The sequence below is a fragment of the Bacillus sp. FSL H8-0516 genome (assembly GCF_038635285.1).
Lineage (GTDB): Bacteria > Bacillota > Bacilli > Bacillales > Bacillaceae > Bacillus > Bacillus safensis.
Window position 1 is genome coordinate 57,672 of sequence record NZ_CP152051.1, and the last position, 57,671, is coordinate 115,342.

General features: G+C 43.9%; 46 protein-coding genes, 11 tRNA genes and 6 rRNA genes (2 of these 63 cut by a window edge). All 63 read left to right on the forward strand.

What is annotated here, in order from left to right:
* A protein-coding gene (purR, locus tag MHB67_RS00305) for a pur operon repressor (RefSeq protein WP_024425638.1) crosses the window boundary here: on the forward strand, positions 1 to 19 show its end. It extends 815 nt beyond the left edge of the window; 19 of the gene's 834 nt are visible here — the last part of the coding sequence; the start codon falls outside the window, past its left edge; its stop codon occupies positions 17 to 19.
* A gap of 38 nt (positions 20 to 57) precedes the next feature.
* Entirely contained in the window at positions 58 to 435 is a 378-nt protein-coding gene (gene ridA / locus MHB67_RS00310; RefSeq protein ID WP_024425639.1) for a 2-iminobutanoate/2-iminopropanoate deaminase, read from the forward strand.
* A 224-nt stretch (positions 436 to 659) separates the two neighbouring features.
* Positions 660 to 956, forward strand: a complete 297-nt coding sequence (gene spoVG / locus MHB67_RS00315) for a septation regulator SpoVG (RefSeq protein ID WP_008357439.1) — start codon at positions 660 to 662, stop codon at positions 954 to 956.
* A 198-nt stretch (positions 957 to 1,154) separates the two neighbouring features.
* A complete protein-coding gene (gene glmU / locus MHB67_RS00320; RefSeq protein WP_024425640.1) occupies positions 1,155 to 2,525 on the forward strand; it encodes a bifunctional UDP-N-acetylglucosamine diphosphorylase/glucosamine-1-phosphate N-acetyltransferase GlmU in 1,371 nt (456 codons plus the stop codon).
* 27 nt (positions 2,526 to 2,552) lie between these two features.
* Complete coding sequence (locus MHB67_RS00325) at positions 2,553 to 3,506, forward strand: ribose-phosphate diphosphokinase (RefSeq protein ID WP_024425641.1); 954 nt, start codon at positions 2,553 to 2,555, stop codon at positions 3,504 to 3,506.
* 138 nt (positions 3,507 to 3,644) lie between these two features.
* Positions 3,645 to 4,271 carry a 50S ribosomal protein L25/general stress protein Ctc gene (locus tag MHB67_RS00330; protein ID WP_024425642.1) on the forward strand — a complete coding sequence of 209 codons (627 nt, stop codon included), beginning with the start codon at positions 3,645 to 3,647 and terminating at the stop codon, positions 4,269 to 4,271.
* 140 nt (positions 4,272 to 4,411) lie between these two features.
* On the forward strand, positions 4,412 to 4,978 hold the full coding sequence (gene pth / locus MHB67_RS00335; protein WP_024425643.1) for an aminoacyl-tRNA hydrolase: 567 nt from the start codon (positions 4,412 to 4,414) through the stop codon (positions 4,976 to 4,978).
* Between the two features lie 55 nt (positions 4,979 to 5,033).
* Positions 5,034 to 5,264, forward strand: a complete 231-nt coding sequence (locus MHB67_RS00340) for an anti-sigma-F factor Fin family protein (protein WP_003217967.1) — start codon at positions 5,034 to 5,036, stop codon at positions 5,262 to 5,264.
* 68 nt (positions 5,265 to 5,332) lie between these two features.
* Positions 5,333 to 8,866, forward strand: a complete 3,534-nt coding sequence (gene mfd / locus MHB67_RS00345) for a transcription-repair coupling factor (RefSeq protein WP_342492716.1) — start codon at positions 5,333 to 5,335, stop codon at positions 8,864 to 8,866.
* Between the two features lie 139 nt (positions 8,867 to 9,005).
* Positions 9,006 to 9,542, forward strand: coding sequence for a stage V sporulation protein T (spoVT, locus tag MHB67_RS00350; protein WP_003217990.1), 537 nt, complete (start codon positions 9,006 to 9,008; stop codon positions 9,540 to 9,542).
* A gap of 190 nt (positions 9,543 to 9,732) precedes the next feature.
* A complete protein-coding gene (locus MHB67_RS00355) occupies positions 9,733 to 11,337 on the forward strand; it encodes a polysaccharide biosynthesis protein (protein WP_342492717.1) in 1,605 nt (534 codons plus the stop codon).
* The gene (gene mazG / locus MHB67_RS00360; protein WP_342492718.1) at positions 11,327 to 12,811 is read left to right on the forward strand and encodes a nucleoside triphosphate pyrophosphohydrolase; all 1,485 of its coding nucleotides are present in this window, start codon (positions 11,327 to 11,329) and stop codon (positions 12,809 to 12,811) included. Before MHB67_RS00355 ends, mazG begins: the two co-directional genes overlap by 11 nt.
* Positions 12,808 to 13,068, forward strand: coding sequence for an RNA-binding S4 domain-containing protein (locus MHB67_RS00365; RefSeq protein WP_008341839.1), 261 nt, complete (start codon positions 12,808 to 12,810; stop codon positions 13,066 to 13,068). The genes mazG and MHB67_RS00365 overlap by 4 nt, the downstream gene beginning before the upstream one ends.
* 73 nt (positions 13,069 to 13,141) lie before the next feature.
* A complete protein-coding gene (gene yabP, locus MHB67_RS00370; protein ID WP_024425646.1) occupies positions 13,142 to 13,450 on the forward strand; it encodes a sporulation protein YabP in 309 nt (102 codons plus the stop codon).
* On the forward strand, positions 13,447 to 14,085 hold the full coding sequence (yabQ, locus tag MHB67_RS00375; protein ID WP_122632219.1) for a spore cortex biosynthesis protein YabQ: 639 nt from the start codon (positions 13,447 to 13,449) through the stop codon (positions 14,083 to 14,085). The genes yabP and yabQ overlap by 4 nt, the downstream gene beginning before the upstream one ends.
* 18 nt (positions 14,086 to 14,103) lie before the next feature.
* On the forward strand, positions 14,104 to 14,478 hold the full coding sequence (locus MHB67_RS00380; RefSeq protein WP_024427190.1) for a septum formation initiator family protein: 375 nt from the start codon (positions 14,104 to 14,106) through the stop codon (positions 14,476 to 14,478).
* 82 nt (positions 14,479 to 14,560) lie between these two features.
* Positions 14,561 to 14,956 carry a S1 domain-containing RNA-binding protein gene (locus tag MHB67_RS00385; RefSeq protein ID WP_008357409.1) on the forward strand — a complete coding sequence of 132 codons (396 nt, stop codon included), beginning with the start codon at positions 14,561 to 14,563 and terminating at the stop codon, positions 14,954 to 14,956.
* A gap of 177 nt (positions 14,957 to 15,133) precedes the next feature.
* Positions 15,134 to 15,207: transfer RNA gene (locus MHB67_RS00390), tRNA-Met, on the forward strand.
* Between the two features lie 25 nt (positions 15,208 to 15,232).
* Positions 15,233 to 15,304: transfer RNA gene (locus MHB67_RS00395), tRNA-Glu, on the forward strand.
* A gap of 203 nt (positions 15,305 to 15,507) precedes the next feature.
* Positions 15,508 to 17,991, forward strand: a complete 2,484-nt coding sequence (gene spoIIE, locus MHB67_RS00400) for a stage II sporulation protein E (protein WP_342492719.1) — start codon at positions 15,508 to 15,510, stop codon at positions 17,989 to 17,991.
* A gap of 76 nt (positions 17,992 to 18,067) precedes the next feature.
* Positions 18,068 to 18,805, forward strand: coding sequence for a VWA domain-containing protein (locus tag MHB67_RS00405; RefSeq protein ID WP_024425649.1), 738 nt, complete (start codon positions 18,068 to 18,070; stop codon positions 18,803 to 18,805).
* Complete coding sequence (locus MHB67_RS00410) at positions 18,789 to 19,784, forward strand: protein kinase family protein (protein WP_151863334.1); 996 nt, start codon at positions 18,789 to 18,791, stop codon at positions 19,782 to 19,784. Before MHB67_RS00405 ends, MHB67_RS00410 begins: the two co-directional genes overlap by 17 nt.
* A 96-nt stretch (positions 19,785 to 19,880) precedes the next feature.
* The gene (tilS, locus tag MHB67_RS00415; RefSeq protein WP_151863333.1) at positions 19,881 to 21,284 is read left to right on the forward strand and encodes a tRNA lysidine(34) synthetase TilS; all 1,404 of its coding nucleotides are present in this window, start codon (positions 19,881 to 19,883) and stop codon (positions 21,282 to 21,284) included.
* Positions 21,285 to 21,299: 15 nt separating this feature from the next.
* A complete protein-coding gene (gene hpt / locus MHB67_RS00420) occupies positions 21,300 to 21,839 on the forward strand; it encodes a hypoxanthine phosphoribosyltransferase (protein WP_008357399.1) in 540 nt (179 codons plus the stop codon).
* Between the two features lie 95 nt (positions 21,840 to 21,934).
* Entirely contained in the window at positions 21,935 to 23,836 is a 1,902-nt protein-coding gene (gene ftsH, locus MHB67_RS00425) for an ATP-dependent zinc metalloprotease FtsH (protein WP_024427186.1), read from the forward strand.
* A 162-nt stretch (positions 23,837 to 23,998) separates the two neighbouring features.
* Positions 23,999 to 24,775, forward strand: a complete 777-nt coding sequence (locus MHB67_RS00430) for a type III pantothenate kinase (RefSeq protein WP_212049029.1) — start codon at positions 23,999 to 24,001, stop codon at positions 24,773 to 24,775.
* A 14-nt stretch (positions 24,776 to 24,789) separates the two neighbouring features.
* Entirely contained in the window at positions 24,790 to 25,665 is an 876-nt protein-coding gene (gene hslO / locus MHB67_RS00435) for an Hsp33 family molecular chaperone HslO (RefSeq protein WP_073203471.1), read from the forward strand.
* Between the two features lie 45 nt (positions 25,666 to 25,710).
* On the forward strand, positions 25,711 to 26,619 hold the full coding sequence (locus MHB67_RS00440) for a peptidyl-prolyl cis-trans isomerase (RefSeq protein WP_024425654.1): 909 nt from the start codon (positions 25,711 to 25,713) through the stop codon (positions 26,617 to 26,619).
* Between the two features lie 77 nt (positions 26,620 to 26,696).
* On the forward strand, positions 26,697 to 27,620 hold the full coding sequence (gene cysK, locus MHB67_RS00445) for a cysteine synthase A (RefSeq protein WP_024425655.1): 924 nt from the start codon (positions 26,697 to 26,699) through the stop codon (positions 27,618 to 27,620).
* A gap of 124 nt (positions 27,621 to 27,744) precedes the next feature.
* Entirely contained in the window at positions 27,745 to 29,163 is a 1,419-nt protein-coding gene (locus MHB67_RS00450; protein ID WP_234107525.1) for an anthranilate synthase component I family protein, read from the forward strand.
* Positions 29,164 to 29,176: 13 nt separating this feature from the next.
* Entirely contained in the window at positions 29,177 to 29,770 is a 594-nt protein-coding gene (pabA, locus tag MHB67_RS00455) for an aminodeoxychorismate/anthranilate synthase component II (protein ID WP_024425656.1), read from the forward strand.
* A complete protein-coding gene (gene pabC / locus MHB67_RS00460) occupies positions 29,767 to 30,615 on the forward strand; it encodes an aminodeoxychorismate lyase (RefSeq protein ID WP_122632221.1) in 849 nt (282 codons plus the stop codon). The genes pabA and pabC overlap by 4 nt, the downstream gene beginning before the upstream one ends.
* A 9-nt stretch (positions 30,616 to 30,624) precedes the next feature.
* A complete protein-coding gene (gene folP, locus MHB67_RS00465) occupies positions 30,625 to 31,482 on the forward strand; it encodes a dihydropteroate synthase (RefSeq protein ID WP_024425658.1) in 858 nt (285 codons plus the stop codon).
* Entirely contained in the window at positions 31,475 to 31,837 is a 363-nt protein-coding gene (gene folB / locus MHB67_RS00470) for a dihydroneopterin aldolase (RefSeq protein ID WP_080780838.1), read from the forward strand. Before folP ends, folB begins: the two co-directional genes overlap by 8 nt.
* Positions 31,834 to 32,337, forward strand: a complete 504-nt coding sequence (gene folK, locus MHB67_RS00475; RefSeq protein ID WP_024425660.1) for a 2-amino-4-hydroxy-6-hydroxymethyldihydropteridine diphosphokinase — start codon at positions 31,834 to 31,836, stop codon at positions 32,335 to 32,337. Before folB ends, folK begins: the two co-directional genes overlap by 4 nt.
* Entirely contained in the window at positions 32,289 to 32,522 is a 234-nt protein-coding gene (locus MHB67_RS00480; RefSeq protein WP_024425661.1) for a helix-turn-helix transcriptional regulator, read from the forward strand. Before folK ends, MHB67_RS00480 begins: the two co-directional genes overlap by 49 nt.
* Positions 32,515 to 33,516 (forward strand): tRNA dihydrouridine synthase DusB, encoded by a 1,002-nt coding sequence (dusB, locus tag MHB67_RS00485; RefSeq protein ID WP_073203481.1) that lies wholly within the window; start codon positions 32,515 to 32,517, stop codon positions 33,514 to 33,516. The genes MHB67_RS00480 and dusB overlap by 8 nt, the downstream gene beginning before the upstream one ends.
* A 90-nt stretch (positions 33,517 to 33,606) precedes the next feature.
* Positions 33,607 to 35,106: a lysine--tRNA ligase gene (lysS, locus tag MHB67_RS00490; protein WP_073203484.1), complete on the forward strand. Its 1,500-nt coding sequence runs from the start codon at positions 33,607 to 33,609 to the stop codon at positions 35,104 to 35,106.
* Between the two features lie 342 nt (positions 35,107 to 35,448).
* Positions 35,449 to 36,997, forward strand: a 16S ribosomal RNA gene (locus MHB67_RS00495).
* Positions 36,998 to 37,179: 182 nt separating this feature from the next.
* Positions 37,180 to 40,110, forward strand: a 23S ribosomal RNA gene (locus MHB67_RS00500).
* 61 nt (positions 40,111 to 40,171) lie between these two features.
* A 5S ribosomal RNA gene (gene rrf / locus MHB67_RS00505) occupies positions 40,172 to 40,287 on the forward strand.
* Positions 40,288 to 41,110: 823 nt separating this feature from the next.
* A tRNA-Val gene (locus MHB67_RS00510) sits at positions 41,111 to 41,186 on the forward strand.
* 33 nt (positions 41,187 to 41,219) lie between these two features.
* Positions 41,220 to 41,295, forward strand: a tRNA-Thr gene (locus MHB67_RS00515).
* A gap of 37 nt (positions 41,296 to 41,332) precedes the next feature.
* Positions 41,333 to 41,408, forward strand: a tRNA-Lys gene (locus MHB67_RS00520).
* An 8-nt stretch (positions 41,409 to 41,416) separates the two neighbouring features.
* Positions 41,417 to 41,499, forward strand: a tRNA-Leu gene (locus tag MHB67_RS00525).
* A gap of 30 nt (positions 41,500 to 41,529) precedes the next feature.
* Positions 41,530 to 41,601 (forward strand) — tRNA-Gly (locus tag MHB67_RS00530).
* Between the two features lie 12 nt (positions 41,602 to 41,613).
* Positions 41,614 to 41,699: transfer RNA gene (locus MHB67_RS00535), tRNA-Leu, on the forward strand.
* 10 nt (positions 41,700 to 41,709) lie between these two features.
* Positions 41,710 to 41,786 (forward strand) — tRNA-Arg (locus MHB67_RS00540).
* A gap of 7 nt (positions 41,787 to 41,793) precedes the next feature.
* Positions 41,794 to 41,870, forward strand: a tRNA-Pro gene (locus tag MHB67_RS00545).
* An 8-nt stretch (positions 41,871 to 41,878) separates the two neighbouring features.
* A tRNA-Ala gene (locus MHB67_RS00550) sits at positions 41,879 to 41,954 on the forward strand.
* Positions 41,955 to 42,124: 170 nt separating this feature from the next.
* Positions 42,125 to 43,673, forward strand: a 16S ribosomal RNA gene (locus MHB67_RS00555).
* Between the two features lie 182 nt (positions 43,674 to 43,855).
* A 23S ribosomal RNA gene (locus MHB67_RS00560) occupies positions 43,856 to 46,786 on the forward strand.
* 61 nt (positions 46,787 to 46,847) lie between these two features.
* Positions 46,848 to 46,963, forward strand: a 5S ribosomal RNA gene (gene rrf, locus MHB67_RS00565).
* The 16S, 23S and 5S rRNA genes sit together here with 9 tRNA genes alongside, the layout of an rRNA operon.
* Positions 46,964 to 47,140: 177 nt before the next feature.
* Positions 47,141 to 47,605: a CtsR family transcriptional regulator gene (locus tag MHB67_RS00570; protein ID WP_003217184.1), complete on the forward strand. Its 465-nt coding sequence runs from the start codon at positions 47,141 to 47,143 to the stop codon at positions 47,603 to 47,605.
* Positions 47,606 to 47,619: 14 nt separating this feature from the next.
* The gene (locus MHB67_RS00575) at positions 47,620 to 48,177 is read left to right on the forward strand and encodes a UvrB/UvrC motif-containing protein (RefSeq protein ID WP_024425862.1); all 558 of its coding nucleotides are present in this window, start codon (positions 47,620 to 47,622) and stop codon (positions 48,175 to 48,177) included.
* 4 nt (positions 48,178 to 48,181) lie between these two features.
* Complete coding sequence (locus MHB67_RS00580; protein WP_024425579.1) at positions 48,182 to 49,273, forward strand: protein arginine kinase; 1,092 nt, start codon at positions 48,182 to 48,184, stop codon at positions 49,271 to 49,273.
* On the forward strand, positions 49,270 to 51,705 hold the full coding sequence (gene clpC / locus MHB67_RS00585) for an ATP-dependent protease ATP-binding subunit ClpC (protein WP_007496263.1): 2,436 nt from the start codon (positions 49,270 to 49,272) through the stop codon (positions 51,703 to 51,705). Before MHB67_RS00580 ends, clpC begins: the two co-directional genes overlap by 4 nt.
* 93 nt (positions 51,706 to 51,798) lie before the next feature.
* A complete protein-coding gene (gene radA / locus MHB67_RS00590) occupies positions 51,799 to 53,178 on the forward strand; it encodes a DNA repair protein RadA (protein ID WP_025092231.1) in 1,380 nt (459 codons plus the stop codon).
* Between the two features lie 2 nt (positions 53,179 to 53,180).
* Positions 53,181 to 54,260, forward strand: a complete 1,080-nt coding sequence (gene disA / locus MHB67_RS00595) for a DNA integrity scanning diadenylate cyclase DisA (protein WP_024425581.1) — start codon at positions 53,181 to 53,183, stop codon at positions 54,258 to 54,260.
* A gap of 153 nt (positions 54,261 to 54,413) precedes the next feature.
* The gene (locus MHB67_RS00600; RefSeq protein WP_103132748.1) at positions 54,414 to 55,514 is read left to right on the forward strand and encodes a PIN/TRAM domain-containing protein; all 1,101 of its coding nucleotides are present in this window, start codon (positions 54,414 to 54,416) and stop codon (positions 55,512 to 55,514) included.
* A gap of 13 nt (positions 55,515 to 55,527) precedes the next feature.
* A complete protein-coding gene (ispD, locus tag MHB67_RS00605) occupies positions 55,528 to 56,217 on the forward strand; it encodes a 2-C-methyl-D-erythritol 4-phosphate cytidylyltransferase (protein WP_024425583.1) in 690 nt (229 codons plus the stop codon).
* A 3-nt stretch (positions 56,218 to 56,220) separates the two neighbouring features.
* Positions 56,221 to 56,697: a 2-C-methyl-D-erythritol 2,4-cyclodiphosphate synthase gene (gene ispF, locus MHB67_RS00610; RefSeq protein WP_103132747.1), complete on the forward strand. Its 477-nt coding sequence runs from the start codon at positions 56,221 to 56,223 to the stop codon at positions 56,695 to 56,697.
* 94 nt (positions 56,698 to 56,791) lie between these two features.
* Positions 56,792 to 57,671, forward strand: the 5' portion of a protein-coding gene (gene gltX / locus MHB67_RS00615) for a glutamate--tRNA ligase (protein ID WP_103132746.1). It continues 572 nt past the right edge of the window; only the first 880 of its 1,452 coding nucleotides appear in the window; the start codon lies at positions 56,792 to 56,794; the stop codon falls past the right edge of the window.

Below are 57,671 nucleotides of genomic sequence, written 5' to 3' on the forward strand. Positions count from 1 at the left end.
TTTTCATTCGAAAGCGTAAGCTTTGATTAAACATGTATTTGAATGGGAGAGATTAATATGACAAAAGTTGTTCAAACCAAACATGCACCAGCAGCCATTGGACCTTACTCTCAAGGAATTATTGTCAATAACATGTTTTACAGCTCAGGGCAAATTCCATTAACCCCAGCTGGAGATTTTGTAAATGGAGATATTAAAGAACAAACACATCAAGTATTCCGTAATCTTGAGGCTGTACTTGAAGCAGCAGGTGCTTCCTTTGAAACAGTCGTGAAAGCAACTGTTTTCATTAAAGATATGGAACAATTCGCTGAAGTGAATGAAGTGTACGGTGAGTATTTCCATACACATAAGCCAGCTCGTTCATGCGTGGAAGTGGCAAGACTTCCAAAGGATGCGCTTGTAGAAATAGAAGTAGTTGCATTAGTTAAATAAACAGGCACTCTCAATGAAAGCCGTTTGGTTTCATCATATGCAGGGAAAGACATCATCATGATGTCTTTTTTTATGCTGAGAATGTAAGCGTCGTCACGAATATGACAAATAATGTATAAATATCCCGATATTTCAAAAAAAGTTTAAAAAAAGAGCAGGAGAATCACCACGATCGTTGAATACCTAAGTAATGCTTTTATATTGGGAAAAGGTGGTGAACTACTGTGGAAGTTACTGACGTAAGATTACGCCGCGTGAATACCGATGGTCGCATGAGGGCGATTGCATCCATCACGCTGGACCACGAATTTGTTGTTCATGATATTCGTGTGATTGATGGAAACAATGGGTTGTTTGTAGCAATGCCTAGCAAACGCACGCCTGATGGAGAGTTTCGCGATATTGCACATCCAATTAATTCAAGCACTCGGGGTAAAATCCAAGATGCTGTATTAAATGAATATCATCGCTTAGGCGAAGAGGAAGAAACAATTGAATATGAAGAAGCTGGAGCTTCTTAATCATATGTGAACCTAAAAAGGCGGCTTTAAGAGAAAATGAATGTTTTCTTTTAAATGCTGTCTTTTTTGCGTTCTTTCTCTTGTTTCTTAAGTCTTTCATTTGTTAGAAAATTATTGTACTTCCTTATGTATCCTTGAAATCAGTCTTTATTTAGGATATATTTTTCTATGGATAATAGGGATATTGGAGGCCAATCAATGGATAAGCGGTTCGCAGTGATTTTAGCAGCGGGAAAAGGAACGAGAATGAAGTCAAAGCTATATAAAGTACTTCATCCAGTTTGCGGAAAGCCAATGGTCGAGCATGTGGCAGATGAAGCGTTAAAGCTTTCTTTAGCCAAGCTGGTGACGATTGTCGGTCATGGTGCAGAGGACGTGAAAGAGCAGCTTGGAGACAGAAGTGAGTATGCACTTCAAGAAGAACAGCTGGGAACAGCCCATGCCGTCAAACAAGCAAAGTCGTTCCTCGCGCAGGAAAAGGGAACAACCATTGTCATTTGTGGTGATACGCCATTATTGACAGCGGAAACAATGGAAGCCATGTTAAGCGAGCATCAAAAACATCAAGCGAAAGTCACTATTTTAACAGCACATGCGGATGATCCGACAGGCTATGGCCGTATTATTCGTGACGAAACAGGTGCTGTCGTGAAAATTGTGGAGCATAAAGATGCGAACGATGCAGAGCGTCAAGTGAATGAAATTAATACAGGGACTTATTGCTTTTCAAATGAAGATCTCTTCCGTGTGATTGAGCAAGTGTCGAATGAAAATGCACAGGGTGAATACTACTTGCCAGACGTTATTGAAATTCTAAAAAATGAAGGGCAAACAGTTGCAGCTTATCAAACACCGCATTTTGAAGAAACACTTGGAGTTAACGATCGTATCGCTCTATCACAAGCAGAGCAATTCATGAAGCGACGTATTAATCATCAGCATATGAAGAATGGTGTGACCTTGATTGATCCTGAGAACACGTATATTTCGCCAGATGCTGTCATCGGTGAAGATACAGTTATCTATCCTGGGACGGTCATCAAAGGGAATGTAAAAATCGGTGCAGACGCCACTATTGGGCCAAACACTGAAATTGTTGACAGCATCATCGGAGATCGAACAGTCATTAAGCAATCTGTCGTCTGCGATAGTGAGGTTGGAGTTGATGTGACAATTGGACCGTTTGCTCATATTCGCCCGTTGTCGAAAATTGGCGATGAAGTAAAAATCGGAAATTTTGTCGAAATCAAGAAAACAGTTTTCGGAGACCGCAGCAAAGCATCTCATCTAAGCTACATTGGAGACGCAGAGGTCGGAACTGATGTAAACCTTGGCTGTGGTTCCATTACAGTCAACTATGATGGGAAAAACAAATTCTTAACGAAGATTGAAGACGGCGCATTTATTGGCTGTAATTCAAATCTAGTTGCACCAGTCACTGTCGGAAAAGGGGCATATGTTGCAGCCGGTTCAACGGTTACAGAAGATGTACCGCAGGATGCATTGTCTATTGCTAGAGCAAGACAAGTCAATAAAGAAGATTATGTGAAAAATATTCATAAAAAATAATCCAAATACCCGGAGGTTTACCATACCATGTCTAATCGTTATGCTGATGCGAATTTAAAGATATTCTCTTTGAATTCAAACCCTGAACTTGCCAAAGAAATTGCCGATCGTATCGGAGTTGATGTAGGAAAGAGCTCTGTTAAACGCTTTAGTGACGGTGAAGTCCAAATCAATATTGAAGAAAGTATCCGCGGCTGTGATTGTTATGTCATTCAATCAACAAGTGCGCCAGTCAATGAGCATATTATGGAACTGCTCATTATGGTGGATGCACTAAAACGCGCTTCTGCGAAAACTGTCAATATTGTGATCCCTTATTACGGATATGCACGTCAAGATCGTAAGGCAAAACCTCGTGAGCCAATCACTGCGAAGCTTTTTGCGAACTTGCTTGAAACAGCAGGTGCTACACGTGTGATTGCACTTGATCTTCATGCGCCGCAAATCCAAGGTTTCTTCGATATTCCAATCGATAACTTAATGGCTGTGCCAATCTTAACAAACTATTTCGAACAGAAGAACTTGAATGATATCGTTGTTGTGTCTCCTGACCACGGTGGTGTGACACGTGCGCGTAAAATGGCAGACCGCCTGAAAGCGCCAATCGCAATTATCGACAAACGCCGTCCAAAGCCAAACGTTGCTGAAGTCATGAACATTATTGGTAACATTGAAGGCAAAACGGCGATTCTGATCGATGATATCATTGATACAGCTGGTACTATTACACTTGCAGCAAATGCGCTAGTCGAAAATGGAGCAGCTGAAGTATATGCTTGCTGTACGCACCCAGTATTGTCTGGACCAGCAGTAGAACGCATCACAAACTCTAAAATTAAAGAATTGGTTGTGACAAACAGTATTCAATTAACTGATGACAAGAAAGTTGGAAAATTCATTCCGCTTTCGGTTGGGCCTTTGCTTGCAGAAGCCATCATCCGTGTACATGAAGAAGAATCTGTGAGCTACCTTTTCAGCTAATTTTCTGATTAAAAAAGGCCCTAGGCATCAAGCTTGGGGTCTTTTTGCTATCATCATTCACGGCAAATAGGTTTAAAATGATTCGGTTATGGGTAATTATGAGAGTAGTGACAAAAAAGAAATAGGATGGTGCTGAATATGGCAACTTTAAAAGCAAATAAAAGAACTGATTTCAAACGTTCCACACTGCAAAAAATCCGTCATTCAGGACACGTTCCTGGTGTCATATACGGAAAAAATACAGACAGCCTGGCTGTTTCATTAGACAGCATCGATTTATTAAAAACCTTACGTGATGAAGGGAAGAATACAATTATCACCTTAGACGTGGGTGGCGAAACGAAATCTGTGATGGTGACAGAATTACAAACAGATCCGTTGAAAAACGAGCTTGTCCATGCTGATTTCCAAGTCGTTGACTTACAGCGTGAAATTGAAGCAGATGTACCAATACAGCTGATTGGCGAGTCTAAAGGGGTAAAAGATGGCGGTGTGCTTCAGCAGCCACTATTTGAACTATCTGTTACAGCCAAACCAAAAGATATCCCGCAGAATATTGAAGCTGATATTACAAACTTAGAAGTCAATGATGTCTTAACAGTTGCTGATCTGCCTGTTCAGTCATCTTATCAAATCAATAACGATCCAGAAGAAGTCGTTGCTTCCATTCTGCCGCCTCAGCAATCAGAGGTTCCTGAGCCGGATAGCGAAGAAGAGCCGCAAGAGCCTGAGGCCATTAAAGAAAAGGATGACGATGGAGAATAACTGGTCATTTAAAGACGTAACCCTCCCGCGGTTGCGTCTTTTGTGCTAGAATGAAAAGAATTCATACGTTTTTACATGAGGCAATCTGATTGGCTCATTTTTTAGGCGTGTGCTGTGTGACAAAGGAGGTTATTGGTTTCATGATTGCATTCGTTGGATTAGGCAATCCAGGAAAAGAATATGAAAAAACAAGACATAATGTCGGGTTTATGACAATAGATGAATTATCGAAAAAATGGGACATTCCTTTAAATCAATCAAAATTCCATGGACAATTTGGAACTGGGTTTGTTTCGGGGCAAAAGGTTCTACTTGTAAAGCCGCTTACATATATGAACTTATCAGGAGAATGTGTGCGTCCGCTGATGGACTATTACGATATTCCCCTCGAACATTTGAAAGTGATCTATGATGATCTTGATTTGCCAACTGGCCGGATTCGCCTACGTACAAAAGGAAGTGCAGGCGGGCATAATGGAATCAAATCATTGATTCAGCATTTAGGTTCACCTGAATTTGACCGATTCCGTATCGGCATTGGACGTCCTCAAAACGGCATGAAGGTCGTTGATTACGTACTAGGACGTTTCTCAGAAGAGGAACAGCCTGACATTGCATCAGCCATTCAATCGTCTGTCGAGGCTTGTGAAGCGGCTTTAAAAAAGCCATTTTTAGAAGTGATGAATGATTTTAACAAGAAGGTATAAGAATGATAAGCGAAGCACATACTGATCATAAAATCTCAGCATGGGAGGATCACGTATGGCTTTGCATTATTACTGCCGCCACTGTGGTGTAAAGGTTGGCAGTCTAGATGAATCCGCTGTCCAAAGTGAAGCACTTGGATTTCATCACTTAACAAATGAGGAAAGAAACGATATGATTTCTTATAGGGAAAATGGTGATTTACATGTACAAACCATTTGTGAGGATTGCCAAGAGGCGCTCGAAAGAAATCCTGATTACCATCAGTATCATACTTTTATTCAATAAAAAAGCTTTGGTGTAGATATTAGACCAAAGCGTTTTTCTGTTTTAAACAAACAGGGAGGAGGAGCCAAATGAAAAACATACAATCATTTATCAAACAAAGTGATGATTTTCAGTCCATTTTTAATGGGCTAAAGGAAGGGTTAAAAGAACAGCTGCTTGCCGGACTATCAGGCTCCGTCAGATCTTTATTTACAGCCGCGATATCAGACGAACTGAAGCGGCCGATGTTTATTGTGACTCACAATTTATATCAGGCGCAGAAGGTAACAGATGATCTAGCAAGTGTGATGCCGGATCGCTCGGTTCTTCTTTATCCTGTCAATGAACTCATCGCTTCAGAAATTGCAGTGGCCAGTCCTGAGCTGAGAGCACAGCGTTTGGATGTCTTGAATCGACTTGCGAATGGAGAAAAACCTATTATCGTCACTCCCGCTGCTGCGGTTCGGAGGATGCTTCCGCCAGTTGAGCTCTGGAAGGAGAGCCAGATCCATTTAAAGATCGGTGAAGAAATTGATTTGGAGGCGTTTTCAAAACAGCTCGTACAAATTGGTTATGACCGGACGTCGATGGTTGCAGCGCCCGGAGATTTTAGTGTGCGCGGAGGAATTATCGACATCTATGCGTTAACGGAAGATCATCCAATCCGTATTGAACTGTTTGATACAGAAATAGACTCGATTCGAACATTTCATTCGGATACACAGCGTTCATTAGAAACCCTTCAAGAAATCAAAATAGGTCCTGCAAAAGAGTTAATTGTGAGAGGTCCTGAACGAGTGAGAGCCATTGAACAGCTTGATCAAGGGCTGGCGAAGAGCTTAAAGAAATTCAACTCAGATCAGCAAAAAGAACTGCTTCATCAAAATATATCTGCTGATCGCGAGAAGCTGCTAGAAGGCATCGTGACACAGGAAATGACGAAGTACCTGTCCTATTTCTATGAAAAGCCTGCTAGTTTGCTAGATTACACATCGCAGGATACGATTATTATTTTAGATGAAATCAGCAGAATTCAGGAGATGGAAGAACAGCTTGAACAGGAAGAAGCCGATTGGACAATTAGTCTGCTTGAAGAAGGCAATATTCTTCATGATTTATCTCTATCTTTCCCGTTCCAAGAACTGATCAATCAGCAATCGAGATCCATTCTGTACTACTCTTTGTTCCTGAGACATGTCCAGCAGACAAATCCTCAAAATATCGTCAATGTATCTAGTAAGCAAATGCAGAATTTCCATGGACAGATGAACGTGCTGGCGAGTGAAATTGAACGCTATAAAAAACAGCAATACACGGTTGTTTTCTTAGGTGCTGATGATGAGCGGACAGAAAAGCTGTCGTCTGTTCTGCATGATTATGACATTGAAGCCGCTCTTGCTAAACCGGACGCTGAGCTTGTGAGCGGACAGGTGTATATTTTACAAGGTGAGCTGCAAACAGGCTTTGAACTGCCGTTATCAAAAATTGCTGTGATCACAGAAGGTGAACTCTTCAAGAAACGTGTGAAAAAACAGGCGCGTAAGCAAAAGCTGACCAATGCAGAGCGGATCAAGAGCTATTCAGAGCTTCAAGTCGGTGATTATGTGGTGCACATTAACCACGGGATCGGTAAATATTTAGGAATTGAAACGCTTGAAATCGGCGGCATTCATAAAGATTATTTAAATATTCATTATCAAGGAAGCGACAAGCTTTATGTACCGGTTGAACAAATTGATCAGGTGCAGAAATATGTAGGATCAGAAGGTAAAGAACCAAAGCTGTACAAACTGGGCGGCAGCGATTGGAAACGCGTGAAGAAAAAAGTTGAAACATCTGTACAGGACATCGCAGATGATCTGATTAAACTGTACGCAGAACGCGAGGCAAGCAAAGGATATGCTTTCTCGCCTGATCATGAGATGCAGCGCCAGTTTGAATCTGCGTTCCCTTATCAGGAAACAGATGATCAAATCCGTTCGATTCACGAAATTAAACAGGATATGGAGCGGGAACGTCCAATGGACCGTCTGCTTTGTGGAGATGTGGGTTACGGAAAAACGGAGGTGGCTATTCGTGCGGCCTTTAAAGCGATTGCTGACGGGAAGCAGGTAGCCCTGCTTGTTCCGACAACCATCTTAGCACAGCAGCATTTTGACACAATCATGGACCGATTCCAAGACTACCCTGTCAAAATTGCGCAGCTGAGCCGTTTCCGTACAAGAAAAGAAACAACTGAAACGTTAAAAGGGCTGAAAAACGGAACGATTGATATGGTCATCGGCACACACCGTCTTCTTTCAAAAGACATCGTCTACAAGGATTTAGGACTGTTGATCATTGATGAGGAACAGCGTTTTGGTGTGACGCATAAAGAGAAAATTAAGCAGATGAAAGCCAATATTGACGTACTGACATTAACAGCTACCCCAATTCCGCGTACGCTTCATATGTCCATGCTTGGCGTACGGGATTTATCAGTGATTGAAACACCGCCTGAAAACCGTTTCCCTGTTCAAACCTATGTGGTCGAGTACAATGGTGCTTTAGTCAGAGAAGCGATTGAGCGAGAATTAGCACGCGGCGGTCAAGTGTACTTCCTTTACAACCGTGTTGAGGATATTGAACGAAAAGCAGATGAAATCTCCATGCTAGTCCCAGACGCAAAAGTCAGTTATGCGCACGGGAAAATGAGTGAGAACGAGCTGGAATCAGTGATGATCAATTTCCTTGAAGGTGAATCAGATGTATTGGTCAGTACCACCATCATTGAAACGGGAGTCGATATTCCAAATGTGAACACACTCATCGTCCACGATGCCGATAAAATGGGGCTTTCTCAGCTGTACCAGCTAAGAGGACGAGTCGGGCGTTCGAACCGTGTTGCTTATGCTTATTTCACGTATCGAAAAGATAAAGTTCTTTCTGAAGTTGCGGAGAAAAGACTTCAAGCTATTAAAGAATTCACAGAGCTCGGATCTGGGTTTAAAATTGCGATGCGTGATTTAACAATTCGAGGAGCAGGAAACTTACTTGGTGCTCAGCAGCATGGCTTCATTGATTCAGTTGGATTCGACCTCTATTCTCAAATGCTGAAAGAAGCCATTGAGGAAAGAAGAGGCGATACAACGGCTCAAGATAAATTCGAGCCAGAAATTGATCTGCAAATTGATGCTTACATCCCAGACACTTATATTTCGGACGGCAAGCAAAAGATTGAAATGTATAAACAGTTCAGAGCAATTGGATCGATTGAAGAGAGAAAAGAGCTTCAGGATGAAATGATCGACCGATTTGGTGAATATCCGCAAGAAGTGGCTGACTTGTTTACGATTGCGACAATGAAGGTGTACGCTGTCCAGGAACGTGTCGAGCTGATCAAGATGGAGAAAGGCATTGTTAGAATGACTCTTGATGAGAAAGCAAGCAGTGAAATCGACGGTCAAAAATTATTTGAGCTCGGCAGTAAATATGGACGTGAAATCGGGTTAGGAATGGAAGGCAGCAAGCTGATTATTTCTGTCCAAACGAAAGGCAAGAAGACGGAGGAATGGCTTGAGGTTGTTCTTAACATGCTTCGAGGCCTTCAAGATGTGAAAAAAGAAACCATTCCATCTTCATAAAATTTTGTTTGTCTCTCGTGTATATTACGTTTGATGTGACGGATACTAAACTCAGGGTCAAGTGGTGAATGTTGCATAAAGTGGACGCTTTTGTTCCATTCACCCAACACATCATCAAACGAAAGAGAGGCAGCAGTGAATGAAAGCAACTGGAATTGTACGCCGCATCGATGATCTAGGTAGAGTGGTTATTCCGAAGGAGATTCGCAGAACATTGCGCATCCGGGAAGGAGATCCGCTTGAGATTTTCGTCGACCGCGATGGAGAAGTGATTTTGAAGAAGTATTCGCCGATTAGTGAGCTAGGAGACTTTGCGAAGGAATATGCTGATGCATTATTCGACAGTCTGGGTCATTCCATCCTGATCTGTGATCGAGATACGTATATTGCTGTATCCGGCAGTTCGAAAAAAGAGTACTTAAACAAATCGATCAGTGATTTACTTGAACGAACAATGGATCAGCGTAATTCTGTGTTAGAAGAAAGCAAAAAAGAAATTCAACTTGTCGATGGTATTGATGATGACGTATCTGCTTATACCATTGCACCTATTGTTGCAAACGGAGATCCAATTGGCGCCGTCGTCTTATTTTCTAAAGAGCGTTCAATGGGAGAAGTGGAGCATAAAGCGGCAGAAACGGCAGCTGGCTTCTTAGCCCGTCAAATGGAACATTAGGTCTAATAACTCTATATCATCTTGATAAAATGAAAGAATGCCGATGAAATCATTTGATTTTGTCGGTTTTTTATATGGGATGAAACAAAACGAGACATGTGCCGTCTACTCCTTAGAAAGAAACGTCTTTTCATTCACGTATGTTATAATGAGTGCGTTTAACTGTAGATTTATTTTAAAGGAGTCATCCATGAAAAATGCTGTGAATCAGCCGCATTGGCTTTTCCAGGGTGCGGTGATTTTGACCATCGCAGGCTTGTTATCAAAGATATTAAGTGCCGTTTACCGTGTCCCGTTTCAAAACATCGTAGGGGACACAGGGTTTTATATTTATCAGCAGGTATATCCTTTCCTTGGCATTGCCATCATGCTTGGTACAACAGGTTTTCCTGTCATGGTGTCCAAGCTTTTGAGTGAGCATGGGGAAGAGAATCGACGGATCATTACAAGGGTATCCTTGGTCTATATCACTTTACTGAGCCTAGTCTTATTTCTTTGTCTTTACATAGGAGCAGGCACAATTGCGAGTCTTATGGCAGACAGTCAATTAATTCTGCTCATCCAGATGAGTGCTTTTGTGTTTCTATTTCTGCCGTTCACTGTGATGCTGAGGGGAGTTTTTCAGAGTGACGGTCTGATGCTTCCAACAGCTGTTTCTCAATTGGTTGAGCAGCTCATCAGGGTAGGTGTCCTGCTTGTTTTATCCTTCTATTTCGTGAGGCACGGCTATTCGCTTTATGAAACAGGGGCGGGTGCGGTGTTCTCTTCTATCGCAGGAAGTGCGGCCTCGCTCATTTTGCTTCTTTTCCTTTGGCTGACCTATCGAAAGCAGTCTGCTGCAAGTATGTCGGGCAAACAGGCGACACTTCGAAAAAAAGATGTTATGAAGAGTTTGGTGCTGTATACATTGACGATTTGTGTCAGCGGTTTGCTCATTTTATGGATGCAAATGATTGATGCTTTTCATCTGTATGCGTTGCTGCGCAGCGAGGGTCTCAGTGAAGCGGCGGCAAAGGCGGCGAAAGGTGTATATGACCGAGGCCAGCCTTTCTTACAGCTCGGAACGGTGTTTGCCATCAGCATCGGAACCTCTCTTGTACCATTTTTATCGGCAGCCATGAGGAATGGAGAGCATGAAACGATACGGCAAAAAGTTCGCTCATCGGTTAAGACCACGTCAGTATTAGGGATAGGGTCAGCGGTTGGACTGATTTGTATTTTAGCACCAGTCAATACAATGCTTTTTCGTAATGACTTAGGCACCGATGCCTTGCAAATATTCTGTATATCGATCGCCTTTACGTCGATTGCCATTACGCAGGCGGCTTTACTGCAAGGGCTCGGGCATACTGTATATCCTGCTGTTGTGGTGGTTCTCAGCGTGCTGGTGAAATGGATTCTAACAATTGAGTTTGTACCGTTATTTGGCATCCACGGTGCCGCGTGGTCAACTGTGTGTGGTTTTCTCACAGCAGCCGTGCTCAATGCCGTTTATTTGAAGCATAAAGGATGGATTTCGTTGAGAGAGCTGTTCCCGGTGAAAATTCTTTTATCAGCCGCCTTCATGGCTGTGGTCTTAATAGGATATCAGGCTCTGTTTTCATGGGTGATCCCCTTTGAAAAACGCCCGTTTTCCGTTTTAGAGAGCCTGACATCAGTTTTTATTGGTGGTTTCGCCTTTTTATATAGTATTCTTAAGCTAGAAGTATTTACGGACGAGGAATGGAAACTCATTCCATTAGGAGAAAAGATTTTATATTTTAAACAGATGAGAGGGAATCAAAATGGCAGGTAAGATTACCGTCGTCGGTCTCGGGGCAGGCGACATAGATCAGCTGACGCTCGGTGTATATAAGCAGCTGAAGCAGGCGAAGGAAGTATTTATGAGAACGCAGGATCATCCGCTTACCGCAGAGTTAATGCAGGAGGTCCCATCTCTCACCTTTTTTGATGAAATTTATGAAAAGCATGATCAGTTTGATCAGGTGTATCAGGAAATTACCGAAATATTATTTGCAGAGGCAGCGGAAAAAGACATTGTGTATGCTGTACCTGGTCATCCATTTGTGGCAGAAAAGACCGTACAGCTGCTCGTCGCCGGGCAGAAAGAGCGCGGGATTGAGGTGTCTGTCGCTGGTGGACAAAGCTTTCTAGATGCGACATTCAACTCCTTGCAGATTGACCCCATCGAGGGATTACAATTCGTTGATGCAGGGGATATGAGAGCGGATGATCTGAAATTAACCCAGCACGTCCTGATTTGTCAGGTATATGATCAGATGACAGCTTCGAATGTGAAACTCACGCTTATGGAAAAGCTCCCCGACGATTATGAAGTTTATATTGTGACTGCAGCTGGAAGCAGTCAGGAACAGATTACTGCCGTTCCTTTATTTGAACTTGATCGAGATGTGTCGATAAATAACTTAACGAGTGTTTATGTTCCTCCAATTCAAGATGAACAGCTGCTTTATCAACAATTTGACACCTTCCGTGACGTCATACGTACATTAAGAGGTCCGGGCGGCTGTCCATGGGATCAAAAACAAACCAATGAGACACTCAAACCATATTTAATTGAAGAATGCTACGAACTGCTTGAAGCGATAGATGAAGATGACCCAGATCATATAGTGGAAGAGCTCGGCGATGTGCTGCTTCAGGTGTTACTTCACGCTCAAATTGGCGAAGATGACGGTTATTTCTCAATCGATGACGTCATTCAGCATGTCACAGAAAAAATGATTCGGCGCCACCCCCATGTGTTTGGTGACACGAATGTTTCTGAAGCAGCAGATGTGGTGGCCAACTGGGAAAAAATCAAACAGCAGGAGAAGCCAGAGCGGACCGGTTCTATTTTGCAATCGATTCCGGCGACACTTCCGGCACTAACAAAGGCATATAAGCTCCAAAAGAAAGCTGCCAAAGTAGGCTTTGATTGGACAGATGTTCAAGATATTTGGAACAAATACGAAGAAGAAAAGCAGGAATTTCTCGTTGAAGTGGCAGAGAAGACGGACGAAGGTGCAACGAAGCAGATGAAAGATGAATTTGGAGATCTTTTGTTTGTTCTCGTCAATATTGGCAGGTTCTATCACCTAGAGCCTGAAACGGCACTCGCTTCTGCCAACACAAAATTCATACGGCGCTTTCAGCATATCGAACAAAAAGCAAAGGACATGGGCCGTTCATTAGATGACTTAACGCTAAAGGAAATGGACGATCTATGGAACGATGCGAAACGCATAGAAAGAGGTGAACACACATGAGACTAGATAAATTTTTAAAAGTGTCCCGTTTAATTAAAAGAAGAACATTGGCAAAAGAAGTAGCTGATCAAGGCAGAATATCTATTAACGGAACACAGGCGAAAGCAAGCTCTGACGTGAAAGAAGGAGATGAGCTGCAAATCCGCTTTGGTCAAAAACTAGTGACTGTTCAAGTCAACGAGTTAAAGGACACGACGAAAAAAGAAGAAGCGGCTGGCATGTATACTGTGCTAAAAGAAGAAAAAACAGCAGAATAGGGCTTGTTCTAAAAGACCCTCTTATCACATACAATGCAGTAACATGCAAGTATGAGATATGGGGGATGTATAGATGAATCAATATTATAATCAACCTCAAGGCACGAAGCTGTCATCAGACGCGGAGCACAATGTCACAATGCGAAACAGAAAGCATTTAGATATTACTGGTGTCAAACAAGTGGAAAGCTTTGATAGTGAGGAATTTCTGCTGGAGACGGTCATGGGGATTCTCGCCATCCGCGGAGAAAATCTGCAAATGAAAAACCTAGACGTCGAAAAGGGCGTTGTGTCGATCAAAGGGCGTGTCTTTGATTTAATCTATGTTGATGAGCAGCACGGGGAGAAAGCTAAAGGATTTTTTAGCAAGCTGTTTAAATGACGCTGACAGTCCAGTTTTATACGATGCTTTCCATGGCGGCGATGGGCATCTGGCTGGGCGCATCGCTTGATACGTACAAGCTGTTTGTGAACCGGGAAAAAACAGCAAAATGGCTTTTGGCTATCCACGATCTCCTTTTTTGGATGGTACAGGGTCTCTTATTCTTTTACGTCCTGCTGCTGACAAACGAGGGAGAATTCAGGCTTTATATTTTTCTAGCCGTTGCTCTAGGTTTCTCGATGTATCAGGCATTGATGAAACATTTGTATCTCAAGATTCTCAAGTTTATCATGATGTGTGTATATCAGACTGTTCTCTTCCTAAAAAGGCTGGTCATGTCGGTTGTCTTCCAGCCGATCCGCTGGATGATCACATTGATCATAAGTGCTATTCTGTTCTTGCTCCACTCGCTCTTACGTCTTGTTCGTTTTACGTTTCGGCTCGTGTGGAAGGTGCTGTCGATTGTTTGTTATCCGCTCATCTGGTTACTCAATGTGACCATTATTCATCGGATTCCCGAAAAATGGCGAACATCAATGAGATTGTTTTTCTCAAAAGGAGCAGGAATTTTACAAGGGGCCAAGAAATTATCTGGTACCATCAAAACGAAATGGAAACAATTCTGGACAAAGTAAGAGAGGAGGCCTTCAATCTTGAACAAGAGAAAACGAAATATCGCACAAATTCAAAATGATTACCAAAAACAAATGGAACAGCAAGCACAGCGCTTAAAACGCAAACGTCGCGGACTCCTTAGAAGGCTTACCGTGTTTGGTGTCATCGTGCTCATGTTTGCTGTCTTGGTGACAAGTGCCCTCTGGTCGCAATCGTCTTCACTAAAGGAAAAAGAAGAGAAGAAGGTTGCGCTCGAAAAAGAGTTGAAGCAATTAAAAACAAAGCAGGAAGATATTTCTGATGAAATTAAGAAGCTGAAAAGCAAGGAATACGTACTCGAACTGGCACGACGGGACTATTATATGTCCAAAAAAGGCGAAAAAATCTTTGATGTGGGCAATAAGAGCGATTAGCCTTGTTGACACTTAAAATTCAGTTTATGTATAATTGAACAAATGAGATTTTTTTATAAGTCTAAGGAGGAGCACTTTTTTTATGTCGATTGAAGTTGGCAGCAAGTTACAAGGGAAAGTTACGGGCATTACAAATTTTGGAGCTTTTGTGGAGTTGCCAGGCGGTTCAACTGGTCTCGTTCATATCAGTGAGGTAGCCGATAACTATGTAAAAGATATTAATGAGCATTTAAAAGTCGGTGAACAAGTTGAAGTGAAAGTGATTAATGTTGAAAAAGACGGTAAAATCGGCTTGTCCATTAAAAAAGCAAAAGATCGTCCTCAACAACAATCAAGACCAAGCAGAAATGATTTCCGTCCGAAGGAATCGTTTGAACAAAAAATGAACAAATTCTTAAAAGATAGCGAAGATCGCTTAACATCTTTAAAACGTAACACGGAATCAAAACGTGGGGGGCGCGGAGCAAGAAGAGGTTAACTTGTTGCTGCTTTCTATATATTTTCACAACAAAGCATCTGCTGTTCAGCAGGTGCTTTTTTTCATGATCCATCCGACATTTTTTGAGATTTCGTCATTTAATTTAAAACTTTCTATTGACGGACAAGCGAATCCTTTGTATTATAGTTCTTGTGCTTCTTAGCGCATTTTCATTATGGCGGTGTAGCTCAGCTGGCTAGAGCGTACGGTTCATACCCGTGAGGTCGGGGGTTCGATCCCCTCCGCCGCTATCCTTTTAACTAGAACATAAAGCAAGGCCCGTTGGTCAAGCGGTTAAGACACCGCCCTTTCACGGCGGTAACACGGGTTCGAATCCCGTACGGGTCATATTCGAAACAGCTTTCTATAGGAAAGCTGTTTTTTTGTGCCTTCGTAAAATTCTGATGAAAGACATCGACTTTCATGAAAGTATGCCTCTTTGACGAATAAAGCGTCGAACGTTTTATGGAAACGACAACTTCTTTTGACAAAATTTCTTTTTCACCTTCGCTATAATGACAAGCAACGAATATCAGGTGGGGGATGAGAAGATGGAAAAACTAGAAAGAAGAACTGATTTAACAGGAGCGGGGTTTGAAAGAATCAGTGCGGGGTTAAAAAAGATGAAAAACCTGTTTCTTCATCACACGCATTCTCTTTTTTTCTATAAAGGGTTTATTTATGTTGTTCTAGGCTTTTTATTAGGACGAGCCTTTATATTATCTGAAATTATGCCGTTTGCTCTGCCTTTCTTTGGCTCCATGCTGCTTATTAAAAGAGATAAGGCGATGCTGGCTTGTCTAGCATTACTCGCTGGGGCGATGACGATATCACCTCAAAATGCATTGTTTGTGTTTGCGTCGCTGCTCATGTTTATCCTTATGTCAAAGGTGGTTTCTTTCATCATCAAAGACCCAGTGAAAACATTACCGGTTGTCATTGTTCTCTCAATGCTGATCACCCGGGGAGCGTTTGTTTACTTAGAGCAAGGTGCTGTGCAAAGTTATGATTACGTCATGGCGGGTGTCGAAGCAGGACTTGCCTTCATTTTGACTCTGATTTTCCTTCAAAGCCTGCCGATTTTTACAGTCAGGAAAATTAAACACTCTTTAAAGGTCGAAGAAATTATTTGTTTTATGATTTTAATTGCCTCAGTTTTAACTGGTCTTGCTGGGATCACTTTTCAAGGAATGCAGGCAGAGCATATTTTGTCACGTTATGTAGTGCTGACGTTTGCCTTTATTGGCGGAGCCAGTATTGGTTGTACGGTCGGTGTTGTGACAGGATTAATTCTCGGTCTCGCTAACATCGGAAACCTTTATCAGATGAGTCTTCTTGCCTTTTCAGGCTTATTAGGCGGATTGCTGAAAGAAGGGAAGAAAGCAGGGGCAGCCATCGGCTTAATTGTGGGTTCCTTACTCATTTCACTGTACGGGGAAGGGTCAGCAGGTCTCATGACCACACTGTATGAATCACTTATAGCGGTTGCGCTCTTTTTACTCACGCCGCAATCAGTTACTTCCAAGGTAGCGAAATACATTCCTGGTACGGTAGAGCATGTACAAGAGCAGCAGCAATATGCTCGGAAGGTACGAGACGTGACAGCAAAAAAGGTAGATCAGTTCTCTCATGTATTTCATGCGCTGTCTGAGAGTTTTGCGACATTTTACGAATCCATTCCTGAAGAGAAGAAGCAGGAAGAGGATGTAGATCTTTTTTTAAGTACGATCACAGAACGATCCTGTCAAACGTGCTATAAGAAAAATAAATGCTGGGTGCAGAACTTTGATACAACCTATGAACTAATGAAACAAGTTATGCATGAATCTGATGAAAAAACGTATGAGCATAACCGAAAATTGAAAAAGAAATTTAGTCAGCACTGCTCAAAATCAAAACATGTTGAGGAATTGATCGAAGAGGAGATCGCTTACTATAAAGCCAACCAGACACTGAAGAAAAAAGTCCAAGACAGCAGGCGTCTTGTGGCTGAACAGCTGATGGGGGTCTCACAAGTGATGGAGGATTTTTCCCGGGAAATAAAACGAGAAAGAGAGCAACATTTTATTCAGGAAGAGCAGATGATAGAAGCACTTCAGCACTTTGGCATTGAGATTCAGCAAGTAGAAATCTATAGCTTGGAGCAGGGAAATGTGGATATTGAAATGAGAATCCCATATTGCCAAGGGCATGGGGAATGTGAAAAAATCATTGCGCCAATGCTTTCAGATATATTAGAAGAACAGATTTTAGTCAAAGCAGAACAGTGTGCAGAGCATCCAACCGGCTATTGCCACGTTGTATTTGGCTCTGCTAAATCATACCGAGTGGCTACAGGCGTGGCACATGCAGCAAAAGGCGGAGGACTGGTATCTGGAGACAGCTACAGCATGATGGAGCTTGGAGCAGGGAAGTATGCCGCAGCTATTAGTGATGGAATGGGCAACGGAGCACGTGCTCATTTTGAAAGCAATGAAACGATTAAGCTGTTAGAAAAAATATTGGCGTCAGGTATCAATGAAAAAGTGGCGATTAAAACCATTAATAGTATTTTATCTTTACGAACGACGGACGAGATCTATTCAACATTGGATTTATCGATCATTGATTTACAGGATGCGAGCTGTAAGTTCCTCAAGATTGGTTCAACACCCAGCTTTATTAAACGGGGTGATCAGGTGATGAAGGTACAAGCAAGCAACTTGCCGATTGGCATTATTGATGAATTCGAAGTCGAGGTTGTGAGCGAACAGATGAAAGCAGGAGACCTATTGATTATGATGAGTGACGGTATTTTTGAGGGGCCAAAGCATATTGAAAATCATGATCTGTGGGTGAAACGGAAAATGAAAAGCTTTAAAACAGAAGATCCCCAAGAAATTGCTGATTTATTAATGGAAGAGGTTATTCGAACAAGAGCAGGCCAAATTGACGACGATATGACAGTTGTTGTCATCAGGCTCGACCACAACACACCAAAATGGGCTTCCATTCCGACCGGTACATTCTATCTTGAGAAACAAGAGATTTCTTAAAATATCGTATAATATGAATTTCTTCTGGCGATGATGGGGATATAAGCATTCAGTTACAATCCCAGGAGGAATGAAGATGCGAAAAGGTCACGTCAACCAAATCTTATTGATTACAGATGGCTGCTCAAATCACGGGGAAGATCCGCTTGCGATTGCCTCATTGGCAAAGGAACAAGGGATTACAGTCAATGTCATTGGCATTATGGAAGAAAACAGACACGATCATGAAGCAATGAAGGAAGTAGAGGGGATTGCTCTCGCAGGCGGAGGCATCCATCAAGTTGTCTACGTCCAGCAGTTATCTCAAACAGTACAAATGGTCACGAAAAAAGCGATGACACAAACCCTACAAGGTGTTGTGAATAAAGAATTGCAGCAAATACTCGGCAAAGACACTGAAATTGAAGAGCTTCCACCTGATAAGCGCGGGGAAGTAATGGAGGTCGTCGATGAGTTAGGAGAAACGGTTCACCTTCAAGTACTCGTGCTTGTTGATACAAGTGCAAGTATGAAACCGAAGCTGCCAACCGTCAAAGAGGCACTTATCGACCTTTCCATCAGTTTAAATTCAAGAATTGGAGAAAATCAGTTTGGGATGTGTGTATTTCCCGGGAAAAACTCAGATGCTGAAATTGTGTTGAATTGGACGCCTCGATTCGATTCATTATCATCTATTTTCCCAAAACTGACCACTGGAGGCATCACCCCAACGGGACCAGCGCTTCGGGAAGCACTTCAGCATTTCAAATCAGTTCGTTCACGCAAAGGGCTGCTTGAAGCAAAGGAAGAGCATAATGATGAATTCGGCTTCTAACATCCCGTTAGGCACGGTGATTCAAGGGAAATGGCACCACCATCATTACCGTATTGTAAAAGAGCTTGGAAAAGGGGCGAACGGGGTTGTCTATTTGGCCGAATCGCCACATGGGCAAGCGGCCCTTAAAGTGAGTGATGACAGTATGCTCATTGCATCTGAAGTCAATGTATTAAAATCCTTTTCAAAGGCTCCTGTGAAAACCATGGGGCCTTCTTTTTATGATATGGATGATGCGATTTATCCCGGTATGCCTCAAAAACGCTCCTTTTATGTGATGGAATATGTCAGAGGTCCATTATTGCTTGAATTTGTGAAACAAAAGGGTGATGAGTGGATCGTTGTTTTGATGATTCAGCTTTTATCCAGCCTGGCTCATTTACATCAGGAAGGATGGATTTTTGGTGACTTGAAGCCGGATAATCTCATTGTTTCTGGTCCCCCTGCCACAATCCGGTGCATTGATGTGGGAGGAACGACGAAAGCGGGCAGGGCAATTAAAGAGTATACCGAGTTTTTTGATCGAGGCTATTGGGGATTCGGTACACGAAAAGCTGAACCAACCTATGATTTATTTGCCCTGACCATGGTGATGGTCAACTGTGCGTATAAGAAAGAATTCAAAAAAGGAGCAGAACCAGATAAACAGCTTTATCGAGCCATTGAAGGACATCCTTTATTAAAGCGATATGAAAGGGTGTTAAAAGCTGCTCTACAAGGTAAATATCAATCAGCAGCAGACATGAAAAGTGCGATGCTGAAAGAAGGACAGCTGATTGCATCAAGAAAATCGCGCCAAAAGAAGCAGCAGCCAAAACCCGCTGTTAATCAAAATCAACAAGTGACTACACGATCGCGGGCTGCAGCAGCAAAAAGAACGTCAGCACGTAAAAAATCAGGCGGGCTTTTTGAAACCATTCTTATCGTGTGCAGTGTACTCGCTCTTTACTGTGCATATGTGGTTTTGTTCCTGTTGTAGAGCTGTAAAAAATCAGGCTTCTTCTTTGCTTGGAGCTACTGAAAGTGATAGGATATGTATATCTTTAAATTACCTGCTCTTTGTGAGGAGGAAGTTGTGAATAGAATTGAATCTTTTTTGGAAAAACATGATGTTTACCTTGAAAATACGACAGTCATTGTCGGGGTTTCCGGCGGACCGGATTCCATGCTCTTACTGCATGAACTTAACAAGCGCCGCAAAGGTTCCTATCAGCTGATTGCAGCCCATGTAGATCACATGTTCAGAGGAGAAGAGTCCTTTGCTGATTTGGCATTTGTTGAGGCTTACTGTCAGGAGCACGAGATCCCTTTTGAATCGTCCCGCATACAGGTCACCCAATATGCAAAAGAAAACCGCTTAAACAAACAGGCAGCTGCAAGGGAGTGTAGATATGCTTTCTTTCGTCAATTGATGGAGCAATACAACGCTCAATTTATAGCGCTTGCACATCATGGAGACGACCAAGTAGAAACAATGTTGATGAGACTTGCGAGAGGGACTGTTGGTATAGGACTCGCAGGTATCCAAGCAAAACGTCCTTTTCAAAATGGGTGGCTGATTCGTCCGCTCATTGGATACTCTAAGGACGACGTGCTAAAAGCTTGTGAAAAAGAACATGTACCCTATGTCATTGATCAAAGCAATCATACAGATGACTACTTGAGAAACCGGGTAAGAAGACACATTCTTCCCGTGTTAAAAGAAGAGGCACCTCATGTACATGAAAGCTTTCAGTTTGTAAGTGACATGCTGACTGAGGATGAGCAATACTTGCAGGCTTTAACAAAGGAACAAATGAACCAAGTGATAACGAGTCAATCGCCTAAGCAAATTGAGATTAAAACGAAGCCTTTGCTTGACCTGCCTTTGCCTTTACAAAGAAGAGGCATTCAACTAATATTAAACTATCTTTATGAAAACACTCAATCAGCGTTTTCAAACCAGCATATTCTAGGGACTTTAGACTGGTTATCTCATACCGATCAACCGTCTGGATCATTAGATTTGCCAAAAGGTTTACAAGCTGTCAAGTCTTATGATCACTGTATGTTTACCTTTGAGCGATCGCATGTATTAGACCAGTCTTATGCTCTTCACTTAAAGGTTGAGCTCGGAGAAGAGCTTTTTCTCCCAAATGGACAGTCTATCGCCGTATCAAATCATGTTCCGAAGGATGCACGGAACGGAAACCATTTTTTCTTGCTTCAAAAAGATCATGTTCGTCTCCCTTTGATCATTCGCTCACGAAAAAATGGTGATCGAATCAAACTTAAAGGGATGAATGGATCAAAAAAGGTGAAGGATATATTTATTGATAAAAAAGTGCCTCTTGCAGAAAGAGACAGCTGGCCGATCGTCACTGACTCGGATCATCAAATCATCTGGATCCCAGGTCTGAAAAAATCCGTTTTTGAAGAAATTGATATGACAAACAGCGATCTCATTGTATTACAATATAGACAGCACGAAAATTTGTAGGGGGCAAGCAAAAGCATGAAACAAGATATTGAAAAGATTTTGATCTCAGAAGAAGAGATCCAGCAAAAAGTGAAGGAACTGGGTGCAACATTAACCAGTGATTATGATGGTAAATTTCCCCTGGCTATTGGTGTTTTGAAAGGGGCTCTTCCATTCATGGCAGACCTGATCAAACACATTGATACATATTTAGAACTTGATTTTATGGATGTATCTAGCTACGGAAAGTCTACCGTATCTTCTGGAGAAGTAAAGATCATTAAGGATCTAGATACTTCTGTTGAAGGAAGAGATATTTTGATTATGGAAGATATCATCGACAGTGGGTTAACTTTGAGCTATCTGGTAGAGCTTTTCCGATACCGTAAAGCAAATTCCATTAAAATTGTGACATTGCTTGATAAACCAAGCGGCCGCAAAGCAGACATCAAAGCAGATTATGTTGGATTTGAAGTACCAGATGCATTTGTTGTCGGCTATGGATTGGATTTCGCTGAACGTTACCGAAACCTCCCGTATATTGGAGTGTTAAAACCATCTGTTTACGAAGGCTGATCAGCATACGTATACATGAGGTTATTGGTTGTGTTGGAATGATTTTCTATGATACTATTGAACATAGTTGTGCTTACTGTGGGAGGAGGTAAGGAATGAATCGGGTTTTTCGTAATACGATTTTTTATATACTTATTTTATTACTTGTGATAGGGGTCGTCAGTTGGTTAGGATCCCCAAATCAAAAGCCTGAGAACATGTCTTACAGCAAATTTTCGCAAAATCTAAGTGCGGGAAAAGTGGAGAGTATCTCCATTCAGCCTGTAAGAGGGGTTTATGAAATTCGTGGTCAATTAGATGGCGCGAAGAAAGATCAATACTTCATTACCCATGTTCCAGATGGTCAAGGTGTTGACCAAATTTACAGTGCACTGAAGAATACAGATGTAAAAGTAGAACCAGCACCTGAAACAAATGGATGGCTGCAAGTTCTGACAACCATCATTCCGTTTATCATCATCTTTATCCTGTTCTTCTTCTTATTGAACCAAGCTCAGGGCGGCGGAAGCCGAGTCATGAACTTCGGTAAGAGTAAGGCGAAGCTTTACACAGAAGAGAAGAAACGTGTGAAATTTAAAGATGTTGCCGGTGCAGATGAAGAAAAGCAAGAGCTTGTAGAAGTGGTTGAATTCCTGAAGGACCCACGTAAATTTGCGGAGCTTGGCGCAAGAATCCCTAAAGGGGTTTTACTAGTAGGACCTCCAGGTACAGGTAAAACATTGCTTGCGAGAGCATCTGCAGGAGAAGCAGGCGTTCCTTTCTTCAGTATCAGTGGTTCTGACTTCGTCGAGATGTTCGTCGGTGTCGGTGCATCACGTGTACGTGATTTATTCGAAAATGCGAAAAAGAATGCACCTTGCTTAATCTTTATTGATGAGATTGATGCAGTGGGTCGTCAGCGTGGAGCCGGTCTTGGCGGTGGTCATGACGAGCGTGAACAAACGCTTAACCAGCTTCTTGTTGAAATGGATGGTTTTAGTGCCAACGAAGGTATTATTATCATTGCTGCGACAAACCGTGCAGATATTCTAGACCCTGCATTGCTGCGTCCGGGACGTTTTGACCGTCAAATTACGGTTGACCGCCCAGATGTTATTGGCCGTGAAGAAGTACTGAAAGTTCATGCGAAAAACAAACCGCTTGACGAGTCAGTTAACTTAAAAGCCATTGCAAGCAGAACACCAGGGTTCTCTGGAGCAGATCTTGAGAATTTACTAAACGAAGCAGCACTTGTTGCTGCCCGTCATAACAAAAAGAAAATCGATATGCGTGATATTGACGAAGCGACTGACCGTGTCATCGCTGGGCCGGCGAAGAAAAGCCGTGTCATTTCGAAGAAAGAACGTAATATCGTGGCTTACCATGAAGCAGGTCATACCGTCATTGGTCTTATCCTAGACGAAGCGGACATGGTGCATAAAGTAACGATCGTTCCTCGTGGTCAGGCAGGCGGATATGCGGTCATGCTTCCAAGAGAAGACCGTTATTTCCAAACGAAGCCAGAGCTTCTTGATAAGATTGTAGGCTTGCTCGGCGGTCGTGTTGCAGAGGAAATTACGTTTGGTGAAGTAAGTACAGGCGCTCACAACGACTTCCAGCGTGCAACAGGCATTGCAAGAAGAATGGTCACAGAGTTCGGTATGTCTGATAAACTTGGTCCGCTTCAATTCGGTCAATCACAAGGAGGTCAAGTCTTCCTTGGACGTGATTTCAACAATGAGCCGAATTACAGTGAAGCGATCGCTTACGAAATTGACCAAGAAGTTCAGCGTTTCATTAAGGAGAGCTACGAACGTGCGAAACAAATTCTCACTGAGAATAAAGATAAGCTAGAAATCATCGCACAAGCCCTTCTAGAAGTTGAAACATTAGATGCTGAACAAATTAAATCTCTTTACGAAACTGGAAAGCTTCCAGAGCGTGTATACGCAGATGACGAAGAGAAAAACGATGATGTGAAAGTAAACATCAAGAAAAAAGAAGATGAGGAGATCTAATCTCCTTCTGTGAAAGCTGTCGGGATCACCGGCAGCTTTTTTTATTTCGATTCATGAATGGATCGGTTTCGAATTGTTTACAAATGGAACTCAGTTCGTGTATGGTATGATAGAAAGTCGAAAAATGCTCTTTTTGAGAAACTATTCAAAGTGGTGATGAAGTTGTTACTCGTGATAGATGTAGGAAACACAAATACCGTTTTAGGTGTTTATCATAATGGCGATCTAAACTACCATTGGCGAATTGAAACAAGCCGTCATAAAACAGAAGATGAATTTGGTATGTCCATTAGGGCCTTATTCGATTATGTGGGGCTGATGTTTGACCAAATAGAAGGAATTATCATCTCCTCTGTTGTCCCGCCAATGATGTTCGCACTTGAAAGAATGTGCGAAAAGTATTTTCACATAACACCCCAAATTGTAGGGCCTGGAATGAAGACTGGATTAAACATTATGTGTGACAATCCAAAGGAAGTCGGGGCAGATCGAATTGTCAATGCAGTAGCAGCCATTCATCTATATGGGGCGCCTCTAATTGTGGTAGACTTTGGAACAGCAACAACCTACTGTTATATCAATGAACAAAAACAATACATGGGTGGAGCGATTGCACCGGGTATTACCATCTCAACTGAGGCTTTATATACAAGAGCGGCGAAGCTGCCGAGAATTGAAATTGTCCGTCCTGATCACATTGTTGGAAAAAACACCATCAGTGCGATGCAATCCGGCATCCTTTATGGATATGTTGGCCAAGTCGAGGGAATAGTGAAACGGATGAAGCAGCAAGCCAAACAAACACCGAAAGTCATTGCAACAGGCGGTTTGTCTACATTGATTGGAACTGAATCAGACTGTATTGATATTGTCGATCCGTTCCTTACATTAAAAGGACTGCAGCTCATTTATGAACGTAATCGTGTCGGTGTATTATAGGAGGTTTAAATCAAATGGATTATTTAGTTAAAGCGTTAGCATATGACGGAAAAGTCCGCGCATATGCTGCAAACACAACAGATACAATCAACGAAGCACAAAGAAGACATCATACGTGGCCGACTGCATCAGCAGCCATCGGCAGAACGATGACAGCAACAGTCATGATGGGTGCTATGCTGAAAGGTGAAAATAAGCTAACTGTCAAAATAGAAGGCGGTGGCCCAATCGGCGCCATTATTGCTGATGGAAATGCAAAAGGCCAGGTGCGAGGATATGTCTCAAACCCACAAGTTCACTTTGACTTAAATGAACATGGCAAGCTGGATGTTAGACGTGCAGTCGGAACATCTGGAACGTTAAGTGTTGTCAAAGATATCGGGCTGAAGGACCACTTTACAGGGCAAACGGAAATCGTTTCTGGTGAAATTGGAGATGACTTCACTTATTATCTTGTTTCTTCTGAGCAAGTGCCTTCTTCTGTAGGTGTAGGCGTCCTTGTCAATCCAGATAATTCGATCCTCGCAGCAGGCGGTTTCATCATTCAACTGCTGCCTGGTACAGAAGATGCTGTCATTGAAAGACTAGAAAAGCGCCTGTCAACCATTGAACCAATCTCTAAACTCATTGAAAAAGGGATGACACCAGAAGAAATATTAGAAGAAGTACTCGGTGAAAAACCTCAAATTTTAGAAACTGTACCTGTCGAATTTTCTTGTAACTGCTCCAAAGAACGGTTTGCAAATGGCATTATCAGCCTAGGAAAAACCGAAATTGATGATATGATTGAACAAGACGGACAAGCAGAAGCTCAATGCCATTTTTGTAACGAAACGTATGTATTTACAAAAGAAGAGCTAGAAGAGCTACGTGAAGAATTAACCCGCTAGCTCTAAGCAGCGGGTTTTCTTTTTAGAATGGAAAGGAGACGAAAGATGAGACTAAAAGCAAGAGTGGTTTGGACATTTATTCTCGTGTTGCTCATGATTAATGCCGTTGTCATTGCATATGTATTAACAAAGTCACAAATGTCACAGGCTTCTTCTAACGGGAAAAGTGGTGAAGAAATTGCGTCGATTGGAAAAGAGAAGGTGACGCGTCAAGAATGGTTAAAGAAAATGGAAGACCGCTACGGAAAGGCGACTCTTGAGCAAATGATCAATCAGAAGGTGGTCAATCAGCTTGCCAAGCAAAACAAGCTGGAAGTGTCTTCAAAAGAGATCAATCGTGAATTGCTCATGCTCAAAGCGGTGTCTAATAATTTCTATGAAGATGGACATACAAGTGAGAAGGAATGGAAAGAACAGATTCGTTATCAAATTTTATTAGAGCAGCTTTTAACAAGAGATGCCGTCGTTTCTGAAAAAGAAGCGAAATCGTTTTATGAAAAAAACAAGGACTTATATCAATATGATGATTCATACCGCATTCGCCATATCGTCGTGAAGACAAAGAGCGAGGCTGAAAATGTATTAAAAGATTTAAAAGGTGGGTCTAGCTTCGAAGCCGTGGCAGCTGAACGTTCAATCGACCGTTACACCTCACCATACGGCGGAGATCTTGGATTTGTGACAGAAGAGCAGGAAAGTATCCCAGCCCTATACATACAAGAAGCTCAAAAGCTTCAGCCAGATGAATGGACGAAAGAGCCGATTCAGACCAAAAACGGGTATGCCATTATTCAGTTAAAAGAAAAATTAAATGGCCGTTCTTTCTCCTATGACGAAGTCAAAGATCAGATAAAAAGGCAGATCGCCATGGAAGATCTAGGTGAAAAGGCGAATGTCAAAACCCTGTGGAAAGAAGCAAAAGTCACATGGTTTTACGATGGAGAGCAGGACTAAAAGCATTGACAAAATTTTTTGAAATTGATAATTTAATATTAATACAATAAAATTACTCGGAGATAGAGGTGTTAGTGATGGCTCGTATTGCAAATTCAGTTTTTGAACTAATAGGAAATACACCAGTCGTTAAATTAAACCGTTTAGTAGATGAAGACAGTGCGGATGTCTACTTGAAACTTGAATATATGAACCCGGGCAGCAGTGTCAAAGATCGTATTGCTTTAGCGATGATCGAAGATGCTGAAGCAAAAGGTACATTAAAAGCCGGCGATACGCTTATTGAACCAACAAGCGGAAACACAGGAATCGGCCTTGCAATGGTAGCGGCTGCTAAAGGAATCAATGCGATTTTGGTTATGCCGGACACAATGAGTCAGGAGCGCCGCAACCTTTTACGCGCTTATGGTGCGGAACTTGTCTTAACACCAGGTGCAGAAGGAATGAAAGGTGCCATCAAAAAAGCGGAGGAATTAGCAGAAGAGCATGGTTACTTCATGCCTCAGCAATTTAGCAACGAAGCCAATGCAGAGATTCACCGTCGTACAACTGGGAAAGAAATCCTTGAACAGTTTGACGGCGAGCTTGATGCATTTATTGCAGGTGTTGGTACGGGCGGTACGATTACAGGTGCTGGTGAAGTCCTAAAAGAAGCTATCCCATCCATCCAGCTTTATGCAGTAGAGCCGACAGATTCTCCTGTATTGTCAGGCGGTAAGCCGGGTCCGCATAAAATTCAAGGGATTGGAGCAGGTTTTGTTCCTTCAATCTTGAACACAGAAATATATGACGGCATCATCCAAGTGAAAAACGAAGATGCATTTGAGCTTGCAAGAAAAGCAGCGAAAGAAGAAGGAATCCTTGGCGGTATTTCTTCTGGAGCAGCTATTTACGCAGCGCTTCAAACAGCGAAGAAGCTTGGTAAAGGGAAAAAGGTTCTGGCCATCATCCCAAGTAATGGTGAGCGTTATCTCAGTACACCTCTTTATCAATTCGATTAAACCAATCACCCCAGCATTTGCTGGGGTTTTTTTATGAATTCTGAAGATGGAAAGCAAATACTATTTTCTAAATAAAATGGATTGCATTACAATAAGGTTAATGAAAATGAAAAAGGATGATAACATGACACAACGCAGGCCGATGGGCATCAAAATTCCTTTTACGAAAGATGCATTTTTGAAAAGATACGAACAATTAACTGCTCGTGAAACACATCATGTGCTTCTTGAAAGTGCGCGCGGCGGTTCTTATAGCATCGCTGGTATTCACCCGATCGCAAAAGCGAAGGGGAAAGATGGAATGACGACTATCCATTATCAAGATGAGGTGCTGTTCAAAGAAGGTGATCCATTCAGAGCCTTTACGGATTGGTTTCAAACCCTTCGAACTGAAACGAACGTCGAATATCCCGACTTTCAAGGCGGAGCCATTGGGTTTTTAAGCTACGATTATGCTAGATACATCGAACATTTTAAGATGCTGTCAATTGATGATCTTCAAACACCAGACCTTTATTTCCTCGTATTTAACGATGTTGCAGTTTTTGATCATAAAGAGCACGCGCTGTGGCTGATTACGCACATAGAGGAAACGGAATCAGGGAGTGAAGCAAACCAAAGGCTTGAAGAATGGAAGCAAAAATGGACAAGCTCTTCAGAAGAATCAGCACAATCACCTGTCAGTGAACCTTCCACAGAATTTGTACCAGCAGCACCATTCACTGAAGAAACCTTTGGGGAAGCAGTAGAGAAAATTAAGCAGTATATCGCAAACGGTGATGTGTTCCAAGTGAACTTATCCATCAGACAAGATGAACAGCTTCACACTCATCCGTATGATTTATACAAAACGTTACGTCAGGTAAATCCATCTCCTTACATGTCTTACTTGCATACGCCTGACTTCCAGATTGTTTGTGGATCTCCAGAGCTGCTTATTAAGAAAAAAGGAACTCAGCTAGAAACAAGACCAATTGCCGGAACAAGATCACGAGGCAAAGACGACGCTGAGGATCAAGCGCTGGCAAAAGAGCTCATTGAAAATGAAAAAGAACGCGCAGAGCATGTGATGCTTGTTGACCTTGAGCGGAATGACCTTGGACGCGTATCCACTTATGGATCCGTAAAAGTGAACGAATTTATGGCGATTGAGAAATATTCGCACGTGATGCATATTGTATCCAATGTACAAGGAGAGCTGCGTGATGAATGTGACGCGGTAGATGTCATGAGAGCTGTATTCCCAGGTGGAACGATTACAGGTGCTCCAAAAGTGAGGACGATGGAAATCATAGAAGAACTTGAGCCAACAAGACGTGGGCTTTATACTGGATCTATAGGCTGGTTTGGATTCAATCACGATATGCACTTTAATATCGTCATTCGTACTGCGTATTGTACAGAAGGAAAGGCCTTTATGCAGTCAGGGGCGGGGATCGTCATTGATTCTGTCCCAAAACACGAATACAAAGAATCAATTAAAAAAGCCTATGCAGTGAAAAAAGCATTACAGCTGAGCAAAGAAGAGACTATTTTGAGTTAGAGGTGAGCAGAGTATGATTTTAATGATTGATAATTATGATTCATTTACGTACAACCTGGTCCAGTATTTAGGTGAGCTTGGAGAAGAATTGATCGTGAAACGGAATGATCAAGTAACCATTCAAGAAATTGAAGAGCTCAAGCCGGATTTCCTCATGATTTCTCCAGGGCCATGCAGTCCTGATGAAGCGGGGATTAGTATGGAGGCGATCAAGCACTTTGCAGGAAGTATTCCGATCTTCGGTGTGTGTCTAGGTCACCAATCCATCGCACAAGTCTTTGGCGGGGATGTCGTTCGAGCAGAGCGCTTAATGCACGGTAAAACGTCAGAGATTAAACATGACGGAAAAGGTGTCTTCACAGGACTTCAAAATCCGCTCGTTGCAACGAGATATCATTCGTTAATTGTCAAAAACGAGACATTGCCAGAGTGCTTTGACGCAACAGCCAGCACAAAAGAAGGCGAGCTCATGGCGATTCGCCATAAAGAACTGCCGATTGAAAGTGTGCAATTCCATCCTGAATCGATTATGACATCCTTCGGAAAAGAAATGCTGAAAAATTTCATTGAAACCTATCGTAAAAAGGGGCATGAAGTAAACGCATGATCATTTATCTGAACGGTCAGTATATAGAGGAGAAAGACGCGACTCTTTCTCCTTTTGATCATGGTTTTCTATATGGCATCGGTGTATTCGAAACATTTACCAGCCTGGCAGGACAAGTCTTCCTGTTAGATTGGCATCTTGAAAGGCTCAATCAATCATTACGTGACCTTTGCATCGAATCCACAATAGAGAAACCATTTGTACTCGACATCATTCATACTTTACTGAATAAAAACCAAATAGCCGGCGGCCATGCGAGAATTCGCTTGAATGTTTCTGCGGGCAGGGGCAATGGGTTTTCTGCAGATCCTTATAAAGAGCCTGTCGTTTTTGTCATGATCTCTCCATTCCGTCCTGAATCTATTTTGGGTGAGAAAAAGGGAGTCATTCTTCAAACAAGAAGAAACACACCAGAAGGGCCAAGGCGCCTCAAGTCTCATCACTATATGAACAACCTGCTCGCGAAAAGAGAAGTGGGGAACGACCCGGCGTTAGAAGGCATCTTTTTAACGAAAGAAGATGATGTGGCAGAAGGTATTACCTCGAATGTTTTTTGGCGGAAAGATGATGTGGTCTATACACCGTCACTTGATACAGGCATTTTAAATGGGGTCACTCGTCGATACTGTATGGAAACGCTCCACGCGATGGGGGTTTCGCTAAAGGAAGGACGATACCCAGTCTCACATTTGCTCTCAGCTGATGAGGCATGGATGACTAATTCTGTTCAGGGAGTTGTACCTTTCGGGAGTATAGGAGACATCCACTTGCCCAAAAACAGCCGGACCATCTCAACAAAGTTAAGAATGCAATACACAAAAGAACGTCAAGACCATAAAGAGTAGGTGGACACAATGACACAACAATTGATAAAACAGCCTAAAATCATACAGGCCAAGCATCACACCCTTAGCTATGAAGAAAAGACATTGGTCATGGGCATTTTAAATGTCACGCCTGACTCTTTTTCAGATGGAGGAAAGTTTAATCAAGTAGATAAAGCGCTGGCTCATGCAGCGCAGCTGATAGAAGACGGGGCGCATATTATTGATATTGGCGGAGAATCGACTCGCCCAGGAGCGGCACTTGTCTCGGAAGAAGAGGAGCTTTCAAGGGTCATTCCTGTCATTGAGAAGATCACAAAAGAATTAGATGTACCTATCTCTATTGATACGTATAAAGCCCGTGTTGCAGATGAAGCGGTGAAAGCTGGAGCCTCCATCATTAATGATGTATGGGGAGCGAAGGCAGATCCCCAAATGGCACATGTGGCAGCGAAGCACAATGTCCCAATCATTTTAATGCACAATCGGCCAGAACGAAACTACACACATCTGATTTCAGATATGATCGCCGATTTGAAAGAAAGTGTCCAAATTGCCCAGCAAGCGGGTGTCCGTGATGACATGATTATATTAGATCCAGGGGTAGGATTTGCGAAAAATAAAGAGGACAACCTGAAGGTCATGAATGAACTTGAACATTTTTGTCACCTTGGGTATCCACTGCTGCTAGCTACATCACGAAAACGATTCATTGGTGCTGTTTTAGACCTGCCTCCTGAAGAACGTACTGAAGGAACAGGTGCGACAGTTTGCCTTGGGATTCAAAAGGGCAGTGCGATGGTCCGTGTACATGATGTAAAAGAAATAGCAAGAATGGCAAAAATGATGGATGCCATGCTGAATAAGGGAGGCGCTTATCATCGATAAAGTATATGTAAATGGAATGGAATTTTACGGGTACCATGGTGTATTTGCAGAAGAAAATAAATTAGGGCAGCGATTCCGCGTGGACTTAACAGCTTCACTTGATTTAAGTAAAGCCGGACAAACTGATGACCTCAATGAGACCATTAACTATGCAGAGCTTTACCAAATCTGCAAAAGCATTGTAGAAGGTAAGCCGGTCAATCTCGTTGAAACACTGACAGAAAGAATTGCAAACCAAGTGTTAAAGGACTTTCCGACAGTTCAGGAATGTACAGTGAAGGTGATCAAACCAGATCCGCCAATTCCAGGACACTATCAGTCCGTTGCAATTGAAATGACGAGATCGCGCACATGAACAATACAGCATACATCGCATTAGGCTCAAACATAGGTAAAAAAGAAACCTATTTAAAAGAAGCCGTCAAAAAACTGCATGAACATCCAGAGGTTCAAGTAGAATTAATCTCATCGATATATGAAACAGCACCTGTAGGATATGAAAACCAAGATGACTTTTTAAACATGGCCGTGAAAATTACCACTTCACTTCGTCCGGAGGAACTACTATCTCTTACTCAGAAAATCGAGCAGGAGTTAGGCAGAACAAGAGAAGTGAGATGGGGACCACGAACGGCTGACCTTGACATTTTACTTTATAATCGTGAAAATATTGAAACAGAACAACTTGTAGTACCGCATCCTAGAATGTACGAACGTTTATTCGTTCTTGTCCCGATGAGTGAGATTTGCCCAGAAATCGGCGAAGTACAAATAAATGCCGTAACAGACCAAGAAGGTGTAAGCATATGGAAAAAGACATGTGGGGTAGAAGAATTCGTGCATACCGAAAGCTAAAAGGGTATACTCAGGAAGGGTTCGCGAAAAGACTGGGCATCTCTGTCTCTGTCTTAGGAGAAATTGAGCGAGGCAATCGATTACCAACAAACCAATTGGTTGGTCAAATAGCAGATGCTTTAAATATAACGGTGGAAGAACTTTCGCCAATTCTTGAGGAAGAAAGGAGGGGGAAAAATGTTTAAAATCGGAGAGATCGAGATTAAAAACAAAGTAGTGCTCGCACCAATGGCGGGTGTGTGCAACTCTGCCTTCAGACTGACGGTGAAAGAGTTTGGAGCGGGCTTAGTCTGCGCTGAAATGGTCAGTGACAAAGCGATCCTGATCAACAACGCGAGAACAATGGGTATGCTATACATTGATGAACGGGAAAAGCCTTTGAGCCTTCAGATATTTGGAGGGGAAAAAGACACACTCGTCGAAGCGGCAAAGTTCGTAGACCAGAATACCACAGCTGATATTATTGATATTAACATGGGCTGTCCTGTACCAAAGATTACGAAATGTGATGCAGGAGCGAAATGGCTCCTTGATCCAAACAAGATTTATGAAATGGTCTCTGCTGTCGTAGAAGCTGTAGACAAACCAGTTACTGTGAAAATGAGAATGGGCTGGGACGAAGACCATATCTTTGCTATCGACAATGCCCGTGCTGTTGAACGAGCAGGTGGACAAGCGGTTGCGCTTCACGGACGGACACGCGTGCAAATGTACGAAGGAACAGCGAATTGGGATATTATTAAAGAGGTTAAACAATCTGTTTCAATTCCTGTCATCGGCAATGGCGATGTCAAAACCCCTCAAGATGCAAAACGTATGCTTGATGAAACGGGTGTGGACGCTGTCATGATTGGAAGAGCTGCACTAGGAAACCCGTGGATGATTTATCGAACGGTTCATTATTTAGAGACGGGTGAACTGAAAGAAGAGCCAAACGTGCGTGAGAAAATGTCAGTGTGCAAGCTTCACTTAGACAGACTCATTGATCTAAAAGGCGAGCATGTGGCTGTTAGAGAAATGAGAAAGCACGCAGCATGGTACTTAAAAGGTGTCCGAGGCAATGCGGACGTAAGAAATCAAATCAATCAAAGTGAAACGAGAGCGGAGCTTGTACAAGTTCTTGATGACTTTACGATCGAAGCCGAGGCAAAAGAGCTTCAAAGTATAAAAGTAGGATAAGATTATCTTTCTTTTTGTAGCTCACTGCTAGTGCATGTACTGGCAGTTTTTCTGCTTTTCTCTGCAAAATACATTATTGGAGTGATATAAATGAGTAATGAAGGGCTTAATAACGAAGAATTAAATGACCAATTCCAGGTCAGACGTGACAAAATGAATAAAATGAGAGAAGAGGGTATCGATCCATTCGGTGAACGATATGACCGTTCTCATCAATCTGCGCAAATTATCGCTGAATATGACGAGTTTTCTAAAGAAGACTTAGAAGGAAAAGCGGCTCAAGTAACAATCGCTGGACGTATGATGACAAAGCGCGGAAAAGGTAAAGCTGGCTTTGCGCATATTCAAGACTTAGAAGGACAAATTCAAATCTATGTTCGTAAAGATAGTGTAGGGGAAGAAGCCTACGAATTATTTAAAAGCTCAGACCTAGGCGATATCATCGGTGTAACAGGAACTGTTTTTAAAACAAATGTAGGAGAACTTTCTATTAAAGCGACTAGCTTTGAGGTTCTGACAAAAGCACTTCGCCCGCTTCCTGATAAATATCATGGATTAAAAGATGTTGAACAACGCTATCGTCAGCGCTACCTTGACCTCATTGTAAATCCAGAAAGTAAGCAGACATTCATTATGCGAAGCAAAATCATTCAATCCATGAGAAGATACTTGGATTCTAAAGGATACTTAGAAGTTGAAACACCAACAATGCACAGCATTCCTGGTGGTGCATCAGCGCGTCCTTTCATTACTCATCACAATGCACTTGATATGCCGCTTTATATGCGTATTGCGATCGAGCTGCACTTAAAACGCCTAATTGTCGGTGGTCTAGAGAAAGTATACGAGATTGGCCGCGTATTCCGTAATGAAGGTGTATCGACTCGTCATAACCCAGAATTCACTATGATCGAGCTGTATGAAGCATACGCAGACTACAAAGACATCATGAATCTGACTGAAAACTTGATTGCCCATATTGCCCAAGAGGTGCTGGGAACAACAACCATTCAATATGGAGAAGATGAAATTGATCTCAAACCTGAATGGAAGAGACTGCATATGGTTGAAGCGGTCAAAGAAGCAACAGGTGTAGACTTCTGGCAGGAGATGTCTATAGAAGAAGCAAAACAACATGCTGCTGATCATGGTGTTGAATTCACGAAAAATATGACAGTAGGTCATATTATCAATGAGTTCTTCGAGCAAAAAGTAGAAGAAACATTGGTTCAGCCTACATTCATTTACGGACATCCAGTGGAGATTTCTCCATTAGCTAAGAAAAATCCTGAAGATCCTCGCTTCACAGATCGCTTTGAGTTGTTTATCGTGCGCCGTGAGCATGCAAATGCATTCACAGAGCTAAACGATCCAATTGATCAAAGAGAACGCTTTGAAGCTCAATTAAAAGAACGTGAAGAAGGAAATGACGAAGCACATCTAATGGATGACGATTTTGTTGAAGCATTAGAATACGGCATGCCTCCAACAGGTGGTTTAGGAATCGGGATCGACCGATTAATCATGCTTTTAACAAATTCTCCATCAATCAGAGATGTACTGCTTTTCCCGCAAATGAGAAACCGCTAATACATCAATCAAAGCGCCATTTTATCTATGGCGCTTTTTATTTTTCATAAAATGAAACTTTTTTTAAAAAAACTATTGCAAGGAAAGATTCCAGGTGGTATATTATTATTCGTTGCCGCAAAACAGCAACGAGGTTAAAAAAAGAAATTGAAAAAAGTTCTTGACTTTAACCGATGTAAAATGGTAAGATATTAAAGTCGCTTACGAGCGATAACGAACATGATCTTTGAAAACTAAACAAGACAAAACGTACCTGTTAATTCGAGTTTTTATAAAAAAATCCTATGATACTTCATAGGTAGTCAGTCAAACTGGCGAAAAGCAAAACTTCGGTTTTGTACTTTTTCGGAGAGTTTGATCCTGGCTCAGGACGAACGCTGGCGGCGTGCCTAATACATGCAAGTCGAGCGGACAGAAGGGAGCTTGCTCCCGGATGTTAGCGGCGGACGGGTGAGTAACACGTGGGTAACCTGCCTGTAAGACTGGGATAACTCCGGGAAACCGGAGCTAATACCGGATAGTTCCTTGAACCGCATGGTTCAAGGATGAAAGACGGTTTCGGCTGTCACTTACAGATGGACCCGCGGCGCATTAGCTAGTTGGTGGGGTAATGGCTCACCAAGGCGACGATGCGTAGCCGACCTGAGAGGGTGATCGGCCACACTGGGACTGAGACACGGCCCAGACTCCTACGGGAGGCAGCAGTAGGGAATCTTCCGCAATGGACGAAAGTCTGACGGAGCAACGCCGCGTGAGTGATGAAGGTTTTCGGATCGTAAAGCTCTGTTGTTAGGGAAGAACAAGTGCGAGAGTAACTGCTCGCACCTTGACGGTACCTAACCAGAAAGCCACGGCTAACTACGTGCCAGCAGCCGCGGTAATACGTAGGTGGCAAGCGTTGTCCGGAATTATTGGGCGTAAAGGGCTCGCAGGCGGTTTCTTAAGTCTGATGTGAAAGCCCCCGGCTCAACCGGGGAGGGTCATTGGAAACTGGGAAACTTGAGTGCAGAAGAGGAGAGTGGAATTCCACGTGTAGCGGTGAAATGCGTAGAGATGTGGAGGAACACCAGTGGCGAAGGCGACTCTCTGGTCTGTAACTGACGCTGAGGAGCGAAAGCGTGGGGAGCGAACAGGATTAGATACCCTGGTAGTCCACGCCGTAAACGATGAGTGCTAAGTGTTAGGGGGTTTCCGCCCCTTAGTGCTGCAGCTAACGCATTAAGCACTCCGCCTGGGGAGTACGGTCGCAAGACTGAAACTCAAAGGAATTGACGGGGGCCCGCACAAGCGGTGGAGCATGTGGTTTAATTCGAAGCAACGCGAAGAACCTTACCAGGTCTTGACATCCTCTGATAACCCTAGAGATAGGGCTTTCCCTTCGGGGACAGAGTGACAGGTGGTGCATGGTTGTCGTCAGCTCGTGTCGTGAGATGTTGGGTTAAGTCCCGCAACGAGCGCAACCCTTGATCTTAGTTGCCAGCATTCAGTTGGGCACTCTAAGGTGACTGCCGGTGACAAACCGGAGGAAGGTGGGGATGACGTCAAATCATCATGCCCCTTATGACCTGGGCTACACACGTGCTACAATGGACAGAACAAAGGGCTGCAAGACCGCAAGGTTTAGCCAATCCCATAAATCTGTTCTCAGTTCGGATCGCAGTCTGCAACTCGACTGCGTGAAGCTGGAATCGCTAGTAATCGCGGATCAGCATGCCGCGGTGAATACGTTCCCGGGCCTTGTACACACCGCCCGTCACACCACGAGAGTTTGCAACACCCGAAGTCGGTGAGGTAACCTTTATGGAGCCAGCCGCCGAAGGTGGGGCAGATGATTGGGGTGAAGTCGTAACAAGGTAGCCGTATCGGAAGGTGCGGCTGGATCACCTCCTTTCTAAGGATATATGGAGCAGCGTACGTTTTCGTCTTGTTTAGTTTTGAAGGATCATTCCTTCAAAACATGTCTCTAGCGAGACAGGATTGTTCTTTGAAAACTAGATAACAATAAGTAATACATTCACATTGAATGCAATGCAAAGTTCATCACACATAGTGATTCTTTCTAAAGTAAGAAATGGTTAAGTTAGAAAGGGCGCACGGTGGATGCCTTGGCACTAGGAGCCGATGAAGGACGGGACGAACACCGATATGCTTCGGGGAGCTGTAAGCAAGCTTTGATCCGGAGATTTCCGAATGGGGAAACCCACTGCTCGTAATGGAGTAGTATCCATACTTGAATACATAGAGTATGAGAAGGCATACCCGGGGAACTGAAACATCTAAGTACCCGGAGGAAGAGAAAGCAAATGCGATTCCCTGAGTAGCGGCGAGCGAAACGGGAACAGCCCAAACCAAGAGGCTTGCCTCTTGGGGTTGTAGGACACTCTATACGGAGTTACAAAGGAATGATATAAGCGAAGAGGTCTGGAAAGGCCCGCCAAAGAAGGTAACAGCCCTGTAACTGAAATGTCATTCTCTCCAGAGTGGATCCTGAGTACGGCGGAACACGTGAAATTCCGTCGGAATCCGGGAGGACCATCTCCCAAGGCTAAATACTCCCTAGTGACCGATAGTGAACCAGTACCGTGAGGGAAAGGTGAAAAGCACCCCGGAAGGGGAGTGAAATAGATCCTGAAACCGTGTGCCTACAAGTAGTCAGAGCCCGTTAACGGGTGATGGCGTGCCTTTTGTAGAATGAACCGGCGAGTTACGATCCCGTGCAAGGTTAAGCAGAAGATGCGGAGCCGCAGCGAAAGCGAGTCTGAATAGGGCGCATGAGTACGTGGTCGTAGACCCGAAACCAGGTGATCTACCCATGTCCAGGGTGAAGTTCAGGTAACACTGAATGGAGGCCCGAACCCACGCACGTTGAAAAGTGCGGGGATGAGGTGTGGGTAGGGGTGAAATGCCAATCGAACCTGGAGATAGCTGGTTCTCTCCGAAATAGCTTTAGGGCTAGCCTCAAGGTAAGAGTCTCGGAGGTAGAGCACTGATTGGACTAGGGGCCCCTACCGGGTTACCGAATTCAGTCAAACTCCGAATGCCGATGACTTATCCTTGGGAGTCAGACTGCGAGTGATAAGATCCGTAGTCGAAAGGGAAACAGCCCAGACCGCCAGCTAAGGTCCCAAAGTATACGTTAAGTGGAAAAGGATGTGGAGTTGCTTAGACAACCAGGATGTTGGCTTAGAAGCAGCCACCATTTAAAGAGTGCGTAATAGCTCACTGGTCGAGTGACTCTGCGCCGAAAATGTACCGGGGCTAAACGTATCACCGAAGCTGCGGACTGTTCTTACGAACAGTGGTAGGAGAGCGTTCTAAGGGCTGTGAAGCCAGACCGGAAGGACTGGTGGAGCGCTTAGAAGTGAGAATGCCGGTATGAGTAGCGAAAGACGGGTGAGAATCCCGTCCACCGAATGCCTAAGGTTTCCTGAGGAAGGCTCGTCCGCTCAGGGTTAGTCGGGACCTAAGCCGAGGCCGAAAGGCGTAGGCGATGGACAACAGGTTGATATTCCTGTACCACCTCCTCACCATTTGAGCAATGGGGGGACGCAGGAGGATAGGGTAAGCGCGGTATTGGATATCCGCGTCCAAGCAGTTAGGCTGGGAAATAGGCAAATCCGTTTCCCGTAAAGGCTGAGCTGTGATGGCGAGCGAAATTTAGTAGCGAAGTTCCTGATTCCACACTGCCAAGAAAAGCCTCTAGCGAGGTGAGAGGTGCCCGTACCGCAAACCGACACAGGTAGGCGAGGAGAGAATCCTAAGGTGATCGAGAGAACTCTCGTTAAGGAACTCGGCAAAATGACCCCGTAACTTCGGGAGAAGGGGTGCTTCTTAGGGTGTTAAAGCCCCGAGAAGCCGCAGTGAATAGGCCCAGGCGACTGTTTAGCAAAAACACAGGTCTCTGCGAAGCCGTAAGGCGAAGTATAGGGGCTGACGCCTGCCCGGTGCTGGAAGGTTAAGAGGAGCGCTTAGCGTAAGCGAAGGTGCGAATTGAAGCCCCAGTAAACGGCGGCCGTAACTATAACGGTCCTAAGGTAGCGAAATTCCTTGTCGGGTAAGTTCCGACCCGCACGAAAGGCGCAACGATCTGGGCACTGTCTCAACGAGAGACTCGGTGAAATTATAGTACCTGTGAAGATGCAGGTTACCCGCGACAGGACGGAAAGACCCCGTGGAGCTTTACTGCAGCCTGATATTGAATGTTGGTACAGCTTGTACAGGATAGGTAGGAGCCTTGGAAACCGGAGCGCTAGCTTCGGTGGAGGCATCGGTGGGATACTACCCTGGCTGTATTGACCTTCTAACCCGCTGCCCTTATCGGGCAGGGAGACAGTGTCAGGTGGGCAGTTTGACTGGGGCGGTCGCCTCCTAAAATGTAACGGAGGCGCCCAAAGGTTCCCTCAGAATGGTTGGAAATCATTCGCAGAGTGTAAAGGCACAAGGGAGCTTGACTGCGAGACCTACAAGTCGAGCAGGGACGAAAGTCGGGCTTAGTGATCCGGTGGTTCCGCATGGAAGGGCCATCGCTCAACGGATAAAAGCTACCCCGGGGATAACAGGCTTATCTCCCCCAAGAGTCCACATCGACGGGGAGGTTTGGCACCTCGATGTCGGCTCATCGCATCCTGGGGCTGTAGTCGGTCCCAAGGGTTGGGCTGTTCGCCCATTAAAGCGGTACGCGAGCTGGGTTCAGAACGTCGTGAGACAGTTCGGTCCCTATCCGTCGCGGGCGCAGGAAATTTGAGAGGAGCTGTCCTTAGTACGAGAGGACCGGGATGGACGCACCGCTGGTGTACCAGTTGTTCTGCCAAGGGCATCGCTGGGTAGCTATGTGCGGACGGGATAAGTGCTGAAAGCATCTAAGCATGAAGCCCCCCTCAAGATGAGATTTCCCATTCCGCAAGGAAGTAAGATCCCTGAAAGATGATCAGGTTGATAGGTCTGAGGTGGAAGCGTGGTGACACGTGGAGCTGACAGATACTAATAGATCGAGGACTTAACCTATATTCTATTGTGAAGCATGAACATTGTTATCTAGTTTTGAGAGAACATTCTCTCCATCAGGTTTGGTGGCGATAGCGAAGAGGTCACACCCGTTCCCATACCGAACACGGAAGTTAAGCTCTTCAGCGCCGATGGTAGTTGGGGGTTTCCCCCTGTGAGAGTAGGACGCCGCCAAGCTTCTATAAAGATCAGTTCCAGTCGGAACTGGTCTTTTTTGTGTTTTGCATGACTTGCTTCTATATAATAGAATAGGTTCTTAAAGTGAATTGTTCCCTCGTGGGTTGCTAAATAAATCAAACTTTACGCTCTTTCAATTTAACATGTCGGTCATCATATGAACCAGCAGCCAAATTATCAAGGGTCTACACTAAAAGCATAGAAAACTTCACCTTCGGCTAAATAGAGATAGAAAGGCGATGTATAGGGCACTAAATAGAAAGACTTCATCCCGAAGGGGATGGTCAGCTATTGTTGCATTTCCAATTTAAAAAGATAGAAGAAATGAAAGAAACAATACTCATTTTATTTCTCCTGTTAAAATTTTATATCGATGATAAAGCTGTTGAATATTTTGAAGCAGTAGAAAAATGATGTGAAACAATTTTGTTGAAAAATAGTAAAGACCAGCAGTATTTTCACACTTTTTTATGCAAAAAAGATTTCTCAGAAAAATAAAATAATAACAGAATTTCTTTTTTGAATGTTTTTATCCAGAGATATATGAAATAAAATCAAGGGTATGAAAGCTTCGAAATAGCTGTTTTCAAAGGAATAAAGCCTTATTAGTACTCTTTTTAACAAAAAAACATAAAAAAATGAAAAAAAGGCTTTTAAAATGATGAGACAAGTGGTAAACTTCTTTAGGTGCCTTAACGAAAAGATGGAAAAACAGCTTTAAAATAAATTCAAAAATTATTTTAAAAAAGTCTTTACAAACAATATCTTATCGTTATATAATACTATTTGTCAGATCGAGAGACACTTCGAAACGACACAATATGGAGGATTAGCTCAGCTGGGAGAGCATCTGCCTTACAAGCAGAGGGTCGGCGGTTCGAGCCCGTCATCCTCCACCATATTTATTCTTACATAATGTTAGGATAGATAAAGCCGGTGTAGCTCAACTGGTAGAGCAACTGACTTGTAATCAGTAGGTTGGGGGTTCAAGTCCTCTTGCCGGCACCACTTTCATATGGTAAGATAGACAAGTCGCTTTTAAAGCGAGCCATTAGCTCAGTTGGTAGAGCATCTGACTTTTAATCAGAGGGTCGAAGGTTCGAGTCCTTCATGGCTCACCATGTTTCATGCGGGTGTGGCGGAATTGGCAGACGCGCTAGACTTAGGATCTAGTGTCTTTATGACGTGGGGGTTCAAGTCCCTTCACCCGCATTGCCAAATAAAATAAAGAAATCCTGTAATGCGGAAGTAGTTCAGTGGTAGAACACCACCTTGCCAAGGTGGGGGTCGCGGGTTCGAATCCCGTCTTCCGCTTATACCATCCACGCCGGGGTGGTGGAATTGGCAGACACACAGGACTTAAAATCCTGCGGTAGGTGACTACCGTGCCGGTTCAAGTCCGGCCCTCGGCATTATAAATAAGCGCCCGTAGCTCAATTGGATAGAGCGTTTGACTACGGATCAAAAGGTTAGGGGTTCGACTCCTCTCGGGCGCGCCATTAAGATCGGGAAGTAGCTCAGCTTGGTAGAGCACTTGGTTTGGGACCAAGGGGTCGCAGGTTCGAATCCTGTCTTCCCGACCATCTTTTATGGGGCCTTAGCTCAGCTGGGAGAGCGCCTGCCTTGCACGCAGGAGGTCAGCGGTTCGATCCCGCTAGGCTCCACCAATATGATCTTTGAAAACTAAACAAGACAAAACGTACCTGTTAATTCGAGTTTTTATAAAAAAATCCTATGAAACTTCATAGGTAGTCAGTCAAACTGGCGAGGCAGGAAATGATCACATGCTAAGTTCGCTACATCGTGTAGCAACGCATGTGTGATATGCATCCTGCATACCTCGGAGAGTTTGATCCTGGCTCAGGACGAACGCTGGCGGCGTGCCTAATACATGCAAGTCGAGCGGACAGAAGGGAGCTTGCTCCCGGATGTTAGCGGCGGACGGGTGAGTAACACGTGGGTAACCTGCCTGTAAGACTGGGATAACTCCGGGAAACCGGAGCTAATACCGGATAGTTCCTTGAACCGCATGGTTCAAGGATGAAAGACGGTTTCGGCTGTCACTTACAGATGGACCCGCGGCGCATTAGCTAGTTGGTGGGGTAATGGCTCACCAAGGCGACGATGCGTAGCCGACCTGAGAGGGTGATCGGCCACACTGGGACTGAGACACGGCCCAGACTCCTACGGGAGGCAGCAGTAGGGAATCTTCCGCAATGGACGAAAGTCTGACGGAGCAACGCCGCGTGAGTGATGAAGGTTTTCGGATCGTAAAGCTCTGTTGTTAGGGAAGAACAAGTGCGAGAGTAACTGCTCGCACCTTGACGGTACCTAACCAGAAAGCCACGGCTAACTACGTGCCAGCAGCCGCGGTAATACGTAGGTGGCAAGCGTTGTCCGGAATTATTGGGCGTAAAGGGCTCGCAGGCGGTTTCTTAAGTCTGATGTGAAAGCCCCCGGCTCAACCGGGGAGGGTCATTGGAAACTGGGAAACTTGAGTGCAGAAGAGGAGAGTGGAATTCCACGTGTAGCGGTGAAATGCGTAGAGATGTGGAGGAACACCAGTGGCGAAGGCGACTCTCTGGTCTGTAACTGACGCTGAGGAGCGAAAGCGTGGGGAGCGAACAGGATTAGATACCCTGGTAGTCCACGCCGTAAACGATGAGTGCTAAGTGTTAGGGGGTTTCCGCCCCTTAGTGCTGCAGCTAACGCATTAAGCACTCCGCCTGGGGAGTACGGTCGCAAGACTGAAACTCAAAGGAATTGACGGGGGCCCGCACAAGCGGTGGAGCATGTGGTTTAATTCGAAGCAACGCGAAGAACCTTACCAGGTCTTGACATCCTCTGATAACCCTAGAGATAGGGCTTTCCCTTCGGGGACAGAGTGACAGGTGGTGCATGGTTGTCGTCAGCTCGTGTCGTGAGATGTTGGGTTAAGTCCCGCAACGAGCGCAACCCTTGATCTTAGTTGCCAGCATTCAGTTGGGCACTCTAAGGTGACTGCCGGTGACAAACCGGAGGAAGGTGGGGATGACGTCAAATCATCATGCCCCTTATGACCTGGGCTACACACGTGCTACAATGGACAGAACAAAGGGCTGCAAGACCGCAAGGTTTAGCCAATCCCATAAATCTGTTCTCAGTTCGGATCGCAGTCTGCAACTCGACTGCGTGAAGCTGGAATCGCTAGTAATCGCGGATCAGCATGCCGCGGTGAATACGTTCCCGGGCCTTGTACACACCGCCCGTCACACCACGAGAGTTTGCAACACCCGAAGTCGGTGAGGTAACCTTTATGGAGCCAGCCGCCGAAGGTGGGGCAGATGATTGGGGTGAAGTCGTAACAAGGTAGCCGTATCGGAAGGTGCGGCTGGATCACCTCCTTTCTAAGGATATATGGAGCAGCGTACGTTTTCGTCTTGTTTAGTTTTGAAGGATCATTCCTTCAAAACATGTCTCTAGCGAGACAGGATTGTTCTTTGAAAACTAGATAACAATAAGTAATACATTCACATTGAATGCAATGCAAAGTTCATCACACATAGTGATTCTTTCTAAAGTAAGAAATGGTTAAGTTAGAAAGGGCGCACGGTGGATGCCTTGGCACTAGGAGCCGATGAAGGACGGGACGAACACCGATATGCTTCGGGGAGCTGTAAGCAAGCTTTGATCCGGAGATTTCCGAATGGGGAAACCCACTGCTCGTAATGGAGTAGTATCCATACTTGAATACATAGAGTATGAGAAGGCATACCCGGGGAACTGAAACATCTAAGTACCCGGAGGAAGAGAAAGCAAATGCGATTCCCTGAGTAGCGGCGAGCGAAACGGGAACAGCCCAAACCAAGAGGCTTGCCTCTTGGGGTTGTAGGACACTCTATACGGAGTTACAAAGGAATGATATAAGCGAAGAGGTCTGGAAAGGCCCGCCAAAGAAGGTAACAGCCCTGTAACTGAAATGTCATTCTCTCCAGAGTGGATCCTGAGTACGGCGGAACACGTGAAATTCCGTCGGAATCCGGGAGGACCATCTCCCAAGGCTAAATACTCCCTAGTGACCGATAGTGAACCAGTACCGTGAGGGAAAGGTGAAAAGCACCCCGGAAGGGGAGTGAAATAGATCCTGAAACCGTGTGCCTACAAGTAGTCAGAGCCCGTTAACGGGTGATGGCGTGCCTTTTGTAGAATGAACCGGCGAGTTACGATCCCGTGCAAGGTTAAGCAGAAGATGCGGAGCCGCAGCGAAAGCGAGTCTGAATAGGGCGCATGAGTACGTGGTCGTAGACCCGAAACCAGGTGATCTACCCATGTCCAGGGTGAAGTTCAGGTAACACTGAATGGAGGCCCGAACCCACGCACGTTGAAAAGTGCGGGGATGAGGTGTGGGTAGGGGTGAAATGCCAATCGAACCTGGAGATAGCTGGTTCTCTCCGAAATAGCTTTAGGGCTAGCCTCAAGGTAAGAGTCTCGGAGGTAGAGCACTGATTGGACTAGGGGCCCCTACCGGGTTACCGAATTCAGTCAAACTCCGAATGCCGATGACTTATCCTTGGGAGTCAGACTGCGAGTGATAAGATCCGTAGTCGAAAGGGAAACAGCCCAGACCGCCAGCTAAGGTCCCAAAGTATACGTTAAGTGGAAAAGGATGTGGAGTTGCTTAGACAACCAGGATGTTGGCTTAGAAGCAGCCACCATTTAAAGAGTGCGTAATAGCTCACTGGTCGAGTGACTCTGCGCCGAAAATGTACCGGGGCTAAACGTATCACCGAAGCTGCGGACTGTTCTTACGAACAGTGGTAGGAGAGCGTTCTAAGGGCTGTGAAGCCAGACCGGAAGGACTGGTGGAGCGCTTAGAAGTGAGAATGCCGGTATGAGTAGCGAAAGACGGGTGAGAATCCCGTCCACCGAATGCCTAAGGTTTCCTGAGGAAGGCTCGTCCGCTCAGGGTTAGTCGGGACCTAAGCCGAGGCCGAAAGGCGTAGGCGATGGACAACAGGTTGATATTCCTGTACCACCTCCTCACCATTTGAGCAATGGGGGGACGCAGGAGGATAGGGTAAGCGCGGTATTGGATATCCGCGTCCAAGCAGTTAGGCTGGGAAATAGGCAAATCCGTTTCCCGTAAAGGCTGAGCTGTGATGGCGAGCGAAATTTAGTAGCGAAGTTCCTGATTCCACACTGCCAAGAAAAGCCTCTAGCGAGGTGAGAGGTGCCCGTACCGCAAACCGACACAGGTAGGCGAGGAGAGAATCCTAAGGTGATCGAGAGAACTCTCGTTAAGGAACTCGGCAAAATGACCCCGTAACTTCGGGAGAAGGGGTGCTTCTTAGGGTGTTAAAGCCCCGAGAAGCCGCAGTGAATAGGCCCAGGCGACTGTTTAGCAAAAACACAGGTCTCTGCGAAGCCGTAAGGCGAAGTATAGGGGCTGACGCCTGCCCGGTGCTGGAAGGTTAAGAGGAGCGCTTAGCGTAAGCGAAGGTGCGAATTGAAGCCCCAGTAAACGGCGGCCGTAACTATAACGGTCCTAAGGTAGCGAAATTCCTTGTCGGGTAAGTTCCGACCCGCACGAAAGGCGCAACGATCTGGGCACTGTCTCAACGAGAGACTCGGTGAAATTATAGTACCTGTGAAGATGCAGGTTACCCGCGACAGGACGGAAAGACCCCGTGGAGCTTTACTGCAGCCTGATATTGAATGTTGGTACAGCTTGTACAGGATAGGTAGGAGCCTTGGAAACCGGAGCGCTAGCTTCGGTGGAGGCATCGGTGGGATACTACCCTGGCTGTATTGACCTTCTAACCCGCTGCCCTTATCGGGCAGGGAGACAGTGTCAGGTGGGCAGTTTGACTGGGGCGGTCGCCTCCTAAAATGTAACGGAGGCGCCCAAAGGTTCCCTCAGAATGGTTGGAAATCATTCGCAGAGTGTAAAGGCACAAGGGAGCTTGACTGCGAGACCTACAAGTCGAGCAGGGACGAAAGTCGGGCTTAGTGATCCGGTGGTTCCGCATGGAAGGGCCATCGCTCAACGGATAAAAGCTACCCCGGGGATAACAGGCTTATCTCCCCCAAGAGTCCACATCGACGGGGAGGTTTGGCACCTCGATGTCGGCTCATCGCATCCTGGGGCTGTAGTCGGTCCCAAGGGTTGGGCTGTTCGCCCATTAAAGCGGTACGCGAGCTGGGTTCAGAACGTCGTGAGACAGTTCGGTCCCTATCCGTCGCGGGCGCAGGAAATTTGAGAGGAGCTGTCCTTAGTACGAGAGGACCGGGATGGACGCACCGCTGGTGTACCAGTTGTTCTGCCAAGGGCATCGCTGGGTAGCTATGTGCGGACGGGATAAGTGCTGAAAGCATCTAAGCATGAAGCCCCCCTCAAGATGAGATTTCCCATTCCGCAAGGAAGTAAGATCCCTGAAAGATGATCAGGTTGATAGGTCTGAGGTGGAAGCGTGGTGACACGTGGAGCTGACAGATACTAATAGATCGAGGACTTAACCTATATTCTATTGTGAAGCATGAACATTGTTATCTAGTTTTGAGAGAACATTCTCTCCATCAGGTTTGGTGGCGATAGCGAAGAGGTCACACCCGTTCCCATACCGAACACGGAAGTTAAGCTCTTCAGCGCCGATGGTAGTTGGGGGTTTCCCCCTGTGAGAGTAGGACGCCGCCAAGCTTCTATAAGGATCAGTTCCAGTCGGAACTGGTCTTTTTTGTGTTTTTGAGAGGTTTGATACCATATGAATGTGGAAATAATATTGTTAGTTGAGCGATTATCTTGAAAAATCGATCGAAAAAATTTATAGTAAGATTAAAGTCAAATATAGTCAAAGTCAATGGAGGAGGAGGCGGAGTGGCACAAAATATTTCTGATATCATCGAGCAGTATTTGAAGGAAGTCTTGGATCAGAACGGTCGAGAAATATTAGAAATTAAGCGCAATGAAATTGCAGATAAATTTCAATGCGTACCTTCACAAATTAACTATGTTATCAATACACGCTTTACGAGCGAGAGAGGCTATATCGTTGAAAGTAAGCGTGGCGGCGGTGGCTATATCCGCATCATTAAAGTCAAAATGAATGATGAAGTCGACTTATTGAACAACATTATTTCTCAAATATATCATCGTTTATCACAGGCTGCATCTGATCATATCATCATGCGTCTTGTTGAAAATAACATTTTATCTGAAAGAGAAGCTAAGATGATGATTAGTGTCATGGATCGTTCTGTATTGCATATTGATTTACCTGAACGTGATGAACTGCGTGCTCGGATGATGAAAGCGATGTTAAATGCTTTGAAATTAAAGTAAAGCGGGTGAAAAGATTGATTTGTCAAGAATGTAATGAGAGACCAGCCACTTTTCACTTTACGAAAGTTATAAATGGAGAAAAACAAGAAATGCACATATGTGAACAATGTGCAAAAGAAAACAGTGATTCATATGCTATGAGTGGAAACCAAGGTTTCTCGATTCACAACTTATTATCAGGCTTATTGAATATTGATCCTAGCTTCACCACAAGTGCTAACAAGGGCTCTTCTATTTTTCAAGAAGCGAAAGAAGTGGATCAATGTCCTAAGTGTGGCTTAACCTTTCAACAGTTCAGAAAAACAGGCCGATTTGGCTGTGCAGAATGCTATCGTACATTTGATCAGTATCTGAACCCTGTTTTACGGAAAGTCCATAGTGGAAATACAGTCCATAATGGGAAAGTCCCAAAACGAATTGCCGGCAGCCTGCATGTTCGCCGGAAACTTGAGTTAATGCAGCAAGAGCTGAAGCAGCTGATTGAACAGGAAGAGTTCGAAAAGGCAGCGGAAGTTCGAGATCAAATTCGTGCATTAGAGCATGAGCAATCTCAGCAGAGGGAGGGAGATTAACAACATGTCGCTCCAGCATTTTATTCAAGACGCTCTAAGTCAGTGGATGAAACAAAAAGGACCAGAAAGTGACATTGTTCTAAGCAGTCGTATCCGGCTAGCTCGCAATCTAGAGCATGTTCGTTTCCCAACTCAGTTTTCTCAAGCTGAAGCTGAAGCTGTTCTCCAGCAATTCGAACAAAAGTTTGCTAGCCAGGAAGTGAAGGACATTGGAAATTTTGTTCTGATTCGAATGAATGAAACGCAGCCTTTAGCAAAGAGGGTACTTGTTGAAAAGCATTTGATTAGCCCCAATTTAGCTGAATCAAGATTTGGCGGCTGTTTGCTTTCTGAAAATGAAGAAATCAGTGTGATGCTGAATGAAGAAGACCATATTCGAATCCAATGCTTATTCCCAGGTTTTCAGCTAGCCAATGCATTAAAAGCGGCTAATCAGGTTGATGACTGGATTGAAGAGCAAGTGGATTATGCGTTTTCTGAAAAGCGAGGATACTTAACAAGCTGTCCGACCAATGTAGGTACAGGTATTAGGGCTTCGGTCATGATGCATTTACCAGCATTAGCGCTCACAAGACAAATGAATCGGATTATTCCGGCCATTAATCAATTAGGTCTTGTGGTCAGAGGAATTTATGGTGAGGGCAGCGAAGCAATAGGAAACATCTTTCAAATATCAAATCAAATGACACTTGGTCAATCAGAAGAAGACATTGTAGATGACTTGAATAGTGTGACCGCTCAGCTCATTGAACAAGAGCGATCTGCACGAAAAGCGTTATATCAAACATCTAAAATTGAACTTGAGGACAGAGTGTACCGTTCCTTAGGGATTTTGGCCAATTGTCGTATGATTGAATCAAAGGAAACAGCAAAGTGTTTGTCAGATGTGCGGCTTGGAATTGATTTAGGTATCATTAAGGGGCTTTCAAGTAATATACTGAATGAACTCATGATTTTGACTCAGCCCGGCTTCCTTCAACAATATTCAGGAGGAGCCTTGGAGCCAAATGAACGAGATATAAAACGAGCAGCGATTATTAGAGAAAGGCTGCGCTTAGAAATGCATAGGAATGGACAGGAGGATGAAACGATATGATGTTTGGAAGATTCACTGAAAGAGCTCAAAAGGTATTAGCACTTGCACAAGAAGAAGCCATTCGCCTAGGCCATAAGAACATAGGTACTGAGCACATTTTACTTGGCCTTGTACGTGAAGGTGAGGGCATCGCTGCCAAAGCGTTAGAAGCACTGGGCCTTGTTTCAGATAAAATCCAAAAAGAAGTCGAAAGCTTGATTGGAAGAGGGCAAGAGGTGTCTCAAGCTATTCCTCATTATACGCCTAGAGCGAAGAAGGTCACTGAGCTTTCAATGGATGAAGCAAGAAAGCTAGGTCATTCCTATGTAGGGACAGAACATATTCTATTAGGTCTTATTCGTGAGGGAGAGGGTGTCGCTGCCCGTGTCTTAAATAACCTCGGAGTGAGCTTAAATAAAGCACGTCAGCAAGTTCTGCAGCTGCTTGGAAGCAATGAAACAGGTGCATCTGCGGCAGGCTCTAATAGCAATGCAAATACACCAACACTAGATAGCTTGGCAAGAGATTTGACAGCTATTGCAAAAGAGGACAGCTTGGACCCTGTCATTGGCCGAAGCAAAGAAATTCAACGTGTCATTGAGGTCCTAAGCAGAAGAACAAAAAATAACCCTGTGCTGATTGGTGAGCCTGGTGTTGGTAAAACAGCCATCGCAGAAGGTCTTGCACAGCAAATTATTCATAACGAAGTGCCTGAAATCCTGCGCGATAAACGAGTGATGACACTGGATATGGGAACTGTTGTAGCTGGGACGAAATATCGTGGTGAATTCGAGGATCGTTTGAAAAAAGTGATGGACGAAATTCGCCAGGCAGGAAATATCATTCTCTTTATCGACGAGCTTCATACACTCATTGGTGCTGGTGGAGCAGAGGGCGCGATTGATGCGTCTAATATCTTGAAGCCATCCTTAGCACGTGGTGAGCTTCAATGTATTGGGGCAACAACGTTAGATGAGTACCGTAAATACATTGAAAAGGACGCTGCGCTTGAACGACGTTTCCAGCCAATTCAAGTAGATCAGCCGTCTGTTGATGAAAGTATTCAAATCTTAAGAGGGCTTAGAGACCGGTATGAAGCACATCACCGTGTGTCTATTACAGATGAAGCGATTGAGGCGGCGGTGAAGCTGTCTGACCGTTATATTTCTGACCGATTCCTTCCAGATAAGGCGATTGATTTAATTGATGAGGCAGGTTCGAAAGTCCGTTTACGTTCGTTCACAACACCGCCTAACCTAAAAGAGTTAGAGCAAAAGCTGGATGAAGTACGCAAGGAAAAGGATGCGGCAGTTCAAAGTCAAGAATTTGAAAAAGCAGCTTCTCTTCGCGATACAGAGCAGCGTTTGCGTGAAAAAGTAGAAGTGACAAAGAAATCATGGAAAGAAAAGCAGGGACAAGAGAATTCAGAGGTATCTGTAGATGATATCGCAATGGTCGTTTCCAGCTGGACGGGAGTGCCTGTTTCGAAAATTGCTCAAACGGAGACAGATAAGCTTCTGAACATGGAACAATTGCTTCATTCTCGCGTGATCGGACAGGATGAAGCGGTTGTCGCTGTAGCCAAAGCGGTGAGACGTGCGCGTGCTGGCCTGAAAGATCCGAAGCGTCCAATCGGCTCCTTTATCTTCTTGGGTCCAACAGGGGTTGGTAAAACGGAGCTTGCAAGAGCACTCGCTGAGTCTATTTTCGGTGATGAAGAAGCAATGATCCGTATTGATATGTCTGAATACATGGAGAAACACTCTACATCCAGACTTGTTGGGTCACCTCCAGGCTATGTGGGCTATGATGAAGGTGGACAGCTGACTGAAAAAGTGAGAAGAAAACCTTATTCTGTCGTTCTTTTAGACGAGATTGAAAAGGCGCATCCAGATGTATTTAATATCTTACTGCAAGTGTTAGAAGATGGTCGTCTGACAGATTCTAAAGGGCGTACCGTTGACTTTAGAAATACGATTTTGATCATGACATCAAACGTTGGAGCTAGTGAGCTGAAGCGCAATAAATATGTTGGCTTTAACGTGCAGGATGAAAGTCAAAATTACAAGGATATGAAAGGCAAAGTAATGGGCGAGTTGAAACGTGCGTTTAGACCTGAGTTTATCAACCGTATTGATGAAATCATTGTCTTCCACTCGCTTGAGAAGAAACATCTCAAAGAGATCGTGTCTCTCATGTCTGATCAATTGACAAAACGATTAAAAGAACAAGACCTATCAATTGAATTGACGGAAGCAGCAAAAGCGAAAATTGCCGACGAAGGAGTAGATCTTGAGTACGGTGCGCGTCCGTTAAGAAGAGCGATTCAAAAGCATGTAGAAGATCGACTTTCTGAAGAGCTTCTGAAGGGGAATATTGAAAAAGGTCAACATATCGTATTAGATGTGGAAGATGGAGAAATTGTCGTAAAAGCGACGGCTGCTACGAACTAATATAGTAAGAAAAAAGTGTGAGGCATACCAGTAAGGTGTATGCCTCCCTTTACTTATTTTCTGACCAGTATAAGGAGTTGTATTCTTCAATCTATGGCTAAGACAAAATCAAAATTTATATGCCAATCGTGCGGTTATGAGTCAGCCAAATGGATGGGGAAATGTCCAGGCTGCGGCACGTGGAACAGTATGACAGAAGAGGTCGTTCGCAAAGAGCCGGCAAACCGTCGAAGTGCTTTTAATCATTCTGTTCAAACCATTCAAAAACCTTCACCTATATCTGCAATTGAAACATCCGAAGAACCCCGAATTAAAACAAATTTAGAAGAATTTAACCGAGTATTAGGAAGTGGAATTGTCAAAGGTTCTCTTGTTCTCATCGGCGGAGATCCTGGGATTGGGAAGTCCACATTGTTATTACAAGTATCAGCACAGCTCTCAGACAAAAATCAGAATGTGTTATACATATCTGGTGAGGAGTCCATTAAACAAACGAAGCTAAGAGCGGACCGCCTTGGCATTGAAAGCGCCTCTTTGCATGTTTTGGCTGAAACCGATATGGAGTATATAACGTCTGCTATACAGGAGATGAAACCTGCTTTTGTTGTGGTGGATTCGATTCAAACCGTTTATCAAAGCGATATTACGTCAGCTCCCGGCTCTGTATCTCAAGTTAGGGAATGTACAGCGCAGCTGATGAAGATTGCCAAAACAAATGGTATTCCTATTTTTATCGTTGGTCACGTGACCAAAGAAGGCTCGATCGCAGGTCCACGCCTTTTAGAGCATATGGTGGACACAGTTCTTTATTTTGAAGGCGAGCGTCATCATACGTTTCGTATTTTACGGGCGGTCAAAAACCGATTTGGTTCAACGAATGAATTAGGAATTTTTGAAATGAGAGAGGAAGGGCTCACGGAAGTATTAAACCCATCAGAAATCTTTTTAGAAGAGCGGTCGGCAGGTGTATCTGGTTCGTGTGTTGTTGCCTCAATGGAAGGAACAAGACCCGTACTTGTCGAGATACAGGCGTTAATTTCCCCGACAAGCTTTGGGAATCCGCGAAGAATGGCCACTGGCCTTGATCATAATCGAGTATCGCTGCTCATGGCAGTTTTAGAAAAACGCGTGGGGCTGCTGCTGCAAAACCAAGATGCGTATTTAAAGGTCGCAGGCGGTGTGAAGCTTGACGAACCGGCGATTGACTTGGCCATTGCCGTTAGTATTGCATCAAGCTTTAAAGATGCAGCGCCGCATCAAGCGGATTGCTTTATAGGAGAGGTCGGTCTGACGGGAGAAGTCAGAAGAGTATCAAGAATTGAACAGCGAGTGCAGGAAGCTGCAAAACTAGGATTTAAGCGAATGTTTATTCCTCAGGCGAATATAGACGGATGGAAAAAGCCGAGAGGGATTGAGTTAGTTGGTGTAGAAAATGTAGCGGAGGCACTTCGAATTTCACTAGGGGGATCATAGAAATGGAAAAAGAGAAAAAAGGAGCGAGAGAACTCGATCTCTTAGATATTGTACAGTTTGTGGCACCAGGAACACCTCTGCGGGCAGGGATTGAAAACGTCCTGAGAGCCAATACTGGCGGGCTCATTGTTGTTGGTTATAATGACAAAGTAAAGAGTGTGGTAGATGGAGGATTTCACATTAATTCAGCCTTCTCCCCAGCACATTTATATGAATTGGCGAAGATGGATGGGGCCATTATTCTTAGCGATTCTGGTCAAAAAATCTTGTATGCGAATACACAGCTGATGCCAGATGCAACCATCCATTCATCGGAAACTGGCATGAGGCACCGGACGGCTGAACGTGTAGCAAAGCAGACAGGCTGCTTAATCATTGCTATTTCTGAACGGAGGAACGTCATTACCTTATACCAAGGGAATCGTCGTTATACGCTGAAAGATATTGGCTTTATTTTAACAAAGGCGAATCAAGCCATTCAAACACTTGAGAAATATAAAACGATTTTAGATCACGCCATTTCTGCGTTAAGCGCCCTAGAATTCGAAGAACTTGTGACCTTTGGGGATGTATTATCCGTGCTGCACCGCTACGAAATGGTACTCAGAATCAAAAATGAGATCAATATGTATATCAAAGAGCTTGGAACAGAGGGACACTTGATTCGTCTGCAGGTCAATGAACTGATTACAGACATGGAGCAGGAAGCGGCTTTATTTATTAAAGATTACGTGAAAGAAAAGATCAAAGATCCGTATGTACTGCTTAAACAACTTCAAGATATGTCGAGCTTTGAGCTTTTAGATGATTCCATTCTGTACAAGTTACTTGGATATCCCGCTTCTACAAATATTGACGAATATGTGTACACAAGAGGATACAGGTTGCTCCATAAAATCCCTAGACTGCCAATGCCAATCGTCGAAAATGTGGTTGAAGCATTCGGTGTGCTAGATCGAATTATGGAAGCGGATGTACAAGAATTGGATGAAGTAGAAGGAATTGGAGAAGTAAGAGCGAAAAAGATAAAAAAAGGATTAAAAAGGTTACAAGAAAAACATTATATCGACCGTCAGCTTTAAGAAGAGAAATTTTCCTCTACTACGGTTAAAAATGGATGAATATGGGTATATTAATGATGGTTTTGTTTTCTGTTGTTCATGATAGGAAACTTAAACATATATCAATGTCAGATGAAGGTGGATTGACAGATGAAAAATAAAGGAGGTGAAGGTATGTTAAAAAGAATCGTTCAGGCGTTTTTTATCATTTTGGGTGCAGTTGTGGGGATTTTTATCATTCCAGAGTTATTTCTGCTTTTAAATGTAAAGGACATACCTTTCATAACAAATGCTTACTCTTCAGCACTAATAGGAGCCGTTGTGTTCTTCATCATTGGTAAATGGTGCACAGGTTATGTGGTAAATTGGGTGAAATGGATCGAGGATTCTCTATTGAAGGCGCCTCTTCCTGATCTTATATCTGGAAGTTTCGGATTAGTATTTGGACTTATTCTAGCATATCTTATTGTAAACGTGATCCCGCTAAACAATATCCCATATCATATTTTTGGTACCATTATTCCGATTTTCCTGGCTTTCTTTTTAGGATACCTTGGGTTTCAGGTAGGCTTTAAGAAGAAGGATGAAATGATAGGGCTGTTCTCCCGATCTGCAAAGGTCACAAAGAAAAAAGGATCAGCTGATGATGAACCTGAAATAGAAGATAAAAAGCTGAAAATTTTAGACACAAGTGTTATCATTGATGGAAGAATCGCAGATATTTGCCAAACTGGATTCTTAGAAGGTGTCATGGTCATTCCTCAATTTGTACTCGAGGAATTACAGCATATTGCAGACTCTTCAGATGTATTAAAGAGAAATAGAGGCCGAAGAGGGCTTGATATTTTAAATCGTATTCAAAAAGAATTGGATATCAAAGTTGAAATTTACGAAGGTGACTTCGAAGACATTCAAGAGGTTGATAGCAAGCTTGTGAAGCTGGCGAAATTAACTTCAGGTGTTGTTGTGACCAATGATTTTAATTTAAATAAAGTATGCGAACTTCAAAAAGTAGCAGTGTTAAACATCAATGATCTAGCTAATGCCGTTAAGCCGGTTGTACTGCCTGGGGAAGAAATGAAGGTACAGGTCATCAAAGATGGGAAAGAGCATAACCAAGGTGTTGCTTACTTAGATGACGGGACGATGATTGTGGTCGAGGAAGGACGCAATTACATTGGAAAAGACATTGACGTGCTCGTCACAAGTGTGTTGCAGACTGCTGCTGGAAGAATGATTTTTGCGAAGCCAAAACTTCTGGAGAAGGCGCTCTAAAGGGAGAACGAACATGTATTATGAAGTAGTTATTCCGGCTGCGGGGCAGGGGAAACGAATGAAGGCCGGCCGCAATAAGCTTTTTATTGAGCTGAAAAGAATGCCGGTCATCATTCATACACTAAAGGTGTTTGACGCTCATGCACAATGCAAACGAATGATCCTAGCGATCAATGAAGAGGAGCGTCAAGACTTTGAAAGGCTACTCAAGGTACACGCTTTTCAAACGCCTGTTTCACTTGTCACTGGCGGTGAAGAACGTCAGCAAAGTGTATACGAAGGATTAAAGGCTGTGAAAGATGCGGACATCGTGCTTGTTCATGATGGGGCAAGGCCTTTTATTAAGCATACACAGATTGACTTGCTCGTTAAAGCGGCGATTGAAAAAGGCTCCGCAGTTGTAGCGGTACCAGTGAAAGACACAATCAAACGCGTTCAAGAAGGCAAAGTGGAACAAACCATTGAACGTCAGAGCTTGTGGGCAGTCCAGACCCCACAAGCTTTTCGTCATTCTATTTTAAAAGAGGCGCATGAATATGCGGAGCGGACAGGCTTCCTTGGAACAGACGACGCCAGTCTTGTTGAACAATTACAAGGTGAGAATGTGTATATTGTCCAAGGAGACTATACCAATATTAAGCTGACAACACCGGATGATTTATTGGTTGCCAAGGCAATTATGGATGCGGAAAGAGGGTACTAGATCATGTTGAGAATAGGACAAGGTTTTGATGTACATCAATTAACAGAGGGAAGACCTCTAATTATCGGCGGGGTCGCCATCCCTTATGAAAAGGGACTGCTAGGGCATTCAGATGCTGACGTACTGCTTCACACAGTGGCAGATGCATGCCTGGGTGCGATTGCTGAAGGAGATATCGGCAGACATTTCCCAGACACAGATCCTGAGTTTAAGGATGCAGATTCTTTTAAATTATTGCAGCATGTGTGGGCACTTGTGAAAGAAAAGGGCTACACTCTTGTGAATATTGACTGCACCATCATGGCGCAAAAGCCAAAAATGGCACCTTACATACAACCAATGTGTGAGAAAATTGCAGAAGCGCTTGAGGCAGATGTCACACAGGTGAATGTCAAAGCAACAACGACAGAGAAACTCGGATTTACAGGAAGAGGAGAAGGAATTGCCTCTCAGGCAACAGTGCTTCTTCAGAAAAAGTAAAATCCATTTTGATGAGAATAGGTTTTGATGATAAAATACGTTTATAAAAAATTGGTGTCAGACAACATGATGCAGATGAAAGGAAGTTAAACTCATGGGAAATGAAGTGCGTGTTCGTTATGCACCGAGTCCAACTGGTCATTTACATATTGGTAATGCTAGAACGGCTCTTTTCAACTATTTGTTCGCACGCAGCCAAGGCGGCAAATTTATTATTCGAATCGAGGATACGGACCAAAAGCGTAATGTAGAAGGCGGGGAGGAAAGCCAGCTTCGCCACCTGCAATGGCTCGGTATTGATTGGGATGAGAGCATTGATAAAGATGGCGGTTACGGTCCTTACAGACAATCAGAGCGTAATGATATTTACAAAAAATATTATGACGAACTGTTAGAGAAGGACTTGGCGTATAAGTGCTATTGTACGGCAGAAGAGCTAGAGGCAGAGCGTGAAGCACAAATCGCCCGCAGCGAAATGCCTCGATATTCTGGTAAATGCAGTCATTTATCAAAAGAAGAAGAGGACAAACTGATTGCTGAAGGAAGAGAGCCAAGCATCCGCTTCCGAGTGCCAAAAGGAGAAATCATCAAATTTGACGACATGGTCAAAGGTGAAATTTCATTTGAAACAGACGGCATTGGTGACTTTGTTATTGTGAAAAAAGATGGCACGCCAACTTATAACTTTGCCGTAGCCGTGGATGATCATTTGATGAAAATGACTCACGTTCTTCGCGGAGAAGATCATATTTCAAATACCCCTAAACAAATCATGATTTTTCATGCATTTGGCTGGGATGTTCCGCTATTCGGACATATGACGTTGATTGTGAACGAGAACCGCAAGAAATTAAGTAAACGTGATGAATCAATTATTCAATTCATCGAGCAATATAAGAATTTAGGCTATTTACCTGAAGCCCTGTTTAACTTCATTGCATTACTTGGATGGTCTCCAGTAGGCGAAGAAGAAC

Coding starts and splice junctions, on each gene's coding strand:
- ridA (WP_024425639.1), top strand. CDS start 58: ATGACAAAAGTTGTTCAAACCAAACATGCACCAGCAGCCATTGGACCT.
- glmU (WP_024425640.1), top strand. CDS start 1,155: ATGGATAAGCGGTTCGCAGTGATTTTAGCAGCGGGAAAAGGAACGAGA.
- MHB67_RS00325 (WP_024425641.1), top strand. CDS start 2,553: ATGTCTAATCGTTATGCTGATGCGAATTTAAAGATATTCTCTTTGAAT.
- MHB67_RS00330 (WP_024425642.1), top strand. CDS start 3,645: ATGGCAACTTTAAAAGCAAATAAAAGAACTGATTTCAAACGTTCCACA.
- pth (WP_024425643.1), top strand. CDS start 4,412: ATGATTGCATTCGTTGGATTAGGCAATCCAGGAAAAGAATATGAAAAA.
- MHB67_RS00340 (WP_003217967.1), top strand. CDS start 5,034: ATGGCTTTGCATTATTACTGCCGCCACTGTGGTGTAAAGGTTGGCAGT.
- mfd (WP_342492716.1), top strand. CDS start 5,333: ATGAAAAACATACAATCATTTATCAAACAAAGTGATGATTTTCAGTCC.
- spoVT (WP_003217990.1), top strand. CDS start 9,006: ATGAAAGCAACTGGAATTGTACGCCGCATCGATGATCTAGGTAGAGTG.
- MHB67_RS00355 (WP_342492717.1), top strand. CDS start 9,733: ATGAAAAATGCTGTGAATCAGCCGCATTGGCTTTTCCAGGGTGCGGTG.
- mazG (WP_342492718.1), top strand. CDS start 11,327: ATGGCAGGTAAGATTACCGTCGTCGGTCTCGGGGCAGGCGACATAGAT.
- MHB67_RS00365 (WP_008341839.1), top strand. CDS start 12,808: ATGAGACTAGATAAATTTTTAAAAGTGTCCCGTTTAATTAAAAGAAGA.
- yabP (WP_024425646.1), top strand. CDS start 13,142: ATGAATCAATATTATAATCAACCTCAAGGCACGAAGCTGTCATCAGAC.
- yabQ (WP_122632219.1), top strand. CDS start 13,447: ATGACGCTGACAGTCCAGTTTTATACGATGCTTTCCATGGCGGCGATG.
- MHB67_RS00385 (WP_008357409.1), top strand. CDS start 14,561: ATGTCGATTGAAGTTGGCAGCAAGTTACAAGGGAAAGTTACGGGCATT.
- spoIIE (WP_342492719.1), top strand. CDS start 15,508: ATGGAAAAACTAGAAAGAAGAACTGATTTAACAGGAGCGGGGTTTGAA.
- MHB67_RS00405 (WP_024425649.1), top strand. CDS start 18,068: ATGCGAAAAGGTCACGTCAACCAAATCTTATTGATTACAGATGGCTGC.
- MHB67_RS00410 (WP_151863334.1), top strand. CDS start 18,789: ATGAATTCGGCTTCTAACATCCCGTTAGGCACGGTGATTCAAGGGAAA.
- hpt (WP_008357399.1), top strand. CDS start 21,300: ATGAAACAAGATATTGAAAAGATTTTGATCTCAGAAGAAGAGATCCAG.
- ftsH (WP_024427186.1), top strand. CDS start 21,935: ATGAATCGGGTTTTTCGTAATACGATTTTTTATATACTTATTTTATTA.
- hslO (WP_073203471.1), top strand. CDS start 24,790: ATGGATTATTTAGTTAAAGCGTTAGCATATGACGGAAAAGTCCGCGCA.
- MHB67_RS00440 (WP_024425654.1), top strand. CDS start 25,711: ATGAGACTAAAAGCAAGAGTGGTTTGGACATTTATTCTCGTGTTGCTC.
- cysK (WP_024425655.1), top strand. CDS start 26,697: ATGGCTCGTATTGCAAATTCAGTTTTTGAACTAATAGGAAATACACCA.
- MHB67_RS00450 (WP_234107525.1), top strand. CDS start 27,745: ATGACACAACGCAGGCCGATGGGCATCAAAATTCCTTTTACGAAAGAT.
- pabA (WP_024425656.1), top strand. CDS start 29,177: ATGATTTTAATGATTGATAATTATGATTCATTTACGTACAACCTGGTC.
- pabC (WP_122632221.1), top strand. CDS start 29,767: ATGATCATTTATCTGAACGGTCAGTATATAGAGGAGAAAGACGCGACT.
- folP (WP_024425658.1), top strand. CDS start 30,625: ATGACACAACAATTGATAAAACAGCCTAAAATCATACAGGCCAAGCAT.
- folK (WP_024425660.1), top strand. CDS start 31,834: ATGAACAATACAGCATACATCGCATTAGGCTCAAACATAGGTAAAAAA.
- MHB67_RS00480 (WP_024425661.1), top strand. CDS start 32,289: ATGGAAAAAGACATGTGGGGTAGAAGAATTCGTGCATACCGAAAGCTA.
- dusB (WP_073203481.1), top strand. CDS start 32,515: ATGTTTAAAATCGGAGAGATCGAGATTAAAAACAAAGTAGTGCTCGCA.
- lysS (WP_073203484.1), top strand. CDS start 33,607: ATGAGTAATGAAGGGCTTAATAACGAAGAATTAAATGACCAATTCCAG.
- MHB67_RS00580 (WP_024425579.1), top strand. CDS start 48,182: ATGTCGCTCCAGCATTTTATTCAAGACGCTCTAAGTCAGTGGATGAAA.
- clpC (WP_007496263.1), top strand. CDS start 49,270: ATGATGTTTGGAAGATTCACTGAAAGAGCTCAAAAGGTATTAGCACTT.
- radA (WP_025092231.1), top strand. CDS start 51,799: ATGGCTAAGACAAAATCAAAATTTATATGCCAATCGTGCGGTTATGAG.
- disA (WP_024425581.1), top strand. CDS start 53,181: ATGGAAAAAGAGAAAAAAGGAGCGAGAGAACTCGATCTCTTAGATATT.
- MHB67_RS00600 (WP_103132748.1), top strand. CDS start 54,414: ATGTTAAAAAGAATCGTTCAGGCGTTTTTTATCATTTTGGGTGCAGTT.
- ispD (WP_024425583.1), top strand. CDS start 55,528: ATGTATTATGAAGTAGTTATTCCGGCTGCGGGGCAGGGGAAACGAATG.
- ispF (WP_103132747.1), top strand. CDS start 56,221: ATGTTGAGAATAGGACAAGGTTTTGATGTACATCAATTAACAGAGGGA.